Raw genomic sequence first — 57,671 nt, 5'->3', positions numbered from 1 at the left:
TGCTGTCTAAGATTGAAGCAGAAGAAGCCAATTTTGACATGAGCTTGATTGATCAGATGGTTGAGCAAGCTCGTGTGATGGATATTCGCGACATCGGCAAAGAAACCGAAGACGAAGTACAAACCATTAAAGAAGTTGAAATGGTGGAAAACGCAGGCAGTGAGCACGTTATCCTCGATATTCGTAGCCCAGAAGAAGAAGATGCCAACCCACTTGAGTTGGATGATGTTGAAGTAGAGCACATCCCGTTTTATCGCTTGGCAACTCAATTCGGCGATTTACCGCAAGACAAGACGTACTTGTTGTATTGTGACCGTGGCGTAATGAGCAAGCTACAAGCATTGTATTTGCATGACAATGGCTTTATGAATGTAAAAGTATATCGTCCATAAACGCATTAAAGAGTTTGAAGAAAGCCCGCTATAAATGATTTCTAGCGGGCTTTTTAGTGCCTTTTACATAGCCATTTAAGCAGATATTCCAAGAGAAAGCACTGATAGAACAACAGCCTGCCTAGTAAGTAAAACAAGAGATTTGTACTACACTGACAAATAACCTTAATAAATATAACGAATGACTTGGAGAAGTTATGATGAATACAAAAATAACATGTATTGCAGCGGCCGTTTCTATGTCACTCGGGCTGAGTAGTTGTGGTGGTGGCAGTGATAGTGACAATGAACCATTTGTGGTAACAGTGCCTTTCTCGCTAGGTATCTCTGATGCCCCCGTTGATGATGCCAAAGAAGTTGTGATAGCCATTGACCAAATTCGTTTGATCCCTGTTGACGATGACGACGATGACGACGATGACGACGACGACGATGATGACGACGACGACGATGATGACGATGACGACGACGATGATGATCGCCAAACCGTTGTTATCGATAGTTTCGATGGCGAAGATATTGTCAGCATTAACCTATTGGACTATACCGGTTCAGATCAATTAACCATCATCAGTGAAGACGACGATATTGAGGTTGCCGTTGGTGCCTACCGAATGGAGTTGGTGGTCGTAAATAATATGTCCTGGGTCACCTTGGACGATGACGTGCAATATGATTTGAAAGTCCCCAGCACTCGCTTAAAACTAGGACGGTTTGACGTGGTTCTTGGAGCCAGTGAAACTGAGAGCGGCCCCGCCTATACCGTCGAATTTGATTTACGGAAATCTTTAGTTCAACGTGGTGTCGATCCGGCGCAAAACGGCTTTATAGTAAAACCGCACGGGGTGCGAATTACCGGCAGTAGCAGCAGTGGTCACATCGAAGGCGATGTCGACTTAGCGGCGGTTATTGAGTTATCCGAGCTCAGTAACGATATGCCAACGTGCACTGGATTAACTCATACGGTTTACCTGTATCAAGGCGATCAAACCGGTAATGAAGAGAGTCTTATCGATAATATCGACAGCGACGATATCGACTATGTCATGCCCACAGATGAAGACTTTCCTGAAAACCCAGTAGAGCCATTTGCTAGTACGTTAGTTGTAATGGACGATGACGATGACGAAAGCGATGATGATAGCGATGATGATAGCGATGAAAGTGACGTAGAATACGAGTATGAATTTGGTTTTGTCCCCAATGGTGAGGGATTTGCTGTTGACGTCGACCCTAATGATGCCATTTATACTGTTGTATTAGCGTGTAATGTAGGTGGTGATGGCTATATCGACGATCCCGTACAATATGATGGTTTACTCATTGCAAACCCAGTAGGTCAAGCAGCTGTGGTGAAAGTGATCACCGGTGAAGAAGTCGAGCAAGACTTCCCTATTGGTGATGAGAGCGATGATGATTAGCCATATCGACTGATAGGCACATTGAAAGCAACAAAAAAGCCATCTCTTTTAGGGGATGGCTTTTTTAATGAGGCTTAAATGTAGATTACAAATCAAGCACACGTTTACCTTGTTTAAAGACGATATCTACGGGAATATTGGCCGCTTCTAACTTTGCCATATCGGCGGCTAGGTCGTCTCGTATTATGCCCATTTCTTTGACCATGGTAGCAACGCCTTGATAATCACCATCACCTTGCAAGGTTAAGATCAACTTGGATAAGGAGTCGATGGCTTTGCTCATTTTGTCCATGTCGACACGATAAAAACCTTGCTCGTCTTTGGTGAAAGCACCTTGGTCGGCAAAATAGTTAAAACGCACCATGTTGGCCTTGCCGTGGGCGCTTGAAGCACCAAAGCGCACAGAGCGGAATATGCCGGCCATAAAGGTGGTGTAGTAGTCTTTTAATTCACCTTCAGTGATGACCTTCTTTTTAAGCAGTTGACGTACCATATACAAGCCAAGAATATCCGCTTTACCTTCTTCTAATGCAGATGCGTGCTCTTTTAAAGCGCTACGAACTGTACCTTTTTTATTGATGGTATTTTTAATGCCTAAGCCGTGTGCCACTTCATGAAACATGGTATTGGCAAAAAATGCAGTGAAAGTGACATGTTTACGGTCTTCTTCGCTGACTAAGGTGTCGGAAATTGGCAGCATAATAGTGTCGAATTTAGCGCGCATAGCGTTCTTAAGCTGCAATCGTCGCGTGCCTTTTTGCAATTGTACCTGCTCATCGTTTGGTAGGTTGATGGCGATGGTTTTCGAGCCTGCGTTGGAGTGGCCAGCATAATAAATGACATCGTAGGCATTAAGATCGGCATCCGCACCTGGTGTTTCCGCTTTGTATTTTTTACTTACCGGTAACCCTTTTTGCAAACTTGGCAGATGCTCAGCGTATTTGGCTAATCGTTGACTCCAGTTTAAGTCTTTAACCAATACATAGGATTCAAAGCCAGCACGATAACCGTACAGCAAGTCTTCATAGGTTTCGATGGGGCCGATGACCACATCAATAGGGTTATTTTTCATATCCATCCAAGCAAAATCGGATGGCTGATAATTATCATTTAAAAACGCTTCAGCACGCATATTAAGGTAGCTGGCAAACTCGCTATCTTCGGCATATGTCGCGGCTTTTTTTAGCAATGCTGCCGCACGCTCTAATTGTTCGGCGTAGGCTTCTGAGTATGGTAATGAGTATAATTGACCTTTTTGATTGCGACGTACAATCGAATAAAGCGATTCTTTATCAGTAAAATCTGCTGCTTCGAATTCAGCTTTACTCATATCGGTAGGGTAAAATTGCGCGCCCATAGGTTTGACGTCAATATTATTTAAGAATGGTTTGTCACCTTGTAAACGATCCCATGGGCCATAATTAATTTCAACAAAACGTTTGGTGGCTGGGTCTTTAATATTGGCTAAAAACGCGGCCTTATTGTCACCAAACGCTTGCTGCCAAAATAGCTCATCCATTATTTTCGATGCGTCGATTAGAATCGACAACATGGTTCGTTGGTTGTCACTTAAGTGCGATAAGTCGGCGGATAAGGTGACTTCTTGATAAATATTTAAACGAGATTCGGCTTGCGGTAATAACTCATGGGTTTGATGCTCAGCATCTTTGTTATTACATGCGAAAAGACAGGTTGTGACTGCGATTGCTGCTGCAATTTTTGCCAACTTCATAGTTTTCCCCAGTGGTATTTTGATTATTTGTAAGTGCGTGACGCACTATAGTGTTTAGAAGAATAAAAATTATTGACTGAATAAGCAACTCGTTGCGCAAAATGATCATCATTTTGTTGTTTGTTCGTGGCAGCGAACATTGGACTTGCCCCTATTCCTCTGTTATTAATTAATTGAAGAAGCAGCACTTTTGCAATGGTACAGACGAGGGAATAATTATGAGACATGTGGTAATTTCATTTTTGGGTGAGGATCGTCCTGGCTTGGTTGAGAAGTTAGCAGCGATTGTGAAACACCATGGCGGTAACTGGCAAACCAGTAGCATGCGTCATTTGTCTGGTTTTTTTGCTGGCATTTTGGAAGTCATGGTTGCAGAACAAAATGCCGAGGCTCTGGTGAATGACCTACAAGGCTTTGATATGTTGGATATGAATATTCAGCTAAGCAAACCTGGTAATTACGATGACAGAACCATTTCTATTGATATAACCGCCAATGATCGTCCTGGTATTATTGGTGATATTTCTGCGGTGATACATAAAGCCAAAGGTAATTTGGTTAAATTGGTGAGTAGCCAGGGCAATGCACCTCATTTTGGTCAGCCAATATTTAAAGCATCAGCCATTGTTGCGGTGACAACGGACCAGCAAATAGAACAACTTGTCGATGCGCTAGAAGGCATCGAAGATGATTTAATTGTAGATTTGAATATCTAGCGGCAGTGTTTGTTTGAGGCGTGGTAAGCTGAGAATCAGATAAAAAATGGCCCTTATGGGCCATTTTTTATCGATAATCGTTTGCGTTAATTAAAGCGACAATCCTAATTTTTTGAATTCTTTTTCAACAACGTCTGCTGGAAGTGGAATGTAACCATCTTTCTCAACAATTTTTTGACCTTGCTTTGATAGAACCATCTTCAAGAACTCTGCTTCTTTCGGAGCAAGTGGCTTGTTTGGGTGTTTATTCACATAAACGTATAAGTAACGTGATAGTGGGTACTCACCAGATACCGCGTTATCCATGTTCGCTTCAACGTAATTAGTGCCTTTCTTACTTAGTGGTAAAGCGCGCACACCTGACGTTTTGTAACCAATACCTGAATATCCGATACCGTTCAGAGACGCTGAAACAGATTGTACAACAGACGCAGAACCTGGTTGCTCGTTTACGGTGTTTTTGAAGTCACCTTTACACAAAGCTTTTTTCTTAAAGTAACCGTAAGTACCCGATACTGAGTTACGACCGTAAAGTTGGATATCTTTAGCTGTCCATTCACCGTCAAGACCTAATTTACCCCAACGGTCAGCATCTTCAGTGCCTTTACACTTACGGTTTGAAGAGAAAATCGCATCAACTTGCTGGATGCTTAAGCCTTCAATTGGGTTATCTTTATGTACGAATACCGCTAGAGCGTCGATAGCAACGCGCACAGCTGTTGGCTTGTAACCGAATTTCTTTTCAAACGCCTGTATTTCTTTAGACTTCATTTTACGGCTCATCGGACCCATGTTCGATGTCGCTTCGGTTAGCGATGGTGGCGCAGTCGAAGAACCCGCTGCTTGAATTTGAATGTTAACACTAGGGTAAGTACGTTTGAACTCTTCAGCCCAAAACGTCATCATGTTGGCTAGAGTATCTGAGCCTACTGACGAAAGGTTACCTGAGATACCACTGGTTTTTTTGTACTCTGGCAAGTTTTTGTCAAGAGCTAGCGCATTTGAGCTTGCCAGCGTTGCTACAGCCAAACCAACACCTGTAATTAAGCTTTTCAGTTTCATAGTATGTCTCCAAAGAGTAAAAATCATTAAATAAAAATCTTTTTGATGGTGCTGATAGTAAAGCGTCAATGTGACACTTTTATTACAACATTAGTTTTTTTATTTTTTATCGTCATGAGGTGTTTTTGACGTTAATGCGTCCGCAGTCTTAAATGATTCATACAAGGTTATCTCAGGAAAATTTGTGCCGGACTAATTTTTTTTAGTGTCTGTATATGTGCTAGCCGCATTATTTCAGATGTTTTTATGACTCAAAATTTAATAGATAAATACTGTCATTACATATAGTTACAAGCTTGTGCATTATGTCAAAATTATTGCAGTTCGGTTTAGCTTGTCATTAACTTGCTATTTACACGTCATTAAAAGTAGAAAAAATAAAATTAATTACATATTGTCACAAAAGTGTAATATTGCCATGGCAAACTAGCGGCAAATATCACTGGTAACCAGTAATAAACATTTTATGTTTTTGTTTAATAGGGTAAACACAATGAATTTAACCAAAACAACAATCGCGCTATCACTAATGACTGCTATGAGTGCTCCAGCATTTGCGGCAGATGAAATCAGCTTCTACGGTAAAGCAAATATCGGTCTACAAAGCTCCGATGAAGCAGGCGAGTCTGAAACTGAAGTTAAATCAAACTCATCACGTGTCGGTGTCAATGGCGAACTAAAAGTAAGCGATAGCTTGTCTGTTGTATATAAAGCTGAAGCCCAGCTGGAAATGGCCGATGATGAAGCTGACAACATCAAGGCTCGTAACCAATACGTTGGCTTGAAAGGCAACCTAGGTACTGTGTTGTTAGGTCGTAACGATACAATGGTCAAACAATCTCAAGGTAAAATCGATCTATTCAGTGACTACGAAGGTGATATCAAAAACCTTTGGAAAGGTGAAAACCGTATGGGTGAAACCTTGACTTACATTACCCCTAAATTTGGTGATTTTTATGCCGGTTTTACCTATGTAGCTGAAGGTGATAAAGACCAGAAAGCCAAAAACGAAGGGGATGCCGGTTTTTCTGCAGCTTTGATGTACGGTGACGCCAAGCTGAAAAAGTCAGACTGGTTTGCATCTGTCGCTTTCGATAGCGAAGTTGAAGGCTATGATAACATGCGTGCTAGCGTACAGACTAAAATTGCTGGTATCAAACTTGGTCTGATTGCACACAGCCAAGAAGAAGTAGAGTCAGGTGATGAAACCACAGGCTTTATGGTAAGCGCAGCATACAAAATCAATGACTTCACCATAAAAGGTCAAGTGCAAACGGCTGAAGAAGACTTTGGTGATGATGCAGAGTTCATGTCTTACTCAATCGGTGTTGATTATGCCTTAGCGAAAAACGCTAAATTATTTGCTTGGGCAACTTCTATTGATAACGACGAAGATGTGACTGGCGAAGATGACAGCACATATTTGTCAACGGGTATTGAATACAAGTTCTAACAACACCTTTTTCAAGGTCATAAAAAGCCATGCTTTCGAGCATGGCTTTTTATTTTAAATTTTTGTTTGTTAACGATTAATGTTCATTTGCCAGCGATTATCAAAAATCGTAAATGTTTTTGCTTAGCTGTCTGAGTATCGATATAGTTAGCTATAATTAACGGCAGTAAATATGTGATGATTTTATGACGACTGTCATAAAAGTGTCATTAAAGACTGGCAGAATGATGGCGTAACTAATAAATTGATTATGGAACCGCTATGGAACGACGAATTCTTGTAGTTGAAGATGAAACCCCAATTCGTGAGATGATTACCTTTGTGTTAGAGCAAAATGGCTTTAACCCAATTGAAGCCAGGGATTATGATGAGGCAAAAGCGCTATTAACTGATCCGCTTCCTGACCTGTTATTGTTAGATTGGATGCTGCCTGGTGGTAGTGGTTTAAAAATAGCTAGAGAGGTCAAACAGCAGGAATATACGCGCAATATTCCAATCATTATGTTGACGGCTCGCTCAGATGAAGACGACAAAGTTCGCGGTTTTGACGTTGGTATTGATGACTATGTCACCAAACCTTTTTCGCCGAAAGAATTGATTGCTCGTATTAAGGCTGTTATTCGCCGCGTCGCACCAACTGCACTTGAAGAGCTGATTGAATTTAAAGGGTTATCACTTGATCCTGTGTCACATCGTGTCGCAATTAATGAAGCACCGATCGAATTGGGTCCAACAGAGTTTAAAATGTTGCACTTTTTTATGACCCATCCTGAACGTGTCTATTCGCGAGAACAATTACTTGATAATGTATGGGGTACCAACGTATACGTTGAAGATCGTACCGTCGATGTTCACATACGACGTTTACGTAAGTCTATCGCGGGTCAAGGGCACGATGAATTCGTGCAAACGGTTCGTGGTGCAGGCTATCGATTTTCTAGTCGTGTAAACTAGCACCAAACATGTTGAGAGATTAAACATCAACTATGATATTTCGATTTTCTGCGCAGCAGTTTGTTGTTAAACAGTGCCTGATTCTTCTGGTGAGTGGCCTAATTGGCTACTGGCTAGGCTATTTTTGGCTTACACTGTTTGTTGTTACTGCGGCAAAGCTAGCCTGGCATTACAAATATTTGCTTGGCTTGATAAAATGGTTGTGGCATAAAAACTTACTGTATCCGCCAGAATCTAAAGGTATCTGGGGGCATGTCTACGATGGTATTTATCGTCGCATTAAAAGCTACCGTAAAAAACAAAAACAGCTGAATACGCGTATTCGCCAATACCGTGATGGTGCAGAAGCACTGCCCGATGCGGCGGTTGTGTTAGATTTATATTTCAATATCCGTTGGTCTAATAAAAAAGCCAATCGTCTATTAGGAGTGCGTTGGCCGCAAGACTCAGGGCAACGTATAACCAACTTAGTGCGCTCGCCGGTGCTCAACAAATATCTTGAAAAGTTAGACTTTAGTGAACCGTGTTCGCTCATTTCTCCAGAAGATCCTGACCAACAAATTGAAATGCGCTTTATGCTATATGGCGACGATCAATACTTAATGTTGGCACGGGATGTTAGTCAGACTAAACGTCTTGAAAAGATGCGCCGCGATTTTGTAGCTAATGTCTCCCATGAGCTGAAAACACCGCTAACGGTGATGCAAGGTTATGTCGAGGTGATGCTCGAACAGGATGATATTAGTGAGCAATGGCGAAAAAGCTTAGATACGGTGCAAACTCAAGTCTCGCGTATGGATCGCTTGGTACAACAACTGTTAGTACTGTCTAAAGTTGAAGTGCCGGCAGAAGAGGATATCCGCCATCACGTGCACCTAGCAAAACTGCTTGATAAAGTCATGGAAGATGTTTATTGGCTTAACAAACAAAAAGGCCACGAAATTGCGGTAGAGCTTGATCCAAGGTTGGGTATTTTAGGCATCGAATCGGAATTGAAAAGTGCCTGTTCTAACCTGATTATTAATGCCATGAATTATACTGGCACTGGAGGACGCATTGATATCTGTTGGAAAAAGCAAGACGATTACTGCCTGTTTAGCGTTAAAGATACCGGTTGCGGCATCAGCGAAGTTGATATTTCGCGCTTAAGTGAACGCTTTTATCGCGTAGATAAATCTCGTTCTCGTGATACCGGCGGAACCGGCCTTGGCCTAGCCATTGTTAAGCATGTGGCCGCCAATCATAACGCTGAACTGGTTATAGAGTCAGTGCTTAATCAAGGCAGTACGTTTACTATTAAATTCCCGGCAGACGATTCTTTTATTGTTCGCCAAACGGAAAAGGTCGTATAGTGCCAATTGCCTGACTCAAACTAAAAAGCGACAAGGTATTAGACCTGCCGCTTTTTTTGTCCGCGTTTATTCTTTTAGAAAATAGCACCAAGCACTAAATTAATGATGGTGATAGCAAACGACGCGATGAGCGTGGTTTTTAAATCTTTTATCTCAAAATCTTCGATTAATTGATCGGTAAGCCATAACAAAAACGCGTTAAGGATAAACACGAATAAGCCAAAGGTAATTAAAATCAATGGCATGGAGATTATTGCCAAGAACCAGTACAAAAGCAGGTCCGCGATTGAATATACCACGGCAACGATGACTGCCGTCAGAGGGCTTTTCAGGCGGATGCCATCAATAAATCGAGATACCAAAAAAATAGATATACTTAGCAACACTAATTTGGTTATCATTTCCTACCTTATCTTTTATTACGATTATTATCCTTACCTGTTGTATCAGGTTGGCCAGGGAATTTCATCATGTGGTTTAAAAATTTATATATTTTTGCGTTTACCCGACCTTTTACTACCAGCGAGGAAGAGCTGGATAAAGCATTACAAGAACATGTTTTTGCACCTTGTGCCAAAACAGAGATGTCACGCTTTGGTTGGAGTAGCGCCTTAGGTAAACACGGCGATAGGTTGTTACATCATGCCAATGGCTGTATTTTATTGAACGCTCGTAAAGAAGAAAAGCTTCTTCCTGCCGCGGTGGTAAAAGAGCAGTTGGAAGCCAAGGTTGCGCAACTTGAGCAAGAGCACAGTCGTAAAGCAACCAAAAAAGAGAAAGAACAATTTAAAGAAGACATTACCTTTGAATTACTACCACGCGCATTTTCTCGTATTTCTGATACCCAAGGTTATATTTGTCCAGATAAAAATATCATTGTCATTAACAGCAGTTCACGCAATAAAGCAGAAGACTTTTTAGCATTGTTGCGTAAATGTTTAGGCTCATTACCAGTAACCAGCTTTGCGCCACCAGCGGGCGCTGAAACGGTGATGACCAGTTGGTTATTAGAGCAAAATTTACCAGAGCGTTTTGTCATCGGTTTTGAAGGTGAGTTAAAAGCTTTGGGTGAAGATGCCGCTGTGATCAAATGTAAGAATCAGGATTTATTATCTGATGAAATCTTAGCACATTTAAATACCGATAAGCAGGTGGTAAAAATAGCCTTTGATTATGAGCAAGTATTATCGTGCATTTTATGCGATGACTTGTCAGTGAAGCGTGTTAAGTTTCATGAAAGCGTATTTGAACAAAATGATGACATCGACAATGATGATATTTTGGTCAAAATTGATGCCGACTTTACCCTAATGACCGGTGAGTTGAACAAATTTATTGACGACATGTTAGCGCAATTCGATTTAGCGACAAATAGTTACCTCGAACCTTAGTCTAACGTTATGTGCTAAGGCACTGAAATACATACCTTTTGAAGGCGTGATTACACTTGGTTACAGCTGTTAACTTAATGTGTATTGCGCCTTTTTACTATCGGCATTAAAATAGCGCCCAAAATTGATATATCCAGACAAATACTAGGGTTTTAAAATTATGTTCGTTCCAGAGTTATTATCTCCTGCCGGTAGCCTGAAAAACATGCGTTATGCCTATGCTTATGGTGCAGATGCGGTATATGCCGGTCAACCTCGTTATTCACTGCGCGTACGTAATAATGAATTTAACCTGGAAAACCTTAAGCTGGGTATAGATGAGGCACACGAGTTAGGAAAGAAACTGTATGTGGTCAGTAACATTGCCCCACATAACGCAAAATTGAAAACGTACTTGCGTGATATTGAGCCGGTTATTGCCATGAATCCCGATGCCTTGATCATGAGTGATCCAGGTATGATCATGATGGTACGCGAAGCGTTCCCAGACATGGCAATTCACTTATCGGTACAGGCCAATGCGGTAAACTGGGCGACAGTAAAGTTTTGGCAACAACAAGGCGTTGAACGAGTTATTTTGTCACGTGAATTATCACTGGATGAAATTGAAGAAATCCGCATGCGTGTGCCAGAAATGGAACTTGAAGTGTTCGTTCATGGTGCATTATGTATGGCTTATTCGGGCCGTTGTTTATTGTCTGGTTACATTAACAAACGCGATCCTAACCAAGGTACATGCACAAATGCCTGTCGTTGGTCTTACAATGCTCATGACGCTAGAGAAGATGAGCATGGTGATATCATTGCGGTGCAACCTCAGCAGCCTATCGCTGGTACTGAACAGCCTGAAATTTGGACACCGGAGATGGCCAAGCAAGAGCAACAACCAACAGATGAAGTATTTTTATTGCAGGAGCAAGGCCGACCAGGTGAGTACATGCCGGCGTTTGAGGACGAGCATGGTACCTACATTATGAACTCAAAAGATCTTCGTGCAATTGAACATGTTGAGCGCTTGGTGAAAATGGGTGTGCATTCTTTGAAGATTGAAGGCCGCACTAAGTCTTTCTACTACTGTGCCCGTACCGCACAAATATACAAGCAAGCGATTATGGATGCCGTTGAAGGCCGCTGCTTTAATGAACGCTTGAAGCTGGATCTAGAGCATTTAGCGAGTCGCGGTTATACCGAAGGGTTTTTATCGCGCCATCGTCATGATCAGTTGCAAAATTATGAGTATGGTTACTCGAAATCTGACAGTCAGCAATTTGTTGGTGAAGTGATAGGACGTACGGCGGATGGCTTGCTAGAAATCGAAGTGAAGAATAAGTTCTTAACCGGTGATGAAATCGAGCTTATGACACCAAAAGGTAACAAGAGCTTCGTACTTGAGTATATGCAAAATCGCAAAGGCGAAGAGGTTACCGACGCAAAAGGCTCGGGTCACATTGTACAAATCAAATGTGATACCGACCTGGATTTAGAATACGGCATTATTATGCGCTATCTGAACCAAGGTGAAACCACACGTCATCCATTTGCGCAAAACCAGGCATAACAGTTTGTGCAAATTGCGCAAAGCTAACGACAGGTTAAATCATGGCACTTAAAATACTCGACAGCTGCATTAATTGCGACATGTGCGACCCAGAATGTCCGAACACCGCCATCTATATGGGCGATGTAATATACGAGATAGATCCGCATCGTTGCACTGAATGTGTGGGGCACTACGATACGCCACAATGTGTGGCGGCGTGTCCTATCGATTGTATAAAACCCGATCCAGAGCGAAAAGAAAGCGAACAAGAGTTATTACAAAAATGCTTTGAATTACACGGTGTCGAGTCGTAACATTTACATGATTAAGGCATTGCTAGATTAGTTCGTTTATGGAAATACTTAGCTCGTATGGTGCGGTTGCCACGTTTTTGTTGATTTTTGTTGCCGAGTTTGGTGATAAATCACAACTGGTTTGTATGACACTGGCAGTAAAATATCGCGCTCGACCGGTATTGTTTGGCGCCATATCGGCGTTTGCCATTCTCAATGTTATTGCCGTGTTGTTCGGTGCCAGTTTTGCCAATTTTATCGACCAACGTTACTTAAGTATTATTGCTATCGTATTGTTCGCTTTGTTTGCAATATCAAGTTGGCGTGATGCGCACCATGACGATGACACCGATGAAGGCCAGCTTAAGGTCGGTAAACACATCAGTATGTCAGCATTTACCTTGATTTTTGCCGCAGAAATGGGTGATAAAACCCAATTAGCGGTAGCAACCCTAAGTACCACGCAACCACCTCTTATGGTGTGGATTAGCGCAACCCTGGCGTTAGCGACAACCTGTGTTATCGGTGTCATCGTTGGCAAAAAGCTACTCAATCGTATTAGCGAACAACTGCTTAGTAAAATGGCTGCGCTATTATTTGCCACATTTGCGGTCATTACCGCCATAACCACCTTTGCCTAATTCTGCTTAGCCTTTATTTGTTAGCCCTGAGCACATTAGCCTTTAGCTCTTGGCACTTAAGTCCCTCTTTGCCTTGGGGTTCTTGCCTGATATACTGATTTCTTTAGCGTTAATTTAACTTTTACTATCGATCATGTCGGTCAATCGGACAAATGAACACATCAGACACGTTACGCTGCCTTCATTTTTAAGGCGAGCATTGCGCGCCTTTGAATTAAAAGCTCTTATTCGAGACAGTGGCAGTGAGTTGAGCCGCATTGGCCGCTCTCGCAATTGGCGACTCAGTGCCAGTCGTGAACAGTTGTTTAACGTGATTGAATCGATACGCAGGGTAGATGAGCCAAGCTGGCAATGGGTGATCACCTTACTGGAAAAAAAATTAGGCGATTTTACCCAAGACGACATTATTAATCTGGTAAAGCGCAATCCAGGTATTACCGTTAATGAATTGGTTATTCTTGCTAATTGCACCATAATTGAAGCGCGCAAAGCGATCGATGCTTATGAATGGATGGATTGAGATAGCAATCGCTGCTGATTGAGCATTACCTCTCTATTTATTAACGGCTTTCTCACGGTTATCTGGGAATTATTAAAACAAAAAGGTCAGCGTAGAAATACGCTGACCTTTTTAATATTAACCAGGCTAATCTTTATCTAGCTAATATTAGCCTGGTTTGGAATTACCAGATTTTTACACGTTGCTCTGGAGCCAGATATAATTTAGCGTCTTTTTCAACGGCAAATGCACTGTAAAATTCAGGCACATTTCGCACTGTACCATTGACTCGAAATTGAGCCGGAGAGTGCGGATCGGTGCCAACCAATTGGCGCAATAACTCTTCGCGATAAGAACCGCGCCATATTTGACCAAAGCCTATCAGTACACGTTGCTCACCAGTAAAGCCATCGATAACCTGCGCATCTTCTCCGATTAGTGAAAGTTTATAGGCTTTCATGGCGATACTTAAGCCGCCTAAATCACCAATGTTTTCGCCCAAGGTAAAGGTACCGTTAACATTCAGATCATCAAATACTTTATATGAGTCGTATTGTGCAACAAGGGCTTGGGTGCGCTTTTTAAACTCTTCTTTATCGGTTGGTGTCCACCAATTACGCAGTACGCCATCGCCATCAAAGGTTGAACCCGCATCGTCAAATCCGTGACCAATTTCATGACCAATGACCGCGCCAATACCACCATAATTTACCGCGTCATCGGCGTTCATATCAAAGAACGGTGGTTGTAATATGCCCGCTGGAAACACGATTTCGTTAAGCGGTGGGTTGTAATAGGCGTTGATGGTTTGTGGGTTCATCTGCCACTCAGATTTATCCACCACGCGGCCTTGGCGGTCTAGGTTTTGTTGATATTGAACTAAAGCCGCGCGTTCAATATTGCCGAAGTAGTCATCGGCTTTGATTTCCAAATCGCTGTAGTCTTTCCATTTGTCAGGGTAGCCGATTTTTGGCGTAAATTTAGATAACTTATCGAGTGCTTGCTCTTTGGTCTCAGGGGTCATCCACGTCAAGTCTTGAATGCTGCGGCGATAAGCCAAAATAAGGTTATCAACCAAGTGTTGCATGCGCGCTTTTGCTTCTGGTGGGAAGTGGCGAGCAACATAGACTTTACCAACAACCTCACCTAAGGTGCCGTTAACCACATTGACACCACGTCGCCACATCGGGCGCTGCTGTTTAGCTCCCCATAAGGTTTTGGTGTAAAAATCAAAGTTTTCTTTATCTATGGCGCTGGTTAAGCGAGAGCCATTGGCACTTAGCGCTTTCCAGGTTAAAAACGTTTGCCAGTCGGCAATCGAGGTTTGGCTGATAATGCCATTTAACGCTTTCATGTAATCGATTTGCGTGATCACTAAACCATCGATGGTGTCTATGCCGGCTTCTTGTAAAAAGGCACTCCAGTTAAAGTCAGCCATTATCTGCGCAAGATCTTCGCGAGGCACTTTATTGTATAGCGCCACCATATCGCGGGTTTTTTCTTTTTCCATATGAACCTTAGCAAGCTTTTGCTCTAGGTCATATATTGTTTCGGCGGCCTGTTTGCCTGCATTAAAACCGGCAAGATCAAACATATTTTCAATATGTTGCAGATATTTATCACGTATATCTGCCGACTTGTCGTCTTCTTTAAAGTAGTATTCTCGGTCCGGTAGACCTAAACCGCCTTGCCAGGTGTACATCATGTAGGTGTCTGGTTCTTTAAAGTCGACGTACTGACCAAGCGCAAATGGCATGTTGTAGCCGCGTTTATTGGCCGTCGCAAAGTAAACGGCTAAATCGTCATAATTAGCAATTGCACTGATTTTACCAAACTCAGGTTGTAATGGTTTGACGCTGAGCGCATCACGAGTTTTCATATCCATATATGAGTTATACAGATCACCAACTTTTTGTTGGTCTGAGCCTGGTGCAAAGTTGCCCTTCGCAGATTCTTCGATAATAATTTTAACGTTATCTTGCGACGCATCTCTAAGTGTCGACCAAACACCGACACTGGACTTGTCCTCAGGGATGGTGGCGGTTGCCATCCATTTACCATTCACGTATTGATTAAAATCATCGCCAGGACTTACCGAGGTGTCCATGTATTCGGTATAAATACCAGAACTAAGTTCTGGTAGGGTGGTATCTGTTTCATTGGCTGTGGTGTCTTCGCCATTAGAGCAGGCCACCAATGCAATCGTCATTAGCGATAATGACACAGGTTTTAGATAGTTCATTGAATTGTCCCTGTTAATCGTACTGATTGAATTAACTACTTGTTATCAATCATTTATTTTTAAAAAGGTATAGCTTCGCTTATTTACTATAGAGCAAAAAACAGGCAAGTCGAGTTGTTGATATATTTCATTACAAATTAACCACGGTTGGCTATGTCTTGGCGAACAATCAAAACAGGCCATTTGATGTAACTTACTAAGATAGAAACAAAAACGCCTGATAATATCAGGCGTTTTTCAGTTTTACATGCATCCAAGTTAATGCAAAGGCGAATTACTTGGTAATGCGCTTGTATTTCATGCGATGTGGTTCGTTCGCTTGTGGACCAAGAGTTTTCTTCAACCACGCATCGTACTCGGTGTAGTTGCCTTCAAAGAAGTTCACTTGACCTTCGTCACGGTAATCAATGATGTGGGTAGCAATACGGTCTAAGAACCAACGGTCATGGGAAATAACTAACGCACAGCCAGGGAATTCCAAAAGGGCTTCTTCTAGCGCGCGTAAGGTCTCAACGTCCAAGTCATTGGTTGGCTCATCCAACAGCAATAAGTTACCGCCGGTTTTCACTAGTTTGGCTAAGTGCACTCGGTTGCGTTCACCACCAGACAAATCACCAATGAATTTTTGTTGATCGTTACCTTTGAAGTTAAAGCGACTAACATAAGCGCGCGCTGGTACTTCATAGTTGCCAATACGAATGATATCGGCGCCTTCTGAAATTTCTTGATAAACCGTGTTGCTATCAACCATGTCGTCACGGAATTGATCAACGGACGCTAATTGCACGGTGTCACCAACGATAACCTTACCGCTATCAGGTTGTTCAGTACCGGATAGCATTTTAAACAGAGTTGATTTACCAGCACCATTCGGGCCAATGATACCGACGATAGCACCTTTTGGAATTGAAAAGCTTAAATCGTCAATTAATACGCGATCACCATATGACTTAGTAATGCCTTCAATATCCAGTACTTTGTCACCAAGGCGTGGCCCCGGTGGAATGTATAGTTCGTTGGTTTCATTACGCTTCTGGTTTTCTTGGCTTTGCAGCTCTTCAAAACGGGCCATACGAGCTTTTGATTTTGCTTGACGACCTTTAGGATTTTGACGAACCCATTCAAGCTCTTGCTTAATGGTTTTAGCCAATGCATTTTCTTGGCGTTTTTCCATTTCAAGACGGGCGTCTTTTTGTTCAAGCCAAGATGAGTAGTTACCTTCCCATGGAATACCTTCACCACGGTCAAGCTCTAAAATCCAACCCGCGACGTTATCTAAGAAGTAACGGTCATGGGTAATCGCCACAACGGTACCTGGGTAGTCGTGCAAGAAGCGCTCTAACCAGGCAACAGACTCGGCATCCAAGTGGTTGGTAGGCTCATCTAGCAACAACATGTCTGGTTTTTCTAATAATAAGCGGCACAGTGCAACACGGCGACGCTCACCACCGGATAGTACTTTGATTTTTTGATCCCATTCAGGCAAACGCAAAGCATCGGCAGCGCGTTCTAGAGCGTTTTCAATGTTATGACCGTCATGAGCGGCAATAATGGCTTCAAGTTCGCCTTGTTCTTTGGCCAAAGCATCAAAGTCAGCACCTTCTTCGGCGTATTCCATATACACTTGATCAAGACGTGCTAAGGCATCTTTTACTTCAGAAACTGCCTGCTCAACAATTTCACGTACCGTTGCTTCTTCATTCAATTCTGGCTCTTGCGGCAAGTAGCCCACTTTTGTACCAGATAACAATTTTGCATCGCCATCAAACTCGGTATCGACACCGGCCATGATACGCAGCAAGGTTGATTTACCAGCACCATTTAAACCAAGCACACCAATTTTGGCGCCAGGGAAAAATGAAATTGAAATATCTTTTAGAATGGTTTTTTTCGGAGGTACCACTTTTGAAACGCGGTGCATCGAATAAATAAACTTGTCAGGCAATGCCATCAGAAAACCTTTATCAGAATTAGAGTTATGAATATTGGCGTTATTTTAGTTGATCGGCCTTGTTTGTTACAACTAATTTGATGTATTTCATAACAGACTAAATGGTATTCAGCATATCGCTATCACTAGCGTCGATTTTCATCGGGCTATGTTTTTAATATTCACTGACAATATGTTATAAAAGTATTTATCTATTCATCGATCATAAAAAGTGAATTAATGTCGTTCATTGATTCGATAACTCGCCTGAAACAATATACATGTTGTTGCATTCGCGTTGTTGGAATAGTTTGTATTTACACGATTATGCCAGCGTTTGCTGAGATCGCTCAGTTTGATCAGAAAATGCAAAACATAAACGCATTGGACGACGCTTTGCAGGTGCAAACACAATTGCAAATGCTGTTGTCAGAGCAAGCTATCTCTTCGAAACAGACAGAACAAGTTTACCGAGAATTGGCGATGAGTTATTTTCAAAACGGTAAAGGCGAACATGCGTTAAAAACAGCACAGCAGGGCTATGATTATGCAACGCGTCAGCAGTTACCAGATATGGCAGCGCAATTTGCTAAACTCACCGGCATTTTTCATTATTTTCAAGGCAGTTATAACCAGGCGTTAGAGCGCTATAATGACGCTATTGCCTATTACATTAACGCTGATAACCCCATTCAGTTGGCGCACTTATACAATAATGTTGGTTTGGTTTTGGATAACAAAGGCGAGCCAACTAAGGCTTTGACTGTCTATAAAAAAGCCAAAGTTATATACGATGAAATCGGCGATGAAAACGATAAAGTTGATATTGCCTTTAACATTTCAGGTCTTTATTTAACACTGAAACAATACGACAAAGCGTTGCAAGTTTTGCCAGATATTATTGCCGCGAGAGAACGAATGCAACGACCCGCAGATGTCGCCCTAGCACACAGTAATATCGCCCTTGCCTATAAATATTCAGGTGAATTTAAACAAGCTGAACAATACACCTTTAAGGCTATTGAATACTACCAAAACGAAAATAAACATTATGACTTGGCGAGTCAATACAATAACTTAGCCGACCTATATACGGAAATGCGTGCCTTTAAAATGGCTGAGAATTACGCCCAAAAATGTTTGCATCTATCACAGCAATACGAACATATGAATTCTTATTCTAATTGTTCATTTATTAGTGCCCAGATCAACTACTACCATGGCGACTATCAAACGGCGCTAGAATTTGCCAGACGTTCATTAGACTTGTCTATTTCACAACAAGATGAACACCTAGAGCTCGCTAATCTGGAAATTCTGTCGCTTATTCATGCCGCACTTGGTCAACCACAGCAAGCATTTACATATTATCAGGATGCAAGAAATGGCTTGTTTAAAGTAGCCAATGGGCAATTGACTAAAGAGTTGGCTAATTTTGAGTCTGAACAGCTCAACTTGCAACTTGCCCATGTTGAAAAACAACGTGAACTAGAAAGCCATAACAACATAAAACGCCAACAAGCCAGAGATTTATTAACCCTGGTTTCGGTGATGTTATTAGTGGTTGTATTTTTAGCTTACCGAAAGCATCGTCACAAGAAATACACCAAACAATTGGAGCTGTTAGTAAAAGAGCGAACGGCCAAATTGCAGCAGACGACACAACAATTAACTCAGGCGAATCTAATCAAAAGCCAGTTTCTGGCGAACATGAGCCACGAAATCAGAACACCACTTACCGCTATTATCGGTCAATCTGAATCGATTATGTATGACGAAGTGCAAGTGAAAGATATTGTTACCGAAGTAAGTGCAATCCACAGTAACAGCAAACATTTATTGCAGTTGGTTAATGACATACTTGATTTAAGTAAACTCGAAGCCAATAAATTGGTACTTAATCGTACGGCAACGGATATTTCGCTGATATGTAGCGATTTGCAAAATATCTTTACTGAGCAGGCAAAACAAAAAGGCATTGAATTTTCAATTAATAATCAACTTCCCAGCCCTTGTGTTGTCGCAATAGATTACCTGCGCTTTAGCCAAATCATCATTAACCTGTGCTCTAATGCGATTAAATTTACTCATAATGGTCAAGTTAAGGTTGCTATCGGTTTCATTGATAAGCGTCTACAAGTCAGTGTTTGCGATACCGGTATCGGTATGCAAAAAGAACAATTAGCGAGTATTTTTAACAGCTTCACCCAGGCCGATAGCACCATAAACCGCCGTTTTGGTGGCAGCGGATTAGGTTTGTATTTATCAAACCAGTTAGCCAAATTAATGTCAGGTAGCATTGGCGTTGAAAGTGAAGTTGGCCGAGGCAGTCGTTTTACTTTCGTTATGGATGCAGAACGACTGACGCAGCAAGATAGGGAAATCAGCACACAAGAACTGCAAGAAGTTATTAACCAACCACTTGTTGGCAATATATTGATCGCGGAAGATCATCCGGATAATTTGCGTTTTATTTCACGTTTGCTAGAACATATGGGCTTGCATGTCTTTCAAGCCAGCAATGGCTTACAAGTATTGAATATCGTTGCTCAGCAGGCAGTAGATTTAATATTACTGGATATACAAATGCCACAAATGGATGGACTGGAAGTCCTACAAAAGCTGCGCAGTTCAGGCTACACAAAGCCGGTTATTGCACTTACCGCAAATGCCATGGCTCATGAAGTGAGAAAATATCTTGATCTCGGTTTTGATGAACACCTTAAAAAGCCTATAGAGCGTAATTCATTTATTCAATGTGTTGCGAAATACTATCAAGAGCCCGCATCTGCACAAGCGTCATTCGCTGATGACGCTGTGCAAACAACAAGCTTTGAGGATTTAAACCTTAGCTTTCAACAAAAACTGCCCATGTATGAACAGAAAATAGGCCACTACTATGCCGCTCAAGATTGGCAATCATTGCAACAGTTGGTTCATCAAATTGCCGGTGCAGCATCTGTATTCGGTCACGAAAACTTGTCAAATTTGGCTATTGCTCTGGACAAATTACTTAATCAACCAGAGTGTGATTGTGGTCATGAAAACGGCCAATGTGACGACTTGCTTATGCAACTTAGAGCGGCACTGAAAGCGTGATTCATTATTTATTTCGGCTTGTTGACCTGTAAACGAGCCAACACGCCTCTGCCTATATTAATCTATTGCTGATGGTTATTTGTTTCTGAATTTTGCCAAAATGATGCTTGCTGCTTCTGTTGAATGTCGTTTAACTGTTGGCGAACTTGAGTTTGTAAGAGTTCAGTTTCGCGATTTGATTGTGCTTTAGAATCCATATCTGTCGTCGTGTTAGAAACTACATTGCTGGTCAATTGTCCAGATTGTGTAACTGGCTTAGTGGCTATATCTAAGTCAGCTTGTTGTTGATCACTGGCGTATTGGCCGTTTACGGCGTACTCCAAGGTACCTATTTGCCCCTGCTTTATGCGAGAACGGAACAATTGCAGTTCCTTTTCAAGGTTGCCATTCATTTGTGCCACTGCCTTTTTAAAGCCCGTCGCGGAGTTTTCTTTTAAGGTCGCATCAAGGCCTAGCGCCGTGGAAGTGTCATCGACGATGCTTGTGCCAGGTGCTCTAAACAGTAATTTACGACTCTTGATATCAATTACCGCAGTATCAACCAAGGTTTGTACGCTGCTTTCACTGCCAGGGATAACGTACATGCCCACCAGCGTCCAATACAATAATGAGGCATTATTTTCGTCAGTGTTGGTGAGCTGATCAAAAGAGACCAGTGCCATTAAATCGACATCGTAGGTTTTAGCCACATGATCGAGTGCTTCAAATCCCTTGTCGCCTTGTAAATACATGCTTGGTAAGACTTGAATGCTTTCAATAAAATTATGTCTTTCAAAGGCTTGTTTTATTTTGTAGAGCAAATCTATTTGCGCACTATCATGAATGTTATTGAAGCTGTTGCCTTTATTTGGAACAAAGGCAATCGCCATTCGAACCGGCACTTTTATATTGGGCTTACTCGCGGTGTGTACGATGTTGGTTTGACCGTCGGGATATAAGTAATCCATTAGGTTGCCTGAAGACGTGGTGCGCTTGTCATGATCGCTGATCATCGAGTTACAACCGGTCAAATACAGTGTTGTTAAAATCCAAAAAAATGCATTGCGGGCGGTTACGTTAAACATGTTCATCGTATTTCCTTAATGTATTTATTAAATTAGGGGTTTTATCAAAAAGTTGCTTTTAAGCAGCCCCTAACTTTATTGATAAGGTAGGGGCCACAGGTGTTTTTCTGAGAGGTTATATAACCCGAATCGATTGCTTATTCGGCTCGGTGGATTTTGCTCTTGGCGCATTTGCTGTAGTAGCACTTGCGTGTGCAGGGCGCGAGCGGCTGCACAATAGGCCGAGTAACACCACCACAGTGATCATCGAGGTGCTACCACCACCGCCAAATGATGGCCGTGACTTTTTGTACATCGGTTTTTGTTGGTCGACACGGTTATGAGACACCGCTGCATGTTTGCGCTGATCGCGAGCCTTGTATTCGTTTTCAACGCGGTTTTTATTGCGACGCTCAATATTATGTGCGGCAAACTGCTCATCACGCATGACGATCATTGAGGTGTATGGGGTGACTAAACCATATTCAAGGGCAAGATCGGTAACCGCTTGTTCGCTGTCTTTATCGGCGCCAAGGTAATCCATTTTGTCTTGTAGGGCTTCGATGCTGGCAAATGCCCATAGACGCTTAAGCTCTGGGTTTTGTTCGCTGTCGTTAAAATCAAAACTGGTGTTAAAGGTTGTTTTTTGACCGGCAATTTTACCGCTAACTTCAACGTTGGCTTTACCTTGACCGTAATAGTGACCAAACACAATCAGTTGTTGACCACGATATACACTGCCTATTTGCTCGGGCGTTTGGTTGTTTACCTTAATACCACTTATTTTTACGTGCACATCTCGCATCGCTTGATGAGTAAGTTTTGAACTGGCTTGCATAATTTGACCGACGATATCATCACTGTTCGATACGTTCATGGCAAAACCGTTTGACAGTTTTGCCATGCCTTGCAGTAACGGACGGTCGGCACTGTTGCCCATAATGAAGGTAAACAAACGCACATCATATTGCTCTAATAGACGGTAAAATGCTTTTTTTTGTGTAACACCGACATTGGCAACACCATCGGTCACCAATAACACCGCAGTAGGGCGATCGCTATCAAGTTCTTTTAAAGCCATTGATACGCCATCATACAAATGGGTACTTCCACCTGGCTGCATAGCGTCCAACCGACTTAGCTGTTGATTGACGTTTTCTGCTGTGGCGTTAATAAAACCTGAGGTAAGCATATGCGCATTGTCGTTAAATATGATGATTTTAAATCGGTCATCGTGACGAAGTTTATCTAAGCCTTTACGCACACCGTCAACCATAGCGCTGTATTTGCCGTTCATAGAGCCGGAGTAATCGAGAACAAAAACCCAGTCACTGCCATTGTGTATCGGTGCTAAGTCCATACCAGGGGTAAAGGTCATCATAAATGTGCCTTTGTCTTTGCCCGGTTGTTTATGAGTGACAAGGTCAACCGAACCTGGCAAACCGTCTTGTAGGCGCCAGTATACGACGATGTCTTCATTTAACTGATAAGCCGGCGCTGATTGCGCCTGTAACTGCGGCTGGGCTTTTGCTGCGGCCGTCCGCTGACCTTCATCGACCATAGAGGCCGCCGAGTTACCCGACTGATTGCTTAAAGATACCATCCACTCATATTGCGATAACTGCTTGATTTGCGCATTGGCAATACTCGGCAGGCGAAATTGCTCAACGGGATAGGCGGAGCGATACAAAAGATTAAAACTAAACGCATGTTCAACGCTGTCTTTGTAGCTCCAGAAATTTAATTCTTGTTCATCGACACCACCGTTTTCCAGTGGGTAGACGTAACGACCAATTGAGGTGTCGATATGTACCGGTTGAATATAAGTTAAATGAATTCGTACATAATTATTGGCGCGCACTGGGTAAACTTGCGTTTCAAAGGTTTTGAAACTGTTTTGGCTAGTCTTCGCTACGTCACGACCGGCTTGTTTTTCCTGCTCATACAAGCTGTCGGCTTTTTGTTGAGTGACTACTTCACCCATAACAGGGGTGCCATCGATGTAGTAAACAAATTCCCCTAATGAGGCTTTTTCAGGTACAGGGAAGCTGTAGAGAGCCTCTAAGTCTTGATTGTTAGGATTGAAAAATACTTGTTCAACCTTAGTGATGGCGTAACCATTTTCGATCACCACATCGACATGATGTTCGCTTATTTGCAATTCAGGTAAAGCGCTGTTGTTAGGGGTTAGTAATCCCGCGGCAAACGCGCTATTGAAATTACATAAACCTAGGGTGATTACAACCGCCACCCATGCAAGTTTTATAAATGAAAGTAGAGTTTTCATAACCTGTCATCCTTTTAGTAAATGCTACTTAGTGATGACAGCCACCTTGGTATTTAATTGCAAATATTGCCACTTAAAGTTAACAGGTTGTAATATTTGGTGGTATTGGGTTCGAATATTGCTACCTTTTTATGACCTGAGGCTTTTTCTCTGGTGAACCGTTGTTAATTAAATGGCGTGATAAGCCATAGCGCCAGTTACGGATCGCAAGTACCACAGTCGCGCCATTTCGTTCTGTTAACGACAAACTGGAGTCTTCATGATTTAGGTCTTCAAACTCACGTGCTAAGCGACGCAGTTTGCGCTGAAACTCACCATTACTTTGTAGTGACAGCATACCGTTTAAGACAATGAGGCATTCGTCGTCAAGGTGAAATGAACTGTTGAAGAATTCCTGGCCTATGGTGCGTTGAAAAAATGTTTGTATTGGGCCATTTTCTAGCCAACCAAAATTGGCATCGACCAACAATTTTATGCGATTACCAGGCAGCAATTCGATGATTTTTAGTTTATCTAATTTGGTCAGTTTGCCAATACATTCCGGCTCAGACATCTGATAGTAATCGACAATATCTTGCATACGCCATTTGTTTAGCACGCAAACGGCGACCAAGAGTAGCGCAATATCGTTGGTGATCTCTGTTTCTTGTTCGACACTCAATTGTTGCAGGCGTGCTTGCTGCTCAGACATTTGTTTGACCAAGTCGGATATTTGCATATCCATTAACTGGCAAATCTGCTCTAGCCGTTGTAGCGAAAAATTTTCTTCGGAAAACAATCGTTTAATGCTAGCCTGAGATAAGTCCATATGTTTTGCCACATCGGCGTATGTGAAGCCATGGGCTTTTAATGCTTTTTTTAAAGTGACAAGCAGGGTCGTTGTTTGCGACATATTCACCTCCATGTTGTTAGGTTATCGAATGTTGTCAGAATATCGATGGTATTATTTTTTAATACTTACTGTCGATAATAATGCAACATCTCAGGTAATGGTAGTGTTTATTGCTTTGAACAAGCAAGCTAGGGACATTAAAAAATAATTAGGACAGTTTTCTTATGAAACACTTACTTGGTTTTAAGGGCTTTTTTGCTTACATCGTCATGGTGTTTATCAATGCCTTTGTCGACTTAGGCCATAAAATTGTTGTGCAAAACACCGTATTTAAAATTTACGACGGTGATCTGCAAATTGTCTTAACGGCGATATTGAATGCATTGATATTATTGCCATTCATATTTTTATTTTCGCCTTCAGGGCATCTAGCCGATAAATACCCTAAACCGCATATCATGCGTATCAGCGCCATTGTTGCTGTCGTTGCCACATCAATCATCACCTTTTGTTATTTCCAAGGCTGGTTTGAAGCAGCCTTTATTATGACCTTGATTATGGGCATTCAATCGGCAATTTATTCGCCAGCTAAGTACGGTTACTTAAAAGAGTTAATCGGCGTGGAAAACTTGGCGCAAGGTAACGCTAGCGTACAGGCGGTTACTATCGTATCGATTTTAGGTGGTACCTTTGTGTTTTCGGCGCTGTTTGAAATGATGGTTCCTAATGCTTCTGAGTTAAACACCACAACCATTATGCAATCGGTGGTGTGGTTAGGTTGGGGGTTTGTCGCTTTATCATTGGTAGAGTGGTATTACGCCAGCAAGCTGCCTATCACCAAACCAAAAGATGACAGCAAGAGATTAGAGTTAAATCAATACGTCAAAGGCAAGTATTTAAAAGATAACCTCAAGCTGATTTTATCTGATCGGGTTATTTGGTTGTCAATTATCGGCCTGTCTATGTTCTGGTCGGTATCGCAAGTGATGTTAGCGACGTTTCCGGCATTTGCGAAAGAGGTGCTGGCATCCGATAACGCGTTGGTTGTGCAAGGCATTATGGCCTGCACCGGTATTGGTATTGTTATCGGCTCTATCATTGCCGCTAAGGTATCGAAAAACCATATTGAGCTTGGGCTGATCCCGTTATCTGCGTTGGCGTTTACCGTATCGCTTGCCATCATTGCCTCGTTAGACTCGGCTTATGTGATGGCGGTGGTATTTCTCATTGCCGGAATCAGCGGTGGTTTGTTTATCATTCCGCTTAACGCGTTAATTCAATATCACGCCAAAGAAGATCAGTTAGGGGTGGTGCTAGCCGGTAATAACTGGGTGCAAAATGTCGCCATGTTAACTGGCTTAATCACGACCATTGGTTTGGTTACCTGGGGGATTAGCTCAGTAGGCGTGTTTTATTTGTTGTCGGCGTTAGCATTAGCTGGAGCGTTATACACAGTATGGCAATTACCGCATTCATTGGTGCGCATTATTGCCACCTTTGTGATGCGTCGTCGATATAAGCTTGAAGTCTTGGGTTTTGAACATCTGCCAAGCGAAGGCGGTGTATTATTGCTGGGCAATCACATCAGCTGGATTGACGGGCTATTAGTACAAATGGCCTGTCCTCGTAAGGTTCGCTTTGTTATGTTACGCAGCATATACGAGCGTTGGTATGTTAAACCGTTGGTAAAATTGTTCGGTACCATTCCTATCAGCCGAGGTAATTCAAAAGAATCTTTGGCGGCGGTTAACGAGGCATTAAAAGCTGGTGAAGTGGTGTGCTTATTCCCAGAAGGTGCAATCAGTCGTACCGGTTCATTAGGTGTGTTTCGCAGTGGTTTTGAGCGTGTCGTCGATGATGTTGAAGGTGCGATTATTCCATTTTACTTACATGGCTTATGGGGCTCACGTATGTCGAGAGCCAATAGTGACAAGCTGCGAAATAACACCATTAACGGCCTGCGCCGTGATGTGGTAATCGCTTTTGGTCAACCGTTAGCGATGAGCACTAATGCACAAGAACTCAAACAAAAAGTCTTTGAGTTGTCATTTGAAGCTTGGGAACATCAAACCAAGCAAACAGATCCTTTGCCTTTAGGGTTTATTCAAAGTGTTATGGATACGCCGTCTGCCGATGCCGTGGTTGATTCTAATGGCCAAGCGATATCGTATCGAAAATTATTGGCAGCTTGTTATGCCATTGCCGGTAACATAAAACGTCTAGACGATAGTCAAAATATAGGCTTGATGTTGCCCTCCTCAAGTGCGTCGGTAATTGCCAATATGGCCGTGCTTTTAAATGGCCAAACCGTGGTAAATGTGAATTACACCAGCAGTGCTGAAGCGGTTAATGCGGGGATGGACAATGCCGCGATTAAAACCGTGATAAGTTCGCAAAAATTCCTGCAAAAACTAAACAGTAAGGGCGTTGATACCGAAGCCATGCTTACCAATGTCAATGTGGTGATGATGGAGGATCTAAAGCAACAGTTGTCTAAGGTGCGTTTGTTCACATCGATGCTGGCTACTGCGTTATTACCTGCACGCTGGTATTATTATTTGTTGGCAAAACCCGTTGCCATTAATTCGCCCGCCGCCATTTTATTTTCAAGTGGCAGTGAAGGAACGCCAAAAGGTATCGTGCTAAGTCATCGAAATTTTAGTGCCAACATCCGTCAGATAAGTGATGTATTGCGCACTAAAGAAGACGACGTCGTTATGGGTACCTTACCGCCATTTCATTCATTTGGCTTGACGGTAACCACCTTCTTGCCGTTGCTTGAAGGTATTAAGGTAGTCTGTCACCCAGACCCGACCGATGTGGTTAATATTGCCAAAACCATTGCCAAACAAAAAGCCACTATGTTGTGTGCCACAGCGACCTTTTTACGCTTGTATGTGCGCAATCGAAAAGTGGAGCCGCTGATGCTCGACAGCTTACGCACCGTAGTCGCTGGCGCTGAAAAACTGCCAGAGGATGTGCGTGAACAGTTTAAGCAAAAATTCAGTAAGGACATTTATGAAGGGTATGGCGCGACAGAAACTACGCCGGTTGCCAGTGTGAATATTCCTGATCAAATGGATATAGGTGATTTTCAAGTACAAACCGGCAGTAAGCAAGGTACCGTGGGCATGCCCGTGCCGGGTTGCTCATTCCGAATTGTTGACCCAGTGAGCATGGAAACCTTACCGGCAGAAGATGATGGCTTGATATTGATTTCCGGCAGCCAGGTGATGTTAGGTTACCTAAATGATGGTGAGAAAACCACCGAGGCGATCATTGAACTTGATGGTCGCCGTTGGTATAAAACCGGCGATAAAGGCCACTTAGATAAAGACGGCTTTTTAACCATCGTTGACCGTTATTCTCGTTTTGCCAAAATTGGTGGTGAAATGGTTAGCCTTACAGCTGTCGAATTACAACTTGCTAATGCCGTAACGGATGTCGAGTTTGTTGCGGTAAACATTCCCGATGCGAAAAAAGGCGAGGCCATAATCGCTCTGACAGAGCATGACATTGATCTTAACGAAGTAAAGCAACTGCTGATTGCCAATCATTGTAATGCGTTAATGATCCCATCTAAGCTGTTCAAAGTGGATGCGTTGCCTAAGCTTGGCAGTGGCAAAACAGACTTTGCCGCGTCGAAAAAATTAGCACTACAATTAGCCTAGTAACGAGCGGAAGTGGCTGATAACGGGTGTAGATGTGACGCTTTTTAGCCGGTATTAACTAGACATTATCAGTATTGAAATCTTGGCTTAGTGCCAACTAACCAGCGCTTTAAATAGCGCGATTACTTGACGATGCTTAATTGAATATTGCACCGTTTCAACAGTCGATAAAAAGTCGTTCGTGATATTTTAAGTTGTCGTGCAGCGGCAGAAATGTTGTGGTTATTATCACGCATGGCGTTAATTAAAGTTTCACCATCGATGTCGGCACGTTGGCGTAACAAGCGAACATTGTTACTGTAAGAATGTTGCTCTTTTATGCCTAAATCGTCGACTGTGATTATCTTAGTATCGGCCATTATTAATGCACGTTGCACACGATTAGCAAGTTCTCGAACATTGCCTGGCCAAGAATACTTTTTCATAGCGTTAATCGTGTCTTTGCTATATCGGTAGCTATTATTTTGTTCACTATATTCATTTAAAAAGAAGTTGGCTAATAGACTGATATCTTGTGCTCTTTCCCTAAGACTTGGGATAGTGAGTTGTAAAACATTGATGCGATGATATAAGTCTTCACGGAACTTTCCTTCATCAATGGCTTGCTCTAAATCGACATGGGTAGCAAAAATAACACGGCAATTGACATCAATAAGCTTATGGCCGCCAATACGTTCGATTTTGTGGTTTTCCAAAAAATGCAACAAGCTAATTTGTTGATCTAGTGGTAAATCACCGATTTCATCGAGAAATAATGTACCGTTATCGGCTCGTTCGATATGACCTATATATTGTTTATAGGCATTGGTGAATGCGCCTTTTTCATGGCCAAATAGCTCTGAATGAATTAATGTCGGTGGCAAAGCACCACAGTTGATGGTAATAAATGGCCCGCTTCTACGGTGAGACTGGTTATGAATGATTTGCGCGCAAAGGTCTTTACCTGTTCCTGTTTCACCGTTTAGCAATACCGAATTATTGCATTTGGCAATTTTCGCCAGAACAGAGCGTAGCTCTTTTATTGCTAGGGTTTCACCAATCAGTTTAGGGCTATCTGAATGACTATTTACCAGTAGATGGGATGTTGCCAGCTTTGCGATGCCATGGGCATGGCCCAGTTCATAAATCAGTTGTTGGTAATTTAGTGGGGGATGAAAAAAGTCATTAAAAAATAATGGAATTTTGTTCCTGCTCGGTTTTTCTAATAAACCTGGAGATTCAATAACCGCGAAAAAACGGATAGCATTAAATTGCTGTTTTAGTTTCTCAATACAGCTGAACGTGCGTCGATAGTTGCCTTCGTTGAGAAAAACCAAAGCTACTAAAGCCTTATTCTGTTCAATATAATGACGGGCAGATTTGAGATCTTTGGCAATAAAGTAATCCCATCCCGCTTGATGTAATTTTGATTGCCAATTGTATGTGTTGTTGCTTTCGTTTAGAACCAATAAGGCTCTGTTTTGTGATCTTTCAGGCGATTCCATCGTCGTCACACTGTTCCTTTATATAGCGAAAGCCGTACCTATAAAGGCCGGATGTATCTGTTTCAGCAATTAAACGATAGGTTACCAATACCTATTTGGCAAGCAATCTGGTAACTCCGGAGTTGATTTTTATTGAGCAAGTGTCTAATTATTGCATCTTTAGGTGCGTAATGTTTTTTTGAAAAAAGAGATCAAAAAGCCCACACAAGGTGGGCTTTTTACTTTTGATAAAAATAACAATGAGTTATTTATTGTTTTCCATTAAACCACGTCGTTCTAGCAAGTAGTCAGGGTTTGGCTCTTTACCACGGAAACGCTTGTACATTTCCATTGGGTCTTCAGTACCACCCGACTCTAATACGTTTTTACGGTAGCTTGTTGCCGCTTCTTGGTTAAAGATGCCTTTCTCTTTAAAGACTTCCCAAGTATCTGCGTCAAAAATGTTTGACCAAATGTATCCGTAGTAGCCAGACGAGTAGCCACCGGCAAAGATATGCGAGAAGTAAGTTGAACGGTAACGCGGGGCGATCTGAGAAATCAATCCGATTTCTTTCATTGCCGCTTCTTCAAAAGCGTCTGCTTCTTGCAATTCTGCCGTTTCAAGAGTGTGCCACTTAAGGTCTAACAAAGCGGCTGCCATGTATTCCGTTGTTGCAAAACCTTGGTTGAATTTACCTGACGCTTGAATCTTCTCAACAAGTTCGGCTGGGATTACTTCACCCGTTTTGTAGTGCTTAGCAAATTGCTGCAATACTTCTGGCTGTGTCATCCAGTTTTCCATAACTTGTGACGGGTACTCAACGTAATCACGTGGTAGTGATGTACCCGTCAATGAACGGTAGTAACCGTCAGATAAAAGACCTTGGATAGCGTGACCAAATTCGTGGAATAAGGTTGACGCTTGATCGAATGTCAGTAGTACTGGCTCATCACCAACAGGGGCTGGGTAGTTAAGTACGTTGTAAATAACTGGCTGTGCATTCTCACCATACATTTTATATTGCTTCTGGAACGAGCTCATCCATGCACCACCGCGCTTAGATGAACGAACGTAGAAGTCGGTCATGTAAACACCAATGGTCGAACCGTCTTTATCGAATACTTCGTAAGTGGTCACGTCAGGGTGATACTTTGGTAGGTCATCACGTTGCTTAAAGGTAACGCCCCATAATTTTTCAGCGGTATAGAACACACCTTGCATGGTGTTATTCAGCTCAAAGTATGGTTTGGTGATTGATTCATCAAGGTCGTATTTTGCTTTACGAACTTTCTCAGAATAGAACCACCAGTCCCATGCTTCAAGCGTACCTTCAAAGCCTTCACTTTGTGCGTAGGCTTGCATATCGGCAACTTCTTGCTTAGCACGGTTTAATGAAGGCCCCCAAACACGGTTCAATAGGTTGTAAACGTTTTCAGGCGTCTTCGCCATGTTGGTTTCTAACACATAGTGAGCATGAGTTTTGTAACCTAGCAATTGCGCACGTTGGTATCGAAGCGATGCCATTTCTGAGGCGATGGCTTTGTTATCGTTGGCGTTGTCGTTATCACCACGGTGTGTGTATGCGTAGAATAATTTTTCACGCAACTCACGATTGGTTGAATAGGTTAAGAATGGGTAGAAGCTTGGACGATGAGTGGTGAATACCCACTTACCTTCATGACCACGCTCTGTTGCGGTAGCTGCGGCTGCGGCAACGATGGAATCCGGGAGACCTGCTAGGTCTTCTTTGTTATCAATCACCAGCTCAAAAGCGTTGGTTTCAGCTAGTAGGTTCTCACCAAATTGAATAGACAACTTAGAGATTTGTTTGTTTAATTGGCGAAGTTTAGTTTTATCTTCGGCGTTCAAGTTAGCTCCAGCGCGAACAAAACCTTTGTAAGCATTATCAAGTAATGTCTTTTGCTCGGTATTAAGCGTTAATGAATCTTTTTGTTCATATACTGCTTTAACACGGGCAAAAAGGGTTTCGTTTAAGTAAACGTCGTCACCCATAGCAGATAGCTTAGGCGAGTACTCTTTTGAAATGGCTTGCATTTCAGGCGTCGACATTGAACCGATTAAACCGTAAAAGGTGTTGGTTACTTTGGTTAGCAAGTCACCTGATTTTTCCATTGCTTCAATGGTATTTTCAAAAGTAGCAGCGGCTTTATTGTTAGCAATTTTGTCAATGGCGGCAATTTGCTCTTCCATTGCACGATCAAATGCCGGACGGTAGTGCGACATTTTGATCTTTTCAAATGGCGGTACTTTATATGGTGTGGTGTAGTCAGTGAAAAATGGGTTAGAAACAACAACATCAGCTTGAGCAACGGTTTTCTCAGCTTGACTTGACTCTACCTCATTGTTGCCAGCGTTACAGCCAGCTAATGCAATAGCAAGGGCTATTGGCGATAAAATACGTGCTTTCATTAAAAGCTCCCTGTTTAAAAATAGGTTGCAGTGCAGTCGTTTAGCTCACTAAAAGTGAAAGGATAAGCAAATACACCACTAAAATAAAAATTAGTGCATTCGTTTTATAACAAAGTGAGCTGCAAGTAAAACACTTCTTGACTGATCGGGAGCTAAACTTTTAATAAATACCAAATTGTTGTTACGAAAACATTACAGGTTGACTGAAAAGCTTTACTTAGTAGCTGCAGAGGACTCTGATTACTGTGCTAAGTATTGCTTCATAACATAATCAAACGAGGATTGCGGCTGTGCACCAATGATCAGTTGTGCCTCTTTAAGGGTATTGCCATCTATTTTACCAATGACAAATGCCGGCGTTCCGGTCACACCTATGGCTTTGCCCAAGGCAATGTCTTCATTTATTTTGCTTTGATCGGTTTGCTTAAGACACTCATTAAAGGCATCCATGTCGAGTTGCAACTCGCTGGCAACTTGTTGGTAATACTGCTCTGATAATTTACCCATGTTATTAAAAAACGTATTTCGTAATTGCCAGTATTTTTGCTGCTTGTTGGCACAAAAACCTGCGACAGCTGCACCTCTAGCTTTTGGGTGAAATGACAACGGAAAATCACGAACATAATAGGCCGCCTTGCCCGTCTTTATAAAGGTTTTGTCAACATACGCAAAGGTTTGATCGATAAAACGTTTACAGTAGGGGCATTCAAAGTCTGAAAATTCAATAATGGCTACGGTAGCATCATCACTACCTAATTTAGGTATGGTATCGCCTCGATTAAAATCTTCTAAGGTACCAAGCTTTCTCGATTTTGGACGTTGTGAGCTCATGGCGATTTCATGAATGTCAGCTACTTGTTCAGCTAAGGTAGATATTTGCGTTTGCAATTCTTGTATTTGTTTTTCTAGCTTTTGATTGTTGTTTTGTTGATTGGCGTTTGGATTGCTCGGCTCATTGCAACCACTGCAAAGCAAAATGAGGGCGATAATGACATTATATTTCAGACAGATATTCATGGTATTCATCCTGTACCAGATTTTTTGGGAGTGCTTGGGTTTTGTTAAAGGCAAACCTGTAATTCAACATCGCTAATACAACCTGTATTTATGCTACAAAGTTTAGGAAATGAATGGCAATAGGGCAATCACGAAAGGCTTTATTGCGATATTGGTTCAATGTTTTGCCAGCGTTACAAAATAGTGAATATTTTTTTCTAACAGGTGTTGTTGATTCTTAAAGAGTTTTTAATTTTCGGTTAAAAAGTGTTCTTTTTGTGGTTGAGTTGTGAACAGGGGGTTTGTTAGTATGCTTGACGTGTCTTGCTAGGACACTGTCCTTAAAGGTAAGCGACTGCTTACCTTTTTGTGTTTTTACTCATTATAAAATTACTCGGCATAAACCGAGATTGTTGTTTAAGTAATTCATCGATAAATCAAATAGATATGAAGAATACTTGACGACAAATTTAGGGGAATTTGTTTTGAAATTTATGTCTGCACTAAAGGCAGAGGGGATTTTTGCGCTAAAAATCTCTTACCTGTTTTTATTTACCACGATATTTCTAAGCTGTATCAATACGGCTTATGCGTCTGAAAAAAAATCCAATGATCGTAATGTTGAGGCTTTGCTTTCCAACCTTGAACAACAATCTTTAAAGCTTTCAAAATTGGCAAAAAGCAATGATAAGTCGAAGCTGCATCAACAAGCTGTACTTGATCTGGCTAAACAACGACATGCCGGGTTACTAGAGCTTATCGAATATTCGCCAAAAGAGGTGCTAAAGCTAGCTATTCCTAATAACAGCCAGAATAGTAAAATTCCCCCGTATTTATTGAAAAAACGCAAACTGTCTGGGCAAATTGAGGTGATCTATCAGGATTCTCCGCGACAAGGTCAAACAGAGTTGCAATACACTCTTATATCTGACAATAAGCGATTTCGACTAAAACCTACGTCTGGTAAACCTTTGCAAGATATACGCTCTGGTGCACAAGTTGTTGTTGAGGGCATTGAACTGCAATCAGCCCAAGAGTCATATATTGTGTTAGAGCAATCTCAACTTGAGCAAAACATTGTTTCACAAGCCTCTGCAGTCTCGAGTTCAGCAACGATTGGCGAGCAATCGACCCTTGTTATGTTGATTAACTTTGCTGATAACGCCGATGTAAAACCATGGACGCCAGAGCAGGCTGAAAGCCTGGTATTTGGCGATGTAAACGCCTTTGTTGAAGAAAACTCATATGGCAAAACATGGCTAACCGGTTACGTTGAAGACTTCCAAACACTTCCTATCCCACAAAGCTGTGATTCATGGGATATCTATGTGGCTTCGCGTGATGTTATGGACGCTAAAGGTATCGATATAAACGCTTTTGACAAAATTATTTACATTTTCCCTGAAAATGCTGCATGTGGTTGGACAGGTAAAGCGACTCTTGGTGGTGACCCAGGGCGAACCTATATAAATGGCTCATTCACGTTAAATACCATAGCCCACGAATTAGGTCACAATTTTGGCTTGCAACACGCCAATGCCTTTGAATGTGGTTATCAATCAATTGCCGATAACTGCTTAAACATAAGTTATGGCGATAAAATTGATGTTATGGGGGCCTACGGAAACGAAGGACACTTTAATGCCTTTAATAAAGAGATTTTGAATTGGGCTAACGATATAGCACCGAGCATTGACATTATTTCAGAAAGTGGTGATTACCTAATCAGCCCGTTAGCCGATTCTGACGTGCCCGGTGTCAAAGGCGTTAAACTGTTGCGTCATCAAGACGCCAATGGTAATCATTATTGGTACTACCTTGAATATCGTACAGCACATGGTTTTGATGATTTTCTTGCGAATACGCCGGCTTTGACACAAGGGGTGATTGTCCACTATGCCAGTGATGCCAATATTGAAAGTTCTCGATTTTTAGATATGACACCAGAGAGTGATTTTTATGATTGGGATGATGCAGCGTTGCCTCTTGGCCAGCAGTTCCATGACGCAGATGCAGGTATCACCATTGAACCGGTACAAATTACAGAACAAGGCATTTTGGTAAACGTACAGCTTGATCAAGCGCAGTGCCTGCATGCTCAACCGACAATAACGGTGCAAGAACCGGCTACTTGGAAACCAGCTGGCGAGAGCGTTAGTTATGTCATCACGTTAGCCAATAATAATAACACTCACTGTGCAGCAACAGGTTTCGATTTAACTGCGATGTTACCGGACGGTTGGAGTGCTGAACAGTTGCAAGTCGTGCTTGAATCTGGTCAGTCAGTGGTTAAAAACCTTGTTGTCAGCTCATCAACATCCGCAGCGGATGGTTTTTACAATATTGATTTTACTGCGACCAATCAAAGCAGCCCTGAATATAACAGCACGGCTAGCGCTAATTTTGTGATTGAATCGCCGCTACCTGAATGTGTTGCTGTCACACCGCAGTTGCAGTTGATATCTCAATCGCAATCTGTTGTTGCCGCAGGTGAGGCAATTACCTATCAAATGTTAGTGACCAATCTAGATAATGAAGCCTGTGATTCGAGCTCCTATTTATTGGACACCGTGGTGCCACAGCAGTGGCTGGCCGAGTCTAAAACATTGCAACTTGCGCCACAGCAGAGTCAACAAGTCGAATTGACAATAACATCGGCAGAGGCAGCGTCAACAGATGATTATCAGTTGTCGGTCTCGGCGAAAAACAATGCTAATGCAGACTTGATTAGTTTTGTTGATGTTAACTTTAGCGTTGATAGAACATTAGCGTGCCAGCTTTCAACCCCAACGTTGACGCTAACATCGGCAGCATTGCAACAAGCAACAGCGGGGCAGTCATTGGAGTATCAACTGCTAGTAGTGAATAATAATAGCAGCGATTGTGATGATGCTGATTTCACCATCTCAGCCGATGTCCTGGCGGGATGGCAAAGCAACTCTGTGACGGTAAAAATGGCAAGTGGTACGCAAAAAGCTGTCTCAATTACTGTTATCTCAGCACAAAACGCTGAATCTATGGATTACTCGATAATGTTGTCGGCGGTAAATAACGCTGATGCTAATTATAACGCGAATGCCCATGCAACTTATCGTGTACTGGAGACAGTCAATAACGCGCCAAACGCGGTTAATGATGTTGTAGTGTTGTCAGCAAAGAGCCCAATTGACATCAATGTGCTGAGTAATGATTCTGATCCCGAAAATGATAATTTAGTGGTTAGCGCTGTTACTCAAGGCAATAAGGGCAGTGTTACTGTTTTATCCAATGGCATGATTCGTTACAGCCCAGCGAAAAGCTTCAAATCAACGGACAGCTTTAGTTATACCATCAGTGATGGTGTTCACCAGTCGACGGCAACGGTAAACATCAGTCTACAATCATCCGGTGATGATGGCGGTGGTGGCAACGGTGGCAATGGTGGCAACGGCGGTGGCAAAAAGCCTAAAGGTTAACATTGTATAAACACACATAAAAACAACAAAAAAGCCAGTAAGTTTATGCTTACTGGCTTTTGATTAATGATTGTTAATATTTACCTGAATAATTAAGGTTCCATTGTTTGCACTGTAATATCAACAACAATATCTACAGGCGCACCGCCATCATCATCTGCAACCGTGATGACAAGCCCATTAAGTCCAGACAATGCTGCATTAACATCAGCACCTGCTGGATCAAATCCTGGCAGTAACTCAAGAGTAAATGCACACTTATAAGTGCCGCCAACCAAAATATCTGGATCGGCTGCAAAGCTACAGAAACTTAAGCTGGTCTCTGCACCATAAGCATAGCCACTGACAGACTCATTGCGAACTATGAATGTACTGGCAACCGTCGCTCCATCAGCAAGTGTTACTCCCCCTATTTTGATGTTGGTGATATCAACATTATCAACCCCGCCATTTGCCAAGACTACGTAAGCATTAAGCTTAAAGGCAACTTTAGGAGTCACTTGCAATGGCACATCGGTGAATTGCACGTCAGCGTCATCGTTGGCATTTAACATGGCACCATCGCTATCGGTACCGTATATTTTTGCGACATTTGTCCAGGTGTAGCCTTTGTTACCTTGGACATCAAGATCAATTTCACAACTTGCCCACTCACCTGGTAGCAAAGTGTAACCAGAGCTAAGAGGTGCACTGGCGACAGCACCATCACTGTCTTCGGTGATCAGACAACTAGATGTTAAGTCGCTTAAAGCGCCACCTGCGTTAGCGGTATCAATAAGATCTTCGAGTTTATCGAATGTCACACTATCCACACCAGCACCATCAACACTGAAACGATATTTGTAGCTCAAGGTACGAACCAAGGTTGGGTTATCACCGGTCTCTTCAACCATGTAGGTAGTACCATCAGCCGCATCTTCGACGGTTTTAACCAAATCAATCATTGATGGGACATCAGTGAAGGATACCGTCGCTGAGTTCATCGCCGTATCTGTATCGCCTTCATTATCAGATGCAATTGCGGTTACCGTATTTTGATGAGCTGGATCGCCAAAGTCGCCGCTGATCATTTCGGTAAATTTACAGGTATAGGTGCCGCCCATTGCAATAGTGCCACCGGTTGCACAATCGCCGTTACCGACTAGATTGCCAAAATCGCTATCTGTTAACGTATCTAGGGTGACCGGGGAATCAAATGCGCCTGAATTATTGGTAACCACTATGGTAAATTCAACATTTTCACCGGGCTCTAATACGGACGTCTTACTTGGCGTTTTGGTCACGCTGATATCTGGTGGTAGATTAGTGACGGTGACTCGTTCAACGTCACTACAGGTTTCATCGGCGGCCGCAGCCAAGCCCACAGGGCAGGTTGTTGGATCACCAACCCCAGCACCGTTTTTATCTACTAGCATAGCGACTACGGTATCATCGTATTTTTCCGGACTTTGATCATTTGGTAAGTCGGTATCGACAATGGTAACCGTAAAGGAACAGCTATAGGTCGCACTTGGCGCTATTTCGACACTTGTTTCACCTGATGCAGGTTTTTGACATGTGCTCGCGGTGAGGTAGATTCCGTCTGTGCTACCAGCAGTTACTGGTGTACTCCACAAATCAACAGAAACATCGTAATTGCCGTCGCCAGTGATATCAATTTCATCAGTCAAGCTGGTAATAAACAGCGATGAGGCACTGCTTGTGTTGGTAAAGCTGTAATCAAATGAAAATGCACCACCAGGTTCAGGTCTTGTTACAACACCGCTAGGTGTTTTGGTTGGCATTGGTGGATCTGGGCGAATAAAGATATCAATATTGAAGGTATCACAATTACACTTCGATTTGGTGTTTGGGATTTGCCCTGGATATGGATCGGCAGCTTCGGTACAGTTATCACGCTCAATGTTGTCCCAAGCGGCACAATAATTAAAGTCAGCTCTGTTATCGCCATCTTTATCGATACACAACATGGTAACGGGTTGTTGTATTAATTGATAGGAATCAACGCCACCTGATTTTTCAATATCACCACATCTGTCGGTATCAATATCAACGTATGCACCAACGTCTGGATTTGGCGATTTAGGTAGTGCGATAGAACAATAATCCGGGTAGGCCACGCCTGTTGGTGCGCCAGTGCCAAGGTCGGCCTGCACCATTTGTGGGCTTTGCTCGGTTAATGGCAAATAAAAGGTGGTATCGTACCGCTCTTTTGCATTGGTTTGGACCGTAAGGTCGGCATTGAACGTTATGACTTGACCGGGCGTACATTCCGTAACAGAAATATTATCAACTTGAGTTATTTCAACATCGTTTGCGGTACAGTTTAATGCGTCACTGGGCAAAGAATTGCCGGGCTCAAGAAGATAGGCATCAGCCATACATTTTTCAGATTCAAGATTTGGAAAAATCTCTGCCTTGGTTGTAGGGATACTGAGCATACCAACAATCGGTATACTAAACAAACACGCTTTAATAGTGCGCGTCAGTCGTTTACTGTTTTGTATATCCATAGTGATTCCATCCTGTTTTATCTCTTGTATTTCGAAAATTGGTGCGTCGCGAATCTTAACGAACCACAGATTGCGTTTTAAAAGTGATGATTAGCTGTGTCCAAATAACAATAAAAACGATTCTGCGGCTGAGAATGGCACTAACCCGAGCGCACAAACACATCTGCAATAGGCAAATATTGAACCAACATTTAACCTATTGATTTTTTGATACTTATTTGGGCTTTATTTGTTAGGAAAAAGAGAAGGTGAACAGTTAATCTGTAACGTTTGTATAGGTGTTTGATATTTAACAAGTTAACGTGTCGCACAGGTGTTACACCTGTTACACTTTGAGTTACAGTGTGAACAAGTTTTCACTTGGAGTATTTTTTGAGTTTAAATTTAGATAGAAGCAAACGATTGGTGATCAATAGCCAAGATATGGCGTGGGAGGCATCGCCAAGTGTTGGAGTTTGGCGTAAAAAACTGGAACGCGAAGCGGCTGAATCAGGCTTGACGACCAGTGTTGTTAAATATGAATCGGGTACCAGCTTTAGCGCTCATCCCCACCCAAAAGGTGAAGAAATTTTTGTCTTAGCCGGCGTCTTTGAAGATGAGCATGGCAGTTATCCTGCAGGCAGCTACTTTCGTAACCCGCCTGGCTCTTTTCATTCACCTAAAAGTGTGCAAGGCTGTGAGTTGTTTGTCAAACTCAACCAGTTTCAGGCAAGCGACACACAGAGCGTTAATATCAATACCCGCGAACAGGCGTGGCTACCCGGCAGGGTAGAAGGGTTATCTGTGATGCCATTACACTCTCATGGTACAGAGCACACCGCCTTGGTTCGTTGGCTGCCGGGCACACATTTTTTAGAGCATGTGCACGCAGGCGGTGAAGAAATATTGGTGCTGGAAGGTGTGTTTGAAGATGAACACGGCCAGTATCCCAAAGGTACCTGGCTGCGCTCGCCAAGCTATTCAAAACATACGTCGTTTAGTGAGCAGGGCTGTATTATATTGGTTAAAACTGGCTATATGGATTAGTTCAAGGTAAGCCAAACCAATCGAGTGAAACACACTACTTTTGTTTTGGTTATTTTTCTTTTTTATTAAGTTTTTTTATGTTTGCTAAGTGAGGAGCCTTGTCTGTTTCCCGTTTGACTAACAAGAAGGTGAGATACATCTTGGTGGGAAGGGAAAAAATAATGCCAAACGCCATGCAGGCGCCACCTAATATCAAACCCTGAATGCCCATGGTTTGCGGCAATTCGCTATAACTTAAAATATAATGACCCACGATCAGCAATATCAGGCCAAGGACAATGCTGATTTTTAGGTAGAGAATCTGTTTATCTTCGTTCATTGGGGGTTATCTTACTGTGTTTTAAGTAAGGCTGTTTGATTGACATCAAGTTAACCTTTTATACCTTATCTTAAGCCGTAAAATAACGCTAGAGTGCGGCAGTGTATTGTTAATATTCATAAAAGTGTCAAATGTTTGTCATATTTCTTGGCTACATTAACGTGTTAAAAATTTGTAAGAGGTCAACGTCTGGCCCTTATTTATTGCGTAACCTACCAAATTACTGAAAATTTGGTAGGTTTTGTTTGTGTCCTTTTTAAGCTTTATTTCACTCCTGTAACAAAACTGTCATATTTCTTTCTTATAATCGCCGCAGTTGTAAAATTTATTAATCAGATAGGTTGTTCTGTGTCGATAGCAGCAAAAACGATGAAGTCCAGGCAGATTAAAAATAATCTTGCTAAATGGATGATTTCTGCGGGTGGAGTCAGTGTACTGTTCACCCTTGTTTTGATCTTCTTATATCTTGTATACGTGGTTAAGCCAGTTTTCGAATCGGCGTCGGTAGAGCCTTTGCAAAAGGTCTCCTCTACGACAACTAACGTGTTAGCCGCCGGTGTCGATGAGCTGCGAGAAATCGCATTCGATATCGATAATCAAGGTGTTATTCGTTTCTTCCAAATCGAAGAAGACGGTTCGCGTCAAGCGAACCAGTTGTTACTCGAACAAGGCTTACTTGCCAGCGGCGAAGCGTTAGCGTCGGTGCAAAGCATGAATGATGGTAACTATTTATTGCTGCTTGATAACGGCACGGTTCGCTTGTTTAGACCTAAATTTAGTGCCGAGTTTATTGGCGATACGCGCATTATTCACCCAAGTATTGAGTACCCACTAGGTGAAGAGGCGATTATTGTTGATGAAGATGAACAAACCATTTCGCAATTATCATTTGCCATGGACGCCGAACGTGCGACTTTTGTGGCATTAACAACGGATGACCGTTTGATTAAAACCTCATTGATTGCCGAAGACGATTTTAGCTGGGACCCAGAATACTCTGCTGAATATCAACTGGTGAAAGACAATGTCGAAAACATTAAATTTGTTGGTATTACACCTGATATGACCACAGCCTTTGTGGTTGCTGGTGAAAGTGTTGATGTTTATGACTTTGAAGATGATTGGGACGTACCAAAACGTGCCGACTTTGAGCCGGTTGCCAATAGTAATAATCAAATTACCTCAATGGCATTACTGTCAGGATCTAGCTCGGTATTAATCGGCACCAGTGACGGTCAAGTTCATCAATATTTTGAAGTTGCCGCTAAGGATGGCCGTCAATTTAAACGCATCCGTTCATTCACTGTAAGTGAGTCGGAAGCGGTTGTGGCGATTTATCCTGAGCTTTATCGCAAGAGCTTTTTTGCTGCGACGGAATCGGGCATGGTTGGTATTTACTACACAACCTCTGAGTCTGAGTTGTGGACCGGTAAGCTGCTTGATAATGGCAAACAATTAATGACTATCATGCCGCGTGCTAATGGTTTGGTTGTTGCTGCAACAGACGGCATCGAGTTAATCAACGTTGATAACGAGCATCCAGAAGTGACCTGGTCGGCATTGTGGCAAGAAGTTTGGTATGAAGGTTACCCTGAACCAGACTTTATTTGGCAATCAACGTCAGGCTCTGATGACTTTGAAGCGAAATTCTCATTGATGCCAATTTCATTCGGTACCATGAAGGCAGCATTTTACGCGATGTTATTTGCGGTACCAATTGCCATTTCTGCGGCTATTTACACCGCATACTTTATGCCACCAATGATGCGTCGCACGGTGAAGCCAACAATCGAGTTAATGGAAGCATTACCGACGGTTATTTTAGGTTTCTTGGCTGGTCTTTGGTTAGCGCCGTTAGTTGAAGAGCATTTGCCGGCGGTGTTTATGCTGGTGATCACTTTGCCGGTGACCACGGTTGTTGTTGCCTATGTTTGGTATAACTTACCTAAGCAAATTAAGGCGATGATCCCAGAAACGTATTCACCACTTATTTTATTGCCATTTTTGATTTTTGCTGGTTGGTTATCGTTTGCCTTATCATCAACGGTTGAAGCCGGTATGTTTGGCGGTGACATGCGTCAATATCTAACCAATGATTTAGGCATTAACTTTGATCAACGCAACTCGCTAATCGTTGGTATCGCCATGGGTTTTGCGGTTATACCAACCATCTTCTCAATGGCTGAAGATGCGATTTTCTCCGTACCTAAGCATTTAACCTCAGGTTCACTTGCACTTGGTGCGACGCAATGGCAAACCTTAATCAAAGTTGTGCTGTTAACCGCCAGTCCCGGTATCTTCTCGGCGGTGATGATGGGCTTAGGTCGCGCCGTTGGTGAAACCATGATTGTGTTAATGGCTACCGGTAATACACCAGTAATTGACTGGTCCATCTTCCAAGGTATGCGTACCTTGTCTGCAAACATTGCGGTTGAAATGCCTGAGTCTGAAGTCGGTAGCTCACATTACCGTATTTTGTTCTTGGCAGCCTTCGTTCTATTTGTATTCACTTTTGTTTTTAACACGTTAGCTGAGTTTGTTCGTCAGCGTCTACGTGAAAAGTACAGCTCACTTTAGGGAATAACTCACAATGAATAATTGGTTTAAATCAGGTTCTCCATGGGTATGGCTAAGTGCCGCCGGTGTAACCATAAGCTTGATTTCGGTAGTGGGCTTGCTGTTTTTGATTGCATCCCGTGGTCTGTCATATTTTTGGCCATCAGACATTCATCAGTTTGAATTGCAAGATCCAAATGGCATTAAATCAACGGTTATCGGTGAAATATATGAAACCGAAAAAGTGCCGGCAGTGCAACTGGGTAAAACCCAACTTGATCTAAAAGGTGAGGAGTTTGTTACTCGTTACCTAGTGAAAACCGGTAATCGTGAATTGGTTCCGCTTGATTTTCGCTGGATAGTAGAGCCTATGGTTGTCGAGCAATCACAACCTAAGTCAGTAGCGGTCATTGAGCGACGTACTAATGGTAATTTTTATGGCTTTATTGAAAAAGTGTACATGGATGGTAAGCAAGTTGATGTTGATCAACTAGATAGCTTTATTGACCGTGTTAACGACTTACAAGACGACATCATTGATCTGCAAAAAGTCGACATTGGTGCCATTAACTATGAACTTGAACGCATACGCTTAAAAGAGCGCAAAGCTGAGTTAGATGGTAAGCTAAATGACGCTAAAAAAGCTGAGTTCGCTACGGACCGAAAAACGTTAAATGACCAATACCTAGAGTTAGAAAGTCGCTTGGCAGCCCTTAGAGATGAGGTTAAGCGTGACAAGATTGTTGTCCGTGCAATGGATGGCAGCAAAGTCGATATCCCGCTGGAGGTGGTTATTCAAATTAACTTTAATAATGACATGGGGTTCTTTGCTAAATTCGGCATGTTCTTTGCGCAAATCGGTGCCTTTATCGCCGACGACCCACGCGAAGCAAACACCGAAGGCGGTGTCTTCCCAGCAATTTTTGGTACCGTGTTAATGGTATTATTGATGACTGTTATCGTTTCGCCATTGGGTGTGGTTGCGGCTATCTACCTGCATGAATATGCCGGTAATAATGCATTTACTAAATTATTGCGTATTGCCGTTATTAACTTGGCAGGTGTACCGTCGATTGTTTACGGTGTATTTGGCTTAGGCTTTTTCGTTTATATGATTGGTGGTTCACTGGATCAGATTTTCTACCCAGAATCATTACCGAGCCCAACTTTTGGTTCTCCTGGCGTATTATGGTCGGCGATTACCTTGGCGATATTGACCTTACCTGTGGTTATTGTCTCTACCGAAGAAGGCCTGTCACGTATTCCATCAAGCATGCGTCATGGTTCATTAGCATTGGGCGCAACCAAAGCTGAAACCTTATGGCGTATTATTATTCCGATTGCCAGCCCTGCGATTATGACCGGTATCATTTTAGCGATAGCTCGTGCGGCTGGTGAAGTTGCACCATTAATGTTGGTTGGTGTAGTTAAAATGGCACCGACGCTACCGTTAGATGGTAACTTCCCATTCTTACATCTTGAGCGTAAATTTATGCACCTTGGCTTCCACATATACGATGTTGGTTTCCAAAGTCCAAACGTAGAAGCGGCAAGACCATTAGTCTATGCAACCGCGTTATTGTTGGTCAGCATTATCGTTGCCCTGAATATGACGGCCGTTACCATTCGTAACCGCCTACGTGAAAAATACAAAGCCTTGGAACACTAACTGTTAGTACAGGCTTTTGAACAGAATTTAAGAATTATTTAACAGAGTATTATGAACCATGATTAACGTTAAACCAGAAATTGCTATGCCAAGCGGCAACATCGTTGATATCAACAATTTGACGCCTGAACAAACGGCATTGGAAATTAAAGACTTAAACTTACATTACGGTGATAAACAAGCGCTTAATGGTATCTCAATGAAGATCCCAAAAGGCCAGGTAACCGCATTTATCGGCCCGAGTGGTTGTGGTAAATCAACCTTATTACGCTGTATTAATCGTATGAATGACCTGGTTGATAGTTGTAATATTAAAGGTCAAATTGACTTGCACGGTGAAAATGTTTACGGCAAGCACGTTGATGTTGCGCAACTGCGTCGCAAGGTGGGTATGGTGTTTCAACGTCCTAACCCTTTTCCTAAATCCATCTATGAAAATGTCGTATACGGTGTGCGCTTGGTTGGCGAAACCAATCGTCGAGTATTGGATGAAATCTGTGAACGCTCGCTACGCGCTGCGGCACTTTGGGATGAAGTAAAAGACCGTATTCATGACAGTGCGCTTGGTCTTTCTGGTGGTCAACAGCAACGTTTGGTTATCGCTCGAGCCATTGCCATTGAGCCTGAAGTGCTATTATTAGACGAACCAACGTCAGCATTGGATCCAATATCAACATTGACGATTGAAGAATTGATCAACGATTTAAAAGAAAAGTACACCGTGGTTATTGTAACGCACAACATGCAACAAGCGGCCCGAGTATCTGACCAAACGGCGTTCATGTATATGGGCGACTTGATTGAGTATGCAGATACTAATACCTTGTTCACCACGCCAAGCAAAAAGAAAACTGAAGATTACATTACCGGTCGTTACGGTTAATTAAGGAGTAGCTACGATGGAAAATATCGATACTGGCCGTCATATTTCCGGTCAATTTAATCAGGAACTAGACGCTGTTCGTAACCATGTAATGACCATGGGGGGGCTGGTTGAGCAGCAATTGAAAGACGCGTTGCGCTCGGTTCATGAAAGCGACATAGAATTGGCACAAAAAGTCCTTTCTAGTGACTACAAAATCAATAAGCTCGAAGTGGATATTGACGAAGAATGCACACGCATTATCGCCAAACGCCAACCTGCGGCAAGTGATCTGCGTTTGGTGATGGTTATTATTAAGACCATTGCAGACTTAGAGCGTATCGCCGATGAAGCCGAAAAAATAGCTAAAGTCGCATTAGAGCAGTTCAGTGCCAAACAACAAGACCTATTACTAAGTTTGGAAAACCTAGGTCAGTTAACACTATCGACATTGCATGAGACCTTAGATGCCTTTACTCGAATGGATTTTGATGCCGCGGTAAAAGTGCATCAAAGTGATAACCGTATTGATCGCGCTTATGAAGCATTAATGCGCCAACTAATGACCTATATGATGGAAGACCCTCGTTCTATTCCATCAATTATGTCGGTGATTTGGTCTGCGCGTGCATTAGAGCGTATCGGTGACCGCTGTCAAAATGTTTGTGAGTACGTTATCTACTTTGTAAAAGGCAAAGTAATACGTCATATTTCTGATGAAGATGTGGCTAAAGACTTATTAGGGCAATAGTCACAGTCTGATCAAAAATGACAATTTTATTAAGCTATATTGGCTCTGCTAGTATGGCTTAATTATTTTTGTTTAAAAAATGCACTAAGCACGTTATTCTTGTAAAAATATCTGATTTTATGACGGTATTTTTTTGTTAAATAAGGCTTAATTAGTGTATATTAGCGCCGATTTTTTAAATCAAGCAGTAACTACTGCAGGATAAATAATATGAGTGGAAATACAATCTTAGGTGTATTCGCAAAATCACCTATAAAACCTTTGGAAAAGCATATTCGTAAAGTAAATGAATGTGCTGCACACCTTCCTGAATTTTTCAGAGCATGTGCTGATCAAGACTGGGTTCGAGCAGAAGAAATTCGAAAAACAATTTCGACCCTAGAAAAAGAAGCAGATGAGTTAAAACGAGAAATTCGTAACGAGTTACCTGGCGGCATTTTCATGCCAGTCCAACGTACGGATGTGCTTGAGTTAGTTAGTCAACAAGACAAAATAGCTAACAAAGCAAAAGACATCTCAGGTCGTGTTTTAGGTCGCAAATTGGAAGCTCCTGAACAATTACTTGTAGAATTTGAAGCTTACGTAAATCGTTGTCTAGATGCTGTTAAACAAGCTGCAGCGGCTATTAACGAGCTTGATGATCTGCTAGAAACTGGTTTCCGTGGTCGTGAAGTTGACCTTGTGGAAAACATGATTGAAAAATTAGCCAATATTGAAGATGACACTGACAGCATGCAAATTAGCTTACGTCGTAATCTTATGGCTATCGAAGATAAGCTTAACCCGATCGATGTGATGTTTTTATATCAAATCATCGAATGGGTAGGCGAATTAGCTGATTTGGCTGAGCGTGTTGGTGCTCGCCTTGAAATCATGTTAGCGAGATAAGGGGCGCTGCAATGGAAATCTTAATTAATCACGGCAGCGTGCTCATTATGTTTGCTGCAGTCGTTGGTTTCTTTATGGCCTGGGGTATTGGTGCAAACGACGTTGCCAATGCAATGGGTACATCGGTTGGTTCAAAAGCTTTAACCATCAAACAAGCCATCATAGTGGCGATGATTTTTGAATTCGCAGGTGCTTACCTTGCCGGTGGCGAAGTAACCTCAACGATTCGTAAAGGCATTATTGACGCCGGATATTTCGTCGATATACCAGAACAATTAGTGTTCGGTATGATCTCCGCGCTACTCGCCGCAGGCACATGGTTGCTTATCGCTTCTTACATGGGCTGGCCGGTATCAACCACGCATTCAATTGTTGGTGCTATCGTTGGTTTCTCCGCTGTTGGTGTATCTCCTGATACCGTAGCATGGGGTAAAGTCGGTGGCATTGTTGGTAGTTGGATCATTACACCACTTATTGCAGGTGTGTTCTCATTCATCATTTTCAATAGTGCGCAAAAGCTCATTTTTGATACCGATAAGCCATTAGAGAAAGCCCGTAAATGGGTGCCGTTGTACATGTTTTTAGCCGGTTTTGTATTGTCTTTGGTGACAATCAAGAAAGGTCTCAAACACATCGGTATGGACATTGGTACGTTTGAAGGTTACATGTACGCCATAGGTGTTGCGGTAATCGTTGCTATAATCGGTAAATTCTTTATCGCTCGTCTTAAATTTAAGACAGCCAAAAGTCGCCGTGCAGATTATATTAACGTTGAAAAAGTCTTTGCCGTATTAATGGTGATTACTGCATGTTGTATGGCATTTGCCCACGGTTCAAATGACGTAGCAAACGCGATTGGTCCATTAGCAGCGGTTGTATCTGTTGTTGAAAGCGAAGGTGAAATTGCCTCAAAGGCAGCATTAGCTTGGTGGATTTTGCCTCTAGGTGGTTTTGGTATTGTTGCCGGTTTGGCCATTTTCGGTCATCGTGTAATCGCTACTATTGGTAAAGGTATAACTCACCTTACGCCAAGCCGTGGTTTCGCAGCTGAGCTCGCCGCAGCTTGTACCGTAGTTGTTGCATCAGGTACTGGTTTACCGATTTCAACCACACAAACTCTGGTTGGTGCGGTTCTAGGTGTCGGTATGGCACGTGGTATCGCTGCTATCGACTTAGGTGTGGTACGTAACATCGTGGTGTCGTGGGTAGTTACCTTGCCAGTAGGTGCTGGTTTATCGATCATGTTCTTCTGGATGATCAAAGGTGCTTTCACCTAACCAATTACATTAAGTAATGCATATTTAAAACCAGGCTTTAGCCTGGTTTTTTTATTTATAATGTTGGTAAAAGTCGCATTATTAGATTAAATTAATATTTCCTAAATGTTATTTTTGATTAATTTAATTGATGAATATACATCTGCCCAACCTCAAACATATCCAGTACCTGCTGGCCTTAAATGAACATCAACACTTTCATAAAGCGGCCGATGCTTGTTTTGTGTCGCAATCAACCTTGAGCAGTGCCATCATTAAACTAGAACAGCTACTCGATTGTCAGCTGATTGAGCGCGACCATAAAAGCTTTGTGTTCACTGCACATGGTAAAGCGGTTGTTGCTATGGCAGAGCAACTTATAAAACAAGCATCAGAATTTGTAGAGTTCTCCCAATCACAAGGTAAGCTCGATAAGGGGCATGTCTATTTAGGTTGTATTCCAACGATTGCGCCATTCTTGTTGACCGATGTGATAACCGAAGTAAAGCAGCGTTTTCCTGACTTAGAGCTATTTATTACCGAAGCGCCGACGGATAGCTTATTAACTCAGCTAGCTAATGGCGACATTGATATCGCCATATTGGCCACGCCGGTGGACCCAAAAGCGGCAGGTCCGGTCAAAGTCACTGAGCTTGGTCATGATGCCTTTTATCTGGCGGGAGATAAATTCTTGGTGGAGCAAGTCATCGAGGAGAAAACATTTCAACATATACCGGACCATTCGGTGTTCTTGTTATCAGAAGAGCATTGCCTGACCGATCATGCGTTATCGGCCTGCAAGTTAGTTGATAAAACCAAAGTCAATCCATTTGCCGCAACGTCGTTAGCGACCTTATTGCAAATGACCATTCACCACAAAGGCATTACCTTTTTGCCTGAGATGGCGATTCAAAAAGGCTTAGCAGACAACCCTAATCTTACCGTGTCGCTATTACAGGGACAGCCCGCCAGACAAATCGCCATGTTTGAGCGAGAACACAGCCCAAGAACGGAATCTTTTGCGCTGCTCGCCGATGTTGTGCAGCAATTTTTTCAAAAAAATTAAAAAAGTTTCAAACTATTTTGCAACTCCCGTCGACTATAAGCGTAAATGACAACAACAATGGAAAAGAGATTGTTTGAGCGCAGTGAACAAAGCCTGATTAAACAAGCCCAGAATGGCAATAAATCTGCCTGGATGAAGCTTATTGCTCAATACGAGAGTCAGGTATTTAATTATGCACTTCGCATGGTAGGGCATCGTGATGATGCGTTAGATTTGATGCAAGATATCTTCATCAGCGTATTTCGCAACTTGTCTTCATTTCGCGGCGAAAGTCAATTCAAAACTTGGCTATATCGTATTGCCCATTATCGTTGTGTTGAATACTATCGTCGTCGAAAACCGACCTTATCTTTAGATGATGAACCGGAAATGATGGACGAGTCTAACCAACATTGTCCAAGTACCAGTGCCGAGCATACATCGCAAGCACAAGCGCTCGGCAAAGCCATGCAAACGCTATCGGTTAATCAACGGGTGGTGGTAGAGTTAAAGTTCTTTCATCATTTCACTTTCGACGAAATAGCTAACCAAATCGGCGTCTCTAGCAATACCGTTAAATCGCGCTTATACGCCGCATTAGATAAATTAAAAAATATTTTGGAGGTTGAATATGCTCAAGCATGATCAAGACTCATTATTTGAATTATGGCTCGATAATAAGTTATCAATTGAGCAAGCACAGCAATTAGAGCTGCTTGCTAGCCAAGACGAGGCATTAGCAGCACGTTTGGCGAGTGCCCGGTTTATTGAGCAACAAGCGCTAGCCTTTGAGCCTGAGCCGGTGCCTAAATGGGATAAACAATCGACATTCAGTGATGAAAAACATCCATGGTGGCAGTGGCGTGCAATGCCTGCACTGTCTATGGCTATGTCTATTTTCGCCATCGCGTTAGTGTTATTTAAAGTCGAGATAAGTAACACAGAACAAGGCTTATTGGTGAGCTTTGGTGGTAGTCAATCTATGCCGACGGACGTCGAGCAACTGGTTAATGCCAGATTAATAGAATTTGCAAAAGAGCAACAAGTGGTGATGGCTGAGTTTAATCAAGACATCATATCGAGACAGCAAGACAACAATCTAAAGCTTGCGACTTATGTGCTAAGCGCATCGAGAACCGAGCGTCAGCAAGATATTTCCAATATCGTCAGTTTTGTTAATCAAGCGCGTGAAGATGATAACTTGCAGCAGTCACTAAAAATGCAACAACTTGATTATAAACTTCAGGCACAAACCATAGGCTATCGCATTAATGGTCCGTCTGATGCAAAGCCCGACACCTCCAATAAGCAACCATAATTTCAGGAGTCTATTATGAAAATGATGAAACGTATTATCTCAACAGCGGTTGCCGCAACACTGGTGTTGACGCCACAAGTTATGGCGATGGATTATCAAAATCTAAATAAGCAGCTAAATATTATGAGCGATATTTTAAAAAGCTCAGTAAACGAAAATTCTGGCAAAGGAACGCGCTCGAAAGTCACCAAAATTGAGGGCCACTACCTAGCAGGGCAAGGAGTGTTATTTACGGTTAATCTAAATCATTCGTCATTCTACGGTATGCCGCTTACATTACCTGTGGTGCCCGTTGCACCGGTTGCGCCTTTACCCCCTAAAGCACCTAAAGGTATGGACGGTGAAGAGCTATTTGGCGAAGAGTTTGAAGTCGTCATTGAAGAAGCGATGGAAGAGGCTGTTATCGCGCTTGAGACAGCACAGGAAAGTATTCGTTATGATGTAGAGCAACAGCGCCAATTGCGAGAGCAAGAACGTGATTTGGCTTATCAATTGCGAGATATCGCCCGAGAAGAGCGAGATTTAAGTTATCAACGCTCGCATTTAGATAAAGATGAACAGAAATCGATAGAGCAAGATTTGAAACAGCTTGAAGCACGCAAAAAGGAAATCAATAAGGCCAAACAAAAGTTGGCTGCAGAATCGAAAAAGTACCAACAAAAAGTCGCGCAATTAAAGCAACAACGCATTGCAGAGCAAAAGGCCTTTATGCAATATATCGAACAACAAGTGAGTAATGTCTTGTGCAACTATGGCGGCGGCTTACGTGAGGTGCCAGCACAGCAGTTTGTTAGCGTGATTATTAAAGGTGGTGGTGATAAAACCAATCAAGGCTATAAAGACAAGGTATTGGTGTTTAATAAAGCGGATGTGAAGAACTGTGTGCTGGAAAAATACGATGCCCCCGCGCTGCTTAGTAAAGCCAATGGTTATCAGTTTTAATATGCCGTCGTGATAAAGCAGTGGTGTTCACAGAAAAACAAAACCCCGGCAATGCCGGGGTTTTGTTTGCTATTGATAAGAGTCGTGATTACTCTTCGATTGGTACGTAAAAGCTTTCTTTTATTTCGAAATCACCTTTGGCATCGACTAACTTATCGCCGTCAAAGTTTAATTCCAATCTTCTGCGCTTATCGTACTCTTCACCTTTACCTGATAAAAACTCGTACACATAGTACCAAGTATCGTCATTAAAGGTATCACGGATTACAGGGTTGCCAAGAACGAACTTAACTTGTTCTTTGGTCATACCTACTTGCAGTTTGTCTATTTGTTTTTGTTCGATGTAATTGCCTTGTGGTACATCTATTCGGTAAACGCAAGCCGATGTTAAACAAATGGCCGCACCGATAATCAAAGCTCGTAACATGTCATTATTATCCTAAAAGTCAGTGCCTGAATGATAACCAAGGGGGCGCTTATATGAAAGCTTTTTATGCAACAATTTGGCCTTTTAAGCCGAGCAAAAGCAAGGGCAAAGGCCAAGGTATATGTTGCCGTTGTTATCAGATAGTTTAACTGGCTAAAAGTTCACGAGCATTTGCCATACTGGATTCGGTAATTTCATCACCAGCGAGAAGGCGAGCGATTTCTTGCTCACGCTTATGTTGATCAAGTTGATTGACTCGAGTTTGGGTTTGATTACCATCGCTGAGTTTGGCAACGAACAATTGCTGATGACCGCGACTTGCAACCTGCGGTAAATGCGTTACGCAGATAACTTGTGTTGATTGACCCAGTGTTTGCAGTTGCTTACCGACCATAGCCGCTGTTGGGCCGCTGATACCCACGTCGACCTCATCAAAAATCAATGTAGGCGTGATGATCTTAGCGGATAGTATGACTTGGATTGCTAGACTAATGCGAGATAACTCGCCACCAGAGGCGACTTTATGGATCGCCTCAAGAGGTTGGCCAGGGTTCATGCTGGCAACAAATTCAATATGATCTAAGCCAAATTGCAGAACTTGATCAGGTTTCTCACTGGTTACTTGCACGCTAAATTGCGCTTTTTCCATATTTAACTGCTGCATCGAAGCGGTAATTTTGCTTGCCAATTGCTTCGCGGCTTGCACGCGCTTGTCGCGCAGTTTAACGGCGGCTTGTTGGTATTGCTCTATACATTGGTCTAACTCGCTGTCGATAAATTCAAGTCGATGATCATCGACAGCGATGCCATCGAGTTCTTGCCTAAGCAAGCAATGATGCGCAAATAGATTTTCAGGTCGTACTTGATGTTTTCGTGCTAATTGCATTGCAGTGGCGTAGCGCTCTTCAATCAAGGCATAGGTTTGTGGATCAATATCAATATTTTGTTGATACACGCTAAGATCATTGCTCGCTTCTTCCAATGAAATTCTCGCTTCATTGACCATCTCTGCAATGGCAGTCGCATTAGCATCTAGGTCGACTAACTGGTTTAACTGCTCACTGCATTTTTGAATCAACGACAGCGCAGAGTATTCATCACTATCAGAAAGTTGATGTAAACATAAATCGCTAACTTGCATCAGTTGTTGCACGTTGGCATTGCGCTTAAAGTCATTTTCTAGCTGTTCAAATTCATTCGCTTGTAAAGAAAACTCATCGAGCTCTTGTACCTGATATTGTAGCAATTGTTGCTTAGCTTGACGCTGTTCAACATTAGCGAGTAATTGCTGTTTTTCTTGTTCTAATCGACGGTGTTGGTGATACAGGGTTTGTACTTTTTCAATGTGCTTTTGATTATTAGCGAAATCATCCACCAAACGACGCTGCTCTGTTGGCTTTAACAACAATTGATGATCATGTTGACCATGTATATTAATCAACTTTTGGCCAAGCTCTTTTAACTGTGCCAAAGGCACCGGGTTGGAATTAATATAGCCTTTTGAACGACCTTCTTTAGAGATCACCCGGCGGATAATGCATTCATCATCTTGTTGTAAATCGTGATTTTGCAACCATGTTTGCACTTTAACTAATTGGCTGATATCGAAGCTGGCAGTAATTTCAGCTTTATCGGTGCCAGGGCGAACGGTGTTGGTGGTTGCTCTATCCCCCAAGCATAAACCTAACGCATCGATGGCGATGGATTTACCGGCACCGGTTTCGCCGGTGATGGTGGTCATTCCTTGTTGCCAGTCGATCTCAACAAAGCTGACAATGGCAAAGTTTTTAATGGCAAGATTGGTAAGCATGTTTGGCACTCATTGTTATAGTTCTGTGGCTAAACCACGGGATAAAATAAACACTGTTAATTTATACAGTAAAATTAACAGTGTTTATCAATGAATGCAAGTTTGAATTTTCGACAATCGAATGGGTTGTTTAATAGACCTTATTGCCCCAACCAAGTTTGGTGCGCAAAACACTGAAGTAATCATGGTCTAGTGGGTGCACAAGGCGTAATGTAAATTTGCTTTTTTTAATACGAATTTCATCGCCAGGCATTACTGCAAGAATCACATGACCATCACAACTTACTTGCAACTCTTCGTGATTATTCTCGGCAACAACAATTTTAATTTCACTGTCGCCATCAACCACAATAGGCCTTGATGATAAAGTATGCGGAAACATTGGCACCAAACTAAGCGCGTTTAAAGTGGGGGTCATAATCGGGCCGCCGGCAGACATTGAATATGCTGTTGAGCCAGTCGGCGTTGAAATGATGATGCCATCACTGCGCTGTGAGAACATAAAGGTATCACCTAAATAAACCGCAAACTCCATCATGCTCGCGACTTTACCCGGATGCAGAACCGCTTCATTCATGGCGGCGTTAGAACTCTTTAGTTGACCGTGGCGGTATACTTCTGCGTAAAGTAAACATCGATGTTCGGTATTAGATTTACCTTCTAAAATTGCTTCTAATGGCTCAATCAGGTTATCTGGAGAGAGATCGGTAAGAAACCCTAAATTGCCACGGTTAACTCCTAATACGGCGACATTATGACTGGCCAACACGCGTGCAGCACCAAGCATGTAGCCATCACCACCAACAACAATGGCCAGATCCGCTTGTTCACCAATTTCAACGATATCAAAGGTGATATCTGAGTTTTTATTGAGTTTTTCGCTGACCTTAGTTTCAATCATTACGTGGTAACCATTGTTTTCCAAATAATGATGCAAAGCCGCAATGGTAGCCAAAGCGCCATCGTGATCGGGTTTTCCTATTAATCCTATGGTGTTATATAACTTGCTCATCTAGAGGTGTTGCAGTTTTTTCCTATATAAACGCAGTTTTACTAAGAAATTAGCTAAAGTAAAGCTGAGTTAGGAATTTTAGTTAAAATTAATGCTTGAAAGCGTATATAATGCCCCCATAAATGTTTTAGTTAAAATCAGTACCTCCTGAGTCAGTCGCTGTGTTGCGTCTAGCTGAGCTTGGGAAAAGATATTGTGGAGTTATCGATGACGAACGAGTCAAATAAAACAGAACAGCAACCAGATACCATAGAGCAAGAAACGGTAGAGAATACAGATGAGGTTGTTGTTGAAAAGCAACAAGCAGAACAAGAAGTAGAAGTATTGTCTGCAGAGCAAGAAAAAATTGCTGAACTAGAGCAAAAGCTTGCCGCTGCATTAGCAAAAGTTGATGAGCAAAAAGATTCCGTTATTCGCGCCAAAGCCGAAGTTGACAATATTCGTCGTCGCAGTGCGCAGGAAGTTGAAAAAGCGAAAAAGTTTGCGCTTGAAAAATTTGCGGGTGAAATGCTAACGGTTGTTGATAATTTAGAGCGTGGCCTAGCCACCATTAATGCTGAAGATGAACAGCAAAAGACCACCTATGATGGTGTTAACTTGACGTTGCAAGGTTTGATTTCCGGTTTGGATAAGTTCGGTGTTAAAGCCGTTGACCCACAAGACCAGCCATTTAATCCAGAATTGCATCAAGCAATGTCTATGCAACCGGTAGAAGGTGTTGAAGCAAACACCGTTATTGCCGTAATGCAAAAAGGTTACGAGCTTAACGGCCGCCTGATTCGTCCAGCTATGGTTATGGTTTCTAAATAACTAATACAAGAATCTGTGTAAGAAAAGGCTCACTGTTGCTCAGTGAGCCTTTTTGTTTCTATACTATTTGTGCCAGTTAATTCGCCCTTAGCTCTTATCGTTCAATCTCAATACGCTGCCAATCGTCATCTTCCGATACGCGAACAGAGCGCACTTTATTGCCGTTTGTCGGCTGGTCACTGTATTCAACGTTGATCTGATTAATTTGACCTGGCCACACGTCCTGCAATGCTCGCATTTTAATGTATATCGCCGACAAGTTTTCAGGTTGGGCAATCTCTTGGTATACCCAAAAGTACTTACCTTCCACTTCAAAGCCAACACTGCCTAAGGCTAATGGGTTTTTGCTTTGATCCAATAAACGAAATTGTTTTTGAATATAGGTAGCAAAATTTTGCTGGCTGGCTAGATCCGATAGTAGGTCTGAGTTGCTACCCAAAATATCAGCAATCGCATGCTCAGCATCATGCAGATAAAAACGATGCGATACTTCTATGTTGTTGGTGCGCTCATTAAATAAAATACTGCTGTATGCTTCTTTTTGTTGATGAGCACTAACAACAGTGCTCATCATCATTACAAACATAGTCAGTATCGGAATCAGTTTTTGTGTGATAAACGATAGTTTCATGTCAGTTTACTTTTTATAAACCTTGGCTTTAGGCTCTTTAAGTTCTGCTTTACTGTCGTGCATGATATCGCGATATTCCATTTTCTTCGACTTTTCTTGCTTAAACGCTTCAATGCGCGACTCAATAATGCGTCTTGGGAAGTGGTTGTTTTCGATGTTTACATCAGCCGTTTCCCAGTGCGGGTCAACCGCAACAGAAACCAGAACCTTGTCTTTTTCGGTGACAATAAGTTTACTTACCGTTTTTGGCGAACGGCGCCAAATCTCAGCTGGGATATGCATTGCTTGAGTTGAACCGTCGGCGTAGGTTAGCTCTAATAAAATAGGCATAACCAAACCACCTTTGTTTGAGAAGTTAATAACGTAGTAGTTTTTATCTTCTTTTACGGCACGTTCAAATGCTTGACGTTCCCAAGGCTCAAGATTGTTAAGCATTTTCTTGTATTCATTGCGGTCTTTGTTGGTTACCGTCCAACGATCGTTTTCGTCATGGAAGTCACGAATGTCCGAGTTTAATTCTAACCAGGTTTTAACACCGGCTTCGTTGTTACGATCAACGTGCAATGAGGTTGGCTTGTCTAATTCTTCTTGACGACGACGGTCAAGATCGATGTCAGGGTTTTTAGTATCAAGGCGTAACTTATATACGTCATCAACTGCAATGTCTACGTGATCTGTGGTGTAAAACCAACCGTACCAGAACCAGTCTAGGTCAACACCAGATGCTTCTTCCATAGTACGGAAAAAATCGGATGGTGTAGGGCGCTTATTCTTCCAACGCACTGAGTATTCTTTAAAGGCAAAATCAAATAATTCACGACCAAGAATAACTTCACGCAAAATGTTCAAGGCAACCGCTGGCTTGGTATAAGCATTAGGACCAAGTTTCAGAACACTATCCGACTGAGTCATCACCGGTACTTGCACATCTGATTTCATGT

Annotated in this window: 44 protein-coding genes (2 of these 44 only partly in view); 26 read left to right on the top strand and 18 right to left on the bottom strand. The window is 42.3% G+C overall.

What is annotated here, in order from left to right; all coding sequences use genetic code 11:
* Positions 1–392 carry the final stretch of a tRNA uracil 4-sulfurtransferase ThiI gene (thiI, locus tag HII16_RS01110; protein ID WP_169126673.1) on the top strand. Its footprint begins 1,072 nt before the window's first position, so 392 of the gene's 1,464 nt are visible here — the last part of the coding sequence; its start codon lies off the left edge, out of view; it ends in the stop codon at positions 390–392.
* Positions 393–589: 197 nt separating this feature from the next.
* On the top strand, positions 590–1,813 hold the full coding sequence (locus tag HII16_RS01105) for a DUF4382 domain-containing protein (RefSeq protein WP_248289464.1): 1,224 nt from the start codon (positions 590–592) through the stop codon (positions 1,811–1,813).
* A gap of 85 nt (positions 1,814–1,898) precedes the next feature.
* Here HII16_RS01105 and HII16_RS01100 read toward each other — a convergent pair whose 3' ends face one another.
* Positions 1,899–3,545: a Zn-dependent hydrolase gene (locus HII16_RS01100; RefSeq protein ID WP_169126671.1), complete on the bottom strand. Its 1,647-nt coding sequence runs from the start codon at positions 3,543–3,545 to the stop codon at positions 1,899–1,901.
* 218 nt (positions 3,546–3,763) lie between these two features.
* Here HII16_RS01100 and HII16_RS01095 point away from each other — a divergent pair, with 218 nt between their 5' ends.
* Positions 3,764–4,261: an ACT domain-containing protein gene (locus HII16_RS01095; RefSeq protein WP_169126669.1), complete on the top strand. Its 498-nt coding sequence runs from the start codon at positions 3,764–3,766 to the stop codon at positions 4,259–4,261.
* Positions 4,262–4,351: 90 nt separating this feature from the next.
* Here HII16_RS01095 and HII16_RS01090 read toward each other — a convergent pair whose 3' ends face one another.
* Positions 4,352–5,323 carry a phosphate ABC transporter substrate-binding protein PstS family protein gene (locus HII16_RS01090; RefSeq protein WP_169126667.1) on the bottom strand — a complete coding sequence of 324 codons (972 nt, stop codon included), beginning with the start codon at positions 5,321–5,323 and terminating at the stop codon, positions 4,352–4,354.
* Between the two features lie 493 nt (positions 5,324–5,816).
* On the opposite strand from HII16_RS01090, the gene HII16_RS01085 reads away from it, so the two are divergent.
* From HII16_RS01085 to phoR, 3 genes are all read left to right on the top strand, one after another.
* Positions 5,817–6,776 (top strand): porin, encoded by a 960-nt coding sequence (locus HII16_RS01085; RefSeq protein WP_169126665.1) that lies wholly within the window; start codon positions 5,817–5,819, stop codon positions 6,774–6,776.
* A 261-nt stretch (positions 6,777–7,037) separates the two neighbouring features.
* The gene (phoB, locus tag HII16_RS01080; protein WP_169126663.1) at positions 7,038–7,730 is read left to right on the top strand and encodes a phosphate regulon transcriptional regulator PhoB; all 693 of its coding nucleotides are present in this window, start codon (positions 7,038–7,040) and stop codon (positions 7,728–7,730) included.
* A gap of 32 nt (positions 7,731–7,762) precedes the next feature.
* A complete protein-coding gene (phoR, locus tag HII16_RS01075; RefSeq protein WP_169126661.1) occupies positions 7,763–9,082 on the top strand; it encodes a phosphate regulon sensor histidine kinase PhoR in 1,320 nt (439 codons plus the stop codon).
* A 74-nt stretch (positions 9,083–9,156) separates the two neighbouring features.
* Here phoR and HII16_RS01070 read toward each other — a convergent pair whose 3' ends face one another.
* Complete coding sequence (locus HII16_RS01070) at positions 9,157–9,483, bottom strand: phage holin family protein (RefSeq protein WP_169126659.1); 327 nt, start codon at positions 9,481–9,483, stop codon at positions 9,157–9,159.
* Between the two features lie 69 nt (positions 9,484–9,552).
* On the opposite strand from HII16_RS01070, the gene rdgC reads away from it, so the two are divergent.
* From rdgC to HII16_RS01045, 5 genes are all read left to right on the top strand, one after another.
* Positions 9,553–10,473, top strand: a complete 921-nt coding sequence (rdgC, locus tag HII16_RS01065) for a recombination-associated protein RdgC (RefSeq protein ID WP_169126657.1) — start codon at positions 9,553–9,555, stop codon at positions 10,471–10,473.
* A 160-nt stretch (positions 10,474–10,633) separates the two neighbouring features.
* Positions 10,634–12,031, top strand: coding sequence for a tRNA 5-hydroxyuridine modification protein YegQ (gene yegQ, locus HII16_RS01060; protein ID WP_169126655.1), 1,398 nt, complete (start codon positions 10,634–10,636; stop codon positions 12,029–12,031).
* A 41-nt stretch (positions 12,032–12,072) separates the two neighbouring features.
* Positions 12,073–12,327 carry a YfhL family 4Fe-4S dicluster ferredoxin gene (locus tag HII16_RS01055; RefSeq protein WP_169126653.1) on the top strand — a complete coding sequence of 85 codons (255 nt, stop codon included), beginning with the start codon at positions 12,073–12,075 and terminating at the stop codon, positions 12,325–12,327.
* Positions 12,328–12,365: 38 nt separating this feature from the next.
* A complete protein-coding gene (locus tag HII16_RS01050) occupies positions 12,366–12,947 on the top strand; it encodes a TMEM165/GDT1 family protein (protein WP_169126651.1) in 582 nt (193 codons plus the stop codon).
* Between the two features lie 133 nt (positions 12,948–13,080).
* On the top strand, positions 13,081–13,467 hold the full coding sequence (locus tag HII16_RS01045; protein WP_282434712.1) for a ribosome recycling factor family protein: 387 nt from the start codon (positions 13,081–13,083) through the stop codon (positions 13,465–13,467).
* Between the two features lie 163 nt (positions 13,468–13,630).
* On the opposite strand, the gene HII16_RS01040 is transcribed toward HII16_RS01045, so the two are convergent.
* Positions 13,631–15,688 (bottom strand): M13-type metalloendopeptidase, encoded by a 2,058-nt coding sequence (locus HII16_RS01040; RefSeq protein ID WP_169126647.1) that lies wholly within the window; start codon positions 15,686–15,688, stop codon positions 13,631–13,633.
* A 274-nt stretch (positions 15,689–15,962) separates the two neighbouring features.
* Complete coding sequence (gene ettA, locus HII16_RS01035) at positions 15,963–17,639, bottom strand: energy-dependent translational throttle protein EttA (protein ID WP_169126645.1); 1,677 nt, start codon at positions 17,637–17,639, stop codon at positions 15,963–15,965.
* A 306-nt stretch (positions 17,640–17,945) separates the two neighbouring features.
* Between ettA and HII16_RS01030 the strand changes: the two genes are divergently transcribed.
* Positions 17,946–20,717, top strand: a complete 2,772-nt coding sequence (locus HII16_RS01030; RefSeq protein ID WP_169126643.1) for a sensor histidine kinase — start codon at positions 17,946–17,948, stop codon at positions 20,715–20,717.
* Between the two features lie 62 nt (positions 20,718–20,779).
* On the opposite strand, the gene rhlP is transcribed toward HII16_RS01030, so the two are convergent.
* From rhlP to HII16_RS01015, 3 genes are all read right to left on the bottom strand, one after another.
* Complete coding sequence (gene rhlP / locus HII16_RS01025) at positions 20,780–21,787, bottom strand: rhombotarget lipoprotein (protein WP_169126641.1); 1,008 nt, start codon at positions 21,785–21,787, stop codon at positions 20,780–20,782.
* A 109-nt stretch (positions 21,788–21,896) separates the two neighbouring features.
* On the bottom strand, positions 21,897–24,047 hold the full coding sequence (locus tag HII16_RS01020; RefSeq protein ID WP_169126639.1) for a VIT and VWA domain-containing protein: 2,151 nt from the start codon (positions 24,045–24,047) through the stop codon (positions 21,897–21,899).
* 121 nt (positions 24,048–24,168) lie between these two features.
* Entirely contained in the window at positions 24,169–24,939 is a 771-nt protein-coding gene (locus HII16_RS01015) for a helix-turn-helix transcriptional regulator (protein ID WP_169126637.1), read from the bottom strand.
* 164 nt (positions 24,940–25,103) lie between these two features.
* Here HII16_RS01015 and HII16_RS01010 point away from each other — a divergent pair, with 164 nt between their 5' ends.
* Entirely contained in the window at positions 25,104–28,550 is a 3,447-nt protein-coding gene (locus HII16_RS01010; RefSeq protein ID WP_169126635.1) for an acyl-[ACP]--phospholipid O-acyltransferase, read from the top strand.
* A gap of 122 nt (positions 28,551–28,672) precedes the next feature.
* On the opposite strand, the gene HII16_RS01005 is transcribed toward HII16_RS01010, so the two are convergent.
* The 3 genes from HII16_RS01005 to HII16_RS00995 all read right to left on the bottom strand — a co-directional run bounded on the left by HII16_RS01005 (position 28,673) and on the right by HII16_RS00995 (position 33,461).
* On the bottom strand, positions 28,673–30,034 hold the full coding sequence (locus tag HII16_RS01005; RefSeq protein ID WP_169126633.1) for a sigma-54 dependent transcriptional regulator: 1,362 nt from the start codon (positions 30,032–30,034) through the stop codon (positions 28,673–28,675).
* Between the two features lie 244 nt (positions 30,035–30,278).
* Positions 30,279–32,444 carry a M3 family metallopeptidase gene (locus HII16_RS01000; RefSeq protein WP_169126631.1) on the bottom strand — a complete coding sequence of 722 codons (2,166 nt, stop codon included), beginning with the start codon at positions 32,442–32,444 and terminating at the stop codon, positions 30,279–30,281.
* A gap of 240 nt (positions 32,445–32,684) precedes the next feature.
* The gene (locus HII16_RS00995; RefSeq protein ID WP_169126629.1) at positions 32,685–33,461 is read right to left on the bottom strand and encodes a thioredoxin domain-containing protein; all 777 of its coding nucleotides are present in this window, start codon (positions 33,459–33,461) and stop codon (positions 32,685–32,687) included.
* A 473-nt stretch (positions 33,462–33,934) separates the two neighbouring features.
* Here HII16_RS00995 and HII16_RS00990 point away from each other — a divergent pair, with 473 nt between their 5' ends.
* Positions 33,935–36,895, top strand: coding sequence for an Ig-like domain-containing protein (locus HII16_RS00990; protein WP_169126627.1), 2,961 nt, complete (start codon positions 33,935–33,937; stop codon positions 36,893–36,895).
* A 92-nt stretch (positions 36,896–36,987) separates the two neighbouring features.
* On the opposite strand, the gene HII16_RS00985 is transcribed toward HII16_RS00990, so the two are convergent.
* Complete coding sequence (locus HII16_RS00985; protein WP_169126625.1) at positions 36,988–39,408, bottom strand: DUF11 domain-containing protein; 2,421 nt, start codon at positions 39,406–39,408, stop codon at positions 36,988–36,990.
* 423 nt (positions 39,409–39,831) lie between these two features.
* Here HII16_RS00985 and HII16_RS00980 point away from each other — a divergent pair, with 423 nt between their 5' ends.
* Positions 39,832–40,434 (top strand): cupin domain-containing protein, encoded by a 603-nt coding sequence (locus HII16_RS00980; RefSeq protein WP_169127257.1) that lies wholly within the window; start codon positions 39,832–39,834, stop codon positions 40,432–40,434.
* 49 nt (positions 40,435–40,483) lie between these two features.
* On the opposite strand, the gene HII16_RS00975 is transcribed toward HII16_RS00980, so the two are convergent.
* Entirely contained in the window at positions 40,484–40,753 is a 270-nt protein-coding gene (locus HII16_RS00975) for a hypothetical protein (RefSeq protein WP_169126623.1), read from the bottom strand.
* A 369-nt stretch (positions 40,754–41,122) separates the two neighbouring features.
* Here HII16_RS00975 and HII16_RS00970 point away from each other — a divergent pair, with 369 nt between their 5' ends.
* The 10 genes from HII16_RS00970 to HII16_RS00925 all read left to right on the top strand — a co-directional run bounded on the left by HII16_RS00970 (position 41,123) and on the right by HII16_RS00925 (position 52,040).
* Positions 41,123–43,330, top strand: a complete 2,208-nt coding sequence (locus HII16_RS00970) for an ABC transporter permease subunit (protein ID WP_169126621.1) — start codon at positions 41,123–41,125, stop codon at positions 43,328–43,330.
* Positions 43,331–43,343: 13 nt separating this feature from the next.
* Positions 43,344–44,978, top strand: a complete 1,635-nt coding sequence (gene pstA / locus HII16_RS00965; RefSeq protein WP_169126619.1) for a phosphate ABC transporter permease PstA — start codon at positions 43,344–43,346, stop codon at positions 44,976–44,978.
* A 58-nt stretch (positions 44,979–45,036) separates the two neighbouring features.
* Entirely contained in the window at positions 45,037–45,861 is an 825-nt protein-coding gene (gene pstB, locus HII16_RS00960; RefSeq protein WP_169126618.1) for a phosphate ABC transporter ATP-binding protein PstB, read from the top strand.
* 16 nt (positions 45,862–45,877) lie between these two features.
* Positions 45,878–46,591 (top strand): phosphate signaling complex protein PhoU, encoded by a 714-nt coding sequence (phoU, locus tag HII16_RS00955; protein WP_169126617.1) that lies wholly within the window; start codon positions 45,878–45,880, stop codon positions 46,589–46,591.
* 210 nt (positions 46,592–46,801) lie between these two features.
* The gene (locus tag HII16_RS00950; RefSeq protein WP_169126616.1) at positions 46,802–47,479 is read left to right on the top strand and encodes a TIGR00153 family protein; all 678 of its coding nucleotides are present in this window, start codon (positions 46,802–46,804) and stop codon (positions 47,477–47,479) included.
* 11 nt (positions 47,480–47,490) lie between these two features.
* Positions 47,491–48,756 (top strand): inorganic phosphate transporter, encoded by a 1,266-nt coding sequence (locus tag HII16_RS00945; RefSeq protein WP_169126615.1) that lies wholly within the window; start codon positions 47,491–47,493, stop codon positions 48,754–48,756.
* A 130-nt stretch (positions 48,757–48,886) separates the two neighbouring features.
* Positions 48,887–49,801, top strand: a complete 915-nt coding sequence (locus HII16_RS00940; protein WP_169126614.1) for a hydrogen peroxide-inducible genes activator — start codon at positions 48,887–48,889, stop codon at positions 49,799–49,801.
* Positions 49,802–49,870: 69 nt separating this feature from the next.
* Positions 49,871–50,425: an RNA polymerase sigma factor gene (locus HII16_RS00935; RefSeq protein ID WP_169127255.1), complete on the top strand. Its 555-nt coding sequence runs from the start codon at positions 49,871–49,873 to the stop codon at positions 50,423–50,425.
* The gene (locus HII16_RS00930) at positions 50,412–51,098 is read left to right on the top strand and encodes a hypothetical protein (RefSeq protein ID WP_169126613.1); all 687 of its coding nucleotides are present in this window, start codon (positions 50,412–50,414) and stop codon (positions 51,096–51,098) included. Before HII16_RS00935 ends, HII16_RS00930 begins: the two co-directional genes overlap by 14 nt.
* 15 nt (positions 51,099–51,113) lie before the next feature.
* Complete coding sequence (locus HII16_RS00925; protein WP_169126612.1) at positions 51,114–52,040, top strand: hypothetical protein; 927 nt, start codon at positions 51,114–51,116, stop codon at positions 52,038–52,040.
* Between the two features lie 88 nt (positions 52,041–52,128).
* Here the strand turns inward: HII16_RS00925 and HII16_RS00920 are convergent, their stop codons facing one another.
* The 3 genes from HII16_RS00920 to nadK all read right to left on the bottom strand — a co-directional run bounded on the left by HII16_RS00920 (position 52,129) and on the right by nadK (position 55,289).
* Complete coding sequence (locus HII16_RS00920) at positions 52,129–52,467, bottom strand: outer membrane protein assembly factor BamE (protein ID WP_135437723.1); 339 nt, start codon at positions 52,465–52,467, stop codon at positions 52,129–52,131.
* Positions 52,468–52,612: 145 nt separating this feature from the next.
* The gene (recN, locus tag HII16_RS00915; protein ID WP_169126611.1) at positions 52,613–54,277 is read right to left on the bottom strand and encodes a DNA repair protein RecN; all 1,665 of its coding nucleotides are present in this window, start codon (positions 54,275–54,277) and stop codon (positions 52,613–52,615) included.
* Between the two features lie 130 nt (positions 54,278–54,407).
* Positions 54,408–55,289, bottom strand: a complete 882-nt coding sequence (gene nadK, locus HII16_RS00910; RefSeq protein WP_169126609.1) for an NAD(+) kinase — start codon at positions 55,287–55,289, stop codon at positions 54,408–54,410.
* Positions 55,290–55,496: 207 nt separating this feature from the next.
* Between nadK and grpE the strand changes: the two genes are divergently transcribed.
* Complete coding sequence (gene grpE, locus HII16_RS00905) at positions 55,497–56,099, top strand: nucleotide exchange factor GrpE (RefSeq protein WP_169126607.1); 603 nt, start codon at positions 55,497–55,499, stop codon at positions 56,097–56,099.
* Between the two features lie 94 nt (positions 56,100–56,193).
* Here grpE and HII16_RS00900 read toward each other — a convergent pair whose 3' ends face one another.
* Complete coding sequence (locus tag HII16_RS00900; RefSeq protein WP_169126605.1) at positions 56,194–56,730, bottom strand: DUF6702 family protein; 537 nt, start codon at positions 56,728–56,730, stop codon at positions 56,194–56,196.
* 6 nt (positions 56,731–56,736) lie between these two features.
* On the bottom strand, positions 56,737–57,671 hold the 3' end of the coding sequence (locus HII16_RS00895) for a M1 family metallopeptidase (protein WP_169126603.1). The gene runs 1,522 nt beyond the window's last position; 935 of the gene's 2,457 nt are visible here — the last part of the coding sequence; its start codon lies off the right edge, out of view; it ends in the stop codon at positions 56,737–56,739.

It is taken from the genome of Thalassotalea sp. Y01 (genome assembly GCF_012932945.1).
In the GTDB taxonomy this organism is placed as follows: Bacteria; Pseudomonadota; Gammaproteobacteria; order Enterobacterales; family Alteromonadaceae; genus Thalassotalea_A.
The sequence above is the reverse complement of the archived record's forward strand: the minus strand, read 5'-3'. Positions and strand labels throughout refer to the sequence as shown.

What these genes read in the sequence shown, in the direction of transcription:
- HII16_RS01105 (WP_248289464.1), top strand. Translation starts at nt 590, where the DNA reads ATGATGAATACAAAAATAACATGTATTGCAGCGGCCGTTTCTATGTCA.
- HII16_RS01100 (WP_169126671.1), bottom strand. Translation starts at nt 3,545, where the DNA reads ATGAAGTTGGCAAAAATTGCAGCAGCAATCGCAGTCACAACCTGTCTT.
- HII16_RS01095 (WP_169126669.1), top strand. Translation starts at nt 3,764, where the DNA reads ATGAGACATGTGGTAATTTCATTTTTGGGTGAGGATCGTCCTGGCTTG.
- HII16_RS01090 (WP_169126667.1), bottom strand. Translation starts at nt 5,323, where the DNA reads ATGAAACTGAAAAGCTTAATTACAGGTGTTGGTTTGGCTGTAGCAACG.
- HII16_RS01085 (WP_169126665.1), top strand. Translation starts at nt 5,817, where the DNA reads ATGAATTTAACCAAAACAACAATCGCGCTATCACTAATGACTGCTATG.
- phoB (WP_169126663.1), top strand. Translation starts at nt 7,038, where the DNA reads ATGGAACGACGAATTCTTGTAGTTGAAGATGAAACCCCAATTCGTGAG.
- phoR (WP_169126661.1), top strand. Translation starts at nt 7,763, where the DNA reads ATGATATTTCGATTTTCTGCGCAGCAGTTTGTTGTTAAACAGTGCCTG.
- HII16_RS01070 (WP_169126659.1), bottom strand. Translation starts at nt 9,483, where the DNA reads ATGATAACCAAATTAGTGTTGCTAAGTATATCTATTTTTTTGGTATCT.
- rdgC (WP_169126657.1), top strand. Translation starts at nt 9,553, where the DNA reads ATGTGGTTTAAAAATTTATATATTTTTGCGTTTACCCGACCTTTTACT.
- yegQ (WP_169126655.1), top strand. Translation starts at nt 10,634, where the DNA reads ATGTTCGTTCCAGAGTTATTATCTCCTGCCGGTAGCCTGAAAAACATG.
- HII16_RS01055 (WP_169126653.1), top strand. Translation starts at nt 12,073, where the DNA reads ATGGCACTTAAAATACTCGACAGCTGCATTAATTGCGACATGTGCGAC.
- HII16_RS01050 (WP_169126651.1), top strand. Translation starts at nt 12,366, where the DNA reads ATGGAAATACTTAGCTCGTATGGTGCGGTTGCCACGTTTTTGTTGATT.
- HII16_RS01045 (WP_282434712.1), top strand. Translation starts at nt 13,081, where the DNA reads ATGTCGGTCAATCGGACAAATGAACACATCAGACACGTTACGCTGCCT.
- HII16_RS01040 (WP_169126647.1), bottom strand. Translation starts at nt 15,688, where the DNA reads ATGAACTATCTAAAACCTGTGTCATTATCGCTAATGACGATTGCATTG.
- ettA (WP_169126645.1), bottom strand. Translation starts at nt 17,639, where the DNA reads ATGGCATTGCCTGACAAGTTTATTTATTCGATGCACCGCGTTTCAAAA.
- HII16_RS01030 (WP_169126643.1), top strand. Translation starts at nt 17,946, where the DNA reads ATGCCAGCGTTTGCTGAGATCGCTCAGTTTGATCAGAAAATGCAAAAC.
- rhlP (WP_169126641.1), bottom strand. Translation starts at nt 21,787, where the DNA reads ATGAACATGTTTAACGTAACCGCCCGCAATGCATTTTTTTGGATTTTA.
- HII16_RS01020 (WP_169126639.1), bottom strand. Translation starts at nt 24,047, where the DNA reads ATGAAAACTCTACTTTCATTTATAAAACTTGCATGGGTGGCGGTTGTA.
- HII16_RS01015 (WP_169126637.1), bottom strand. Translation starts at nt 24,939, where the DNA reads ATGTCGCAAACAACGACCCTGCTTGTCACTTTAAAAAAAGCATTAAAA.
- HII16_RS01010 (WP_169126635.1), top strand. Translation starts at nt 25,104, where the DNA reads ATGAAACACTTACTTGGTTTTAAGGGCTTTTTTGCTTACATCGTCATG.
- HII16_RS01005 (WP_169126633.1), bottom strand. Translation starts at nt 30,034, where the DNA reads ATGGAATCGCCTGAAAGATCACAAAACAGAGCCTTATTGGTTCTAAAC.
- HII16_RS01000 (WP_169126631.1), bottom strand. Translation starts at nt 32,444, where the DNA reads ATGAAAGCACGTATTTTATCGCCAATAGCCCTTGCTATTGCATTAGCT.
- HII16_RS00995 (WP_169126629.1), bottom strand. Translation starts at nt 33,461, where the DNA reads ATGAATATCTGTCTGAAATATAATGTCATTATCGCCCTCATTTTGCTT.
- HII16_RS00990 (WP_169126627.1), top strand. Translation starts at nt 33,935, where the DNA reads ATGTCTGCACTAAAGGCAGAGGGGATTTTTGCGCTAAAAATCTCTTAC.
- HII16_RS00985 (WP_169126625.1), bottom strand. Translation starts at nt 39,408, where the DNA reads ATGGATATACAAAACAGTAAACGACTGACGCGCACTATTAAAGCGTGT.
- HII16_RS00980 (WP_169127257.1), top strand. Translation starts at nt 39,832, where the DNA reads ATGGCGTGGGAGGCATCGCCAAGTGTTGGAGTTTGGCGTAAAAAACTG.
- HII16_RS00975 (WP_169126623.1), bottom strand. Translation starts at nt 40,753, where the DNA reads ATGAACGAAGATAAACAGATTCTCTACCTAAAAATCAGCATTGTCCTT.
- HII16_RS00970 (WP_169126621.1), top strand. Translation starts at nt 41,123, where the DNA reads ATGAAGTCCAGGCAGATTAAAAATAATCTTGCTAAATGGATGATTTCT.
- pstA (WP_169126619.1), top strand. Translation starts at nt 43,344, where the DNA reads ATGAATAATTGGTTTAAATCAGGTTCTCCATGGGTATGGCTAAGTGCC.
- pstB (WP_169126618.1), top strand. Translation starts at nt 45,037, where the DNA reads ATGATTAACGTTAAACCAGAAATTGCTATGCCAAGCGGCAACATCGTT.
- phoU (WP_169126617.1), top strand. Translation starts at nt 45,878, where the DNA reads ATGGAAAATATCGATACTGGCCGTCATATTTCCGGTCAATTTAATCAG.
- HII16_RS00950 (WP_169126616.1), top strand. Translation starts at nt 46,802, where the DNA reads ATGAGTGGAAATACAATCTTAGGTGTATTCGCAAAATCACCTATAAAA.
- HII16_RS00945 (WP_169126615.1), top strand. Translation starts at nt 47,491, where the DNA reads ATGGAAATCTTAATTAATCACGGCAGCGTGCTCATTATGTTTGCTGCA.
- HII16_RS00940 (WP_169126614.1), top strand. Translation starts at nt 48,887, where the DNA reads ATGAATATACATCTGCCCAACCTCAAACATATCCAGTACCTGCTGGCC.
- HII16_RS00930 (WP_169126613.1), top strand. Translation starts at nt 50,412, where the DNA reads ATGCTCAAGCATGATCAAGACTCATTATTTGAATTATGGCTCGATAAT.
- HII16_RS00925 (WP_169126612.1), top strand. Translation starts at nt 51,114, where the DNA reads ATGAAAATGATGAAACGTATTATCTCAACAGCGGTTGCCGCAACACTG.
- HII16_RS00920 (WP_135437723.1), bottom strand. Translation starts at nt 52,467, where the DNA reads ATGTTACGAGCTTTGATTATCGGTGCGGCCATTTGTTTAACATCGGCT.
- recN (WP_169126611.1), bottom strand. Translation starts at nt 54,277, where the DNA reads ATGCTTACCAATCTTGCCATTAAAAACTTTGCCATTGTCAGCTTTGTT.
- nadK (WP_169126609.1), bottom strand. Translation starts at nt 55,289, where the DNA reads ATGAGCAAGTTATATAACACCATAGGATTAATAGGAAAACCCGATCAC.
- grpE (WP_169126607.1), top strand. Translation starts at nt 55,497, where the DNA reads ATGACGAACGAGTCAAATAAAACAGAACAGCAACCAGATACCATAGAG.
- HII16_RS00900 (WP_169126605.1), bottom strand. Translation starts at nt 56,730, where the DNA reads ATGAAACTATCGTTTATCACACAAAAACTGATTCCGATACTGACTATG.